Raw genomic sequence first — 57,295 nt, 5'->3', positions numbered from 1 at the left:
ATATCCTAAGAAATGATGCAGAAATTCTGATATCACCTTTATCGGAAAATATTGCTTTACTCGACTACTCCGAATTTGCAGATCTATGTCTGAAGTTTAGTCGTTGCATCTCAATGAAATAATCCATGAGTCAAATATGAATCTAGAACTGGACCAAGATGGTCATTTAGTCGATTACACCATTTGGAATGAAGACGTTGCCCAAGTACTGGCAGATACACTAGAACTTCAACTTACTCCTTGGCATTTTGAAGTGCTACAGGCGGTCCGTCAATTTTATCAGCAGTTTGGTCATTCTCCTGCAACCCGCCCGTTGATTAAGTTTTTGATGAAGACAGTGAGTCCGGAAATTAACAATGCCTTATTGCAGGAAAAGTTTAATACAGGTTTAGTGGCACGTCATTTAAGCCGACTGGCTGGTATCCCGAAACCCGCGAATTGCTTATAAGTTTTAATCTAAAAAATGAATGAAGAAAAAGCCCGTTTTAACGGGCTTTTTCTTATTAAGCTTATTTATGATCTGTATTCACAGCTAAGTAAAGCTTTAAACTGGAAGATTAAAAACTTTTCTGATCCAATGCATTTAAGGCTTGATCCAGCTGTGGAGAGATTTTAGGCAGAACTTTCTGTAAAAATTCTATTTGAGCTCTCGCTTCTTCTGGAGCAACGACCTGGGCATTCACCAGATTCTGCTGCTGTACCAGCAAACGATCTAGCTGGCGTTCGTCTGGCTTTTCACCTTGACTTAAGCCATTCATCATTTGGGTAAAATCCAGATAAAGCTGCTCTCTCTGTTGTAATAAGACCTGCTGTTCAGAATCTACTTCCGGGTGTCTAGCCGTTCTTGCCGGTACAGCTGTTTTAGGATTTAAATTCGAAGTAATTAGAGATTTAGTTGCAAAAGTCATCTGATCATCAGGTTTCAGTATATTGAATTCTGCCTTATAAATATCCTTATGAACCTGATAAGCAATCCCAGCCAGAATACTGATTAATAACATTCCCGCCAGCAGATATAAAGTAAGTGTTTTGTTCCTCATATATGCCACCTACAATGCTTAGAGCAATGTTCATAACACATTGCTCTTTTTAAGCCATGATTTGCTACGGCGTAGACCAGTCTGCTGGAGCATAACCAATCCGGACACGCTGTGGATGATTGCCTACAGGTACACTGGTCACTTTATTGCCTGTCGCAAAATCAATTACGGTCACCACATCCGTTTCACTTTCTGAAATGATACAGCTACGGCCATCCGGACTTCGGGTGGCCCAGTATGGTTTACCTGCAGGAATCAATTTTCCGGCAGTCAGACTCTGACGATCCACAATAGTGGCGTAATTATCCATCGTGCCCGCAACACAGAGCTTCTCACCATCAGCACTGATCGATAAACCATGATGGCGGGAATCATTCACCCATTTGGTACGATCTTTGGGAATGCTATCGCTACCTGGCAACTGCCCAATACGGGTCACTTTATTCTGGTTTAAGTCATACTCAATCAAACCATTAAAAAATGATACCTGAGCATAGAGTTTGCTTTCATCTTTGCTAAAGACCATCGGCCGCACTGAATTAGATAAATCCTTTCGACCAAAAGCATCCAATGCCGGTCTAAAGTCAATTTTCTTAAGTACCTGATGCGTATTGGCATCTGCAATAGTGATATAGCGTTTATCCTTGGTGAAATCCTGCCACTGAGCATCCAGAGAGGTTTCTACATTACCAATGGCCGAGTTCAGAATTTTTTTGCCATTATTAAAGTAGATATTTTCATGCGGTTTATCACCTGTCGCAAATCGACCAAGTTCCTTACCAGTATGAATATCCAGTACATGCACCACATTTCCGGATGATGCAGAAACCGCGACACGCTGGCCATCTGGTGAAACTGCCATGTGATCAGCACGGAAGCCTTCAACCGGAGTACGCCAGTTAATCTTGCCTGTCTTGATGTTAATCGAGACCACATCGGCAAAACTTGGACGGGATGCGACCACTGACTGTCCATCTGGTGTGGAATACATATCGTCGACCAGCTGATCATTACCTTCACCTGCTGTGGCTTGAATATAGGTATAGGCAATCAGTTTAATGGGATTGAGATGAATTTCCTTCAGACGCTCCTTACGATCAGGAATCATGTTGATCACACCAACCTTGCCAAAGTCACCTGAAGATCGAATCACTGTAACTGTTCCATCCCAGTTATTACCCACAAAGAAAACTTGCTGGGAATTGGGTGGCTGAGGCAAGATAGACGAGTCTGCCTGTGCTGTTGAAAAGACTGAGAGCATGGCCATCGCGGACAAGCTCATACAGAACCGTGATAATCGTGTTTTCTGGATTTCCATGCGGTATTCTCCATATTTTCTATTTTATTGTTTTTATCTTTGTTCAATCCACAGTCAGGCCGTGGATCTCAATCATCCACTATACAATGAAGAAAAAACCATGCTGATTTTTCCGACAGAATAGAAATATGAAAAACTAGAAAAGTTGAAGCGTCCATTGATATGAACGCTTCTCAGTAAGATAGTTTTATTGAAGAATACTTAAAATTTTAGATATCCAATACATCCACAAATTTAGCATCTAGGACCTTAGCCAGATCCGCAGGTTTTAAACCAATATCCAGACCACGTTTACCCCCACTGACATAGATTTTATTCAGCTGTTCCGCAGATGCGTCAATGACAGTTTTCAGGCGTTTTTTCTGCCCAACCGGACTAATTCCCCCGACAAGATAACCCGTTAGACGTTCTGCCTGTTTAGGATCTGCCATTTGTAGCTTTTTACAACCAAAGGCTGATGCTACTTTTTTCAGGTTTAACTGATGGTTGACTGGAAGAACTGCCACAAAATACTGCTTCTCATCCGTGACTAATAAAGTTTTGAATACTTCTTCTACTGCTAATCCTAACTTTTCTGCCGCTTCCAGACCAAAGCTTTTGGCATTGGCATCATGTTCATATTCGTGAATGCTATATTCAATTTTTTGAGATTTTAATAATTTGCATGCAGGTGTCATAACAGCTTCGATAGTATTTTGACGGGATCTTCATTATAGCTTATCAAGTCTGCTTGGGTTTTATTCTGTGATTCTGAATAGCTTATATAATCAATATGTGTTCAAAATACAATCAGATACCATTAGCTTTTAATCCAGAATATCTATTCATATTGCACTTTAACTGAACTTAGCTATCCCATTTATCATTGTAATTCCGCATACCATCTTGTTCTTAAGCTTAAAAATTCATCATTTAAAACATAGGCAACATTCAGATGAATAACAACGCCTATACATGAAGTGCCATTTTGCCAATGTTATTGAGCGAACATAAAGAATTACAAATAAAGGTAAGCTTTAGAAAATTGAGCACATTCGTCAATATTAGATGAGGCCAGTAAAAGATTAATGAAGAATCATAAGTTTTTAATTTTACTTTTACGGCCAGTATCATTTAGCCAATGTTCAGTAGCAATGAGCCTATCTCTTTTTGCAGAAAAATAATGTGTGACTTGCTTTACTAGCGACATAAAACCCATTTAATACTAAACTTCACTTCATACCATTTATCAAATAACTTTTTGATTTTTATTCCAAGTTTGATATTTTAGTTTACAGAATAATGAATAGAATAAAATTCTGATTCATTCAAAAATCTAATGAAAATCCGGTCTTTTACCGATCACCACAATTTTTGATATGAGCAGAGACTTCGAGTAATAATTTTTATTTTTGACAAGCCATTGCCGAATAAACACTCAATTTAAAAGAATTATGAATAAACATTGAGGTCTAACTTACACAGCATAAATGTAACAATTCAGCCAATTCATCTAAAATATAAAAATGATGTAAAAGACGAAGATTTGGTAGTTTTGAACATTGCTAAATGCTTGCAAAGTTTTCATTATGTGGCCACTGCGTGGTACATGCTTTTCTATGTCAATTCAAAGAAATTATAAAAATAATGTAGGAATTCATGCCATAATAGGCGAAGTTTGTAGACATCTTGCAAACCTATCCTGAAACTTTTTAACTGGAGCACCATAGATGACTTCGACCATTTTGGTTATTCATGGACCGAATTTAAATTTGCTAGGAAAGCGCGAACCCGAAGTTTATGGTTATTTAACTCTAGAAGATATTAATCAGCAGCTCACTGCTCAGGCTGAAAAAGCTACTTTACAACTTGACACTTTCCAGAGCAACTGGGAAGGCGCAATTGTTGACCGAATTCATCAAGCCCAACAAGACGGCGTGCAATATATCATTATTAATCCTGCTGCCCTGACACATACCTCAGTTGCAGTTCGTGATGCACTTCTTGGCGTGGCAATCCCGTTTATTGAAGTCCACCTGTCTAACGTCCATGCACGTGAGGCATTCCGACATCATTCATATCTATCCGATAAAGCTATTGGCGTGATCTGTGGTCTAGGTGCAAAAGGCTATGCTGCCGCACTCGACTATGTCATTGAAAAAATACAATCTTCTAAACAATCTTAATTAGGAATACTGTCTCATGGATATCCGTAAAATCAAGAAGCTCATCGATTTGATGATTGAATCTGACTTACAGGCGATTGAAGTTAAGGAAGGTGATCAGTCGATTGCTCTGACTCGTCGTAATCCAGTAGTTGCAGCAGCTGTTCCTGCAATGCCTGCACCTGCAGCTGACGTCCCTGCAGCTAAATCTCCTCGTGGTGCAGTTGAAAAATCTCCAATGGTTGGAGTGTTCTATGCAGCTCCAAGCCCAGGCGAAGCACCTTTTGTAAAAATTGGCCAAACTGTTTCTGCTGGTGAAACACTGGGTATCATTGAAGCAATGAAAATCATGAACCCGATTGAAGCAACTCAAAGCGGCGTGATTGAAGAAATTCTGGTGAAAAATGGTGAAGTGATTCAGTTTGGTCAGCCACTTTTCCGTTACCGCGCCTAATCACTTCGGGGATTCATAATGTTGCAAAAAGTTTTAATTGCAAACCGAGGTGAGATTGCCCTGCGCATTGCCCGAGCTTGCAAAACTTTAGGAATTAAAACCGTCGGTGTCTATTCAGACGCTGACAAAGACCTGATGCACTTACGCTTCTGTGACGAAGCCGTGTGTATTGGTCCTGGCGCGAGCAGCGACAGTTACCTGAATATTCCAGCCCTGATTACAGCCGCTGAAATCACCAGCGCAGATGCCATCCACCCTGGTTATGGCTTCCTGTCCGAAAATGCTGAATTTGCTGAAATCGTAGAAAGTTCTGGTTTTATCTTCATTGGTCCACGTCCAGAACATATTCGCCTGATGGGGAACAAGGTTTCTGCGATTATTGCCATGAAAAAAGCGGGGGTACCAACTGTACCTGGCTGTGATCATGCGGTGACAATTCACAATGCGCTTGCTGAAGCCAAAGAAATTGGTTTCCCGCTCATCGTGAAAGCGGCTTCCGGTGGTGGTGGTCGTGGTATGCGCATTGTAGAACGTGTGGATACCCTGCTTGAATCAGTACAAGCCGCTCAGCGTGATGCAGAAATGTGGTTTGGTGATGACACGGTTTATATGGAACGTTTCCTGCAAAAACCGCGTCACGTCGAAGTACAGGTTCTAGGCGACGGTAATGGTCATGCGATCCATTTATATGACCGTGACTGTTCTTTACAGCGTCGTCACCAGAAAGTACTTGAAGAAGCGCCAGCGCCTAACCTGCCAAAACAGGCTCGTGCTGACATTCTTGAAGCCTGTGTCAATGCTTGTAAATTGATGCAATATCGCGGTGCCGGTACATTCGAGTTCCTGTTTGAAGAAGGTGAATTCTTCTTTATTGAAATGAATACCCGTGTTCAAGTAGAACACCCTGTGACTGAAATGGTCACCGGTATCGACATCATTGAACAGCAGTTACGTATTGCGGCTGGCTTAGGTCTGGATATCCAGCAAGAAGATGTACGCGTACAAGGTCATGCGATCGAATGTCGTATCAACGCAGAAGATCCATCGAACTTCATGCCATCTCCGGGCAAAATCGAGACTTTCTATGCGCCAGGTGGTGCAGGTATCCGTTTAGACTCTCATATCTATCCAGGCTACAGCATCCCGCCGTATTATGATTCTATGATTGCCAAGCTAATTGCCCATGGTAAAGACCGTGAAACTGCAATTGCGCGCATGAAACAGGCCTTGGATGAAATGATTCTGACAGGTGTGAAAACCAATATTCCATTACACAAAGATCTGATTCTTCAGGATGAAAATTTCTGTGAACAGGCAATGGATATTCACTATCTGGAAAAACATTTGTTGAAGCAGCTTGAAGGTGCTGAAGACAAAGAAAAAGCTTGATCCAGTAATTGATCTAATAAAAAAACCGCTGAATTCAGCGGTTTTTTTATATCTAGCCTTCAATCAAGGCAAAATGCGTCGAAGCACAGCAAAACATTGTTCTGCTTTTTCATTGGCACAGAAATTAATGGTATTGGAATTCTGCCACTTCACAAAATACTGCGAAATCTCACCTGACTGATCTACCTGATTGCCGGAACAGTCTTTTTCATTATTGTCGTATTTCACCTGCATAATCAGCGCTGGAATCTGTGCAGCAGGATCTTGTGAAGGCTGATAGTCATACAGCCCTGTGGTCCATTCTGAACCGCTTTTAATCACTACGTTGTTATTGCCTTTAAAATTATAGTATTCAACACATTTCTTATTATCTGGAATTTCCATGCCCCATAGCCCGACAATTTCAGGACGAGTATTAATGGTAAAGGTATTCGGAACTTCGATAGGTTTCGCAATACTATTTGCAGCTTGATTATTATTTTCTGTTGCCATTAGCCAAGATGAGCTCATGAGCAAGACAAGGCCAAGACAGGTTTTTTTCATATTCACAGGCTTCGTTTCAATCCTAATAATTAATTTTAACTTATCATATTTTTCGGGATCATATTCTGCTCTGCATCAGTTTAAATACCGAAATAAAACAAATTTTTATCATTATAGTTTAAAAACATGGATTTCCTTTTTTAATTTTTTTGTATATATTTCGTATACAAACGTATATTGATAACGTAAGTAAAAACAGATTATTCCAAGAATAAAGTTGTACTTTTGGGTAAAAAGCATTTCCCGAACAAAGTGATATTTCACAAATAAAAATTAGATACAGGACTTAGATTTGCGAATGCCTCGAATCACAGACCAGAACTTGAATCCTGAAACATATGCCTACTTGGTCATTCTTTTCATTATTTTAGTGACTTGTTTGATTGGCATTATGACCAGAACACAGGATTACTTAGCTATACTCTGGCCTGCTAATGCTGCTTTGCTGGCCATGTTCTTACGCTTCCCGCATTTAAATAATATGGGCGGGTGGCTAGGTGCTTTCTGTGCGTTCATGGTTGCCGATCTGGCAACAGGTAATAATCTTTTACAGAGTCTGTTTCTAACGCTTGCTAACCTGATCAGTACGATTGTATCGCTATTTTTTATCCGATATTTCCAGATCAATTATAAGTACTACAATACTGGCTTTACTTTCGTGCATATGTTTGGCATCTGTGCATTCGCAGGATGCCTGGCCAGTGCAGTTTTTGCCGTTGCGACCTTACCCAATCTTCCTCATTCCTTTATGACCAAGGAAAATTTATGGATTGATTTTGGGCTGTGGTGGACAGGCGAAATGGTAAATTACATTATTGTCCTGCCGCTTTTTTTAGCCTTTCCTAGAACCAAAGATCTCAAGTATCTATTTAAGAACCGCAGAAAGAAGCAGAATTCTTTTAGTTATCTGCTGCCAGCAGGCACGGTAATTCTGTGTATTATCCTGAGCAATATTTTTGTTGGTCCAGGTGCCCTGCTTTATCCTTTGGCAGCTTTAATCTGGGCAGCACTGACCTATCGCATCTTTACGATTGCAATTATTAATGCCTTTGTAATCATTTTGATGTATTACAGCCTGACCCAGTTCTATGCCACTACACATGATACGTTGGCAGACTCGACCATTTATATCTCATTAAGGATCGGACTGTTTATGCTGGCATTGTCGCCGCTGATCCTGTGTATTATCAGTCAGAACCGTAACGACCTATTTAAACGCGTATTGTACTTGGCCAATCATGACAGTCTGACGCGGACCATGAACCGGCATTTTTTCTTCCAGAAAGGTGAATATTTACTGCAACATTCCAAGAGTGTGCAGTTTTCCCTGATTATGTTGGATATCGACCATTTCAAACGTTTAAATGATCATTTTGGCCATCATGTGGGCGATAAAGTACTGCAACACTTTGCTGAAATCATCCGTTCCAATTTACGTGCCCAAGATCTGTTTGCACGTATTGGTGGTGAGGAATTTGTGATTTTGCTTTGGGATACTAAACCGTCCAAAGCTCAGTTTATTGCCGAGCGTATTCGTGAACTGGTAGCTAAAACGCCAATGTATCAACCTGATGGATCACCTTTATCAATTACTGTCAGTCTCGGGATTACGCATCAGCATGCTCCACTTTCTCAGGATTTACAGCAATTGATCAATACCGCAGATCAGGCCTTATATCAGGCCAAACACTTGGGACGTAATCAGGTGGTGCTTGCATCCTGAACTGAAACCTTCTACAATCTTATAACAATATCAACGCTAGGGAATGCAGATGAAATTTGAAGAATACTTACAATACGATGGATTAGGACTGGCTAATCTGGTTAAAAATAAACAGGTACATTCAAGTGAACTTTTATCAGTTGCTTTAGAACGCAGTGCAAATATTAATCCTGAAATCAATGCCATTATTATTCCCATGCATGAGCATGCCTTGCAGCGTACCCAGCAAGATCTGTCCGGTCCCTTTGCCGGTGTTCCATTTCTGGTCAAAGACCTGTTTCAGGAATATGCAGGTTATCCGACGTCTTATGGATGTCAGGGTTTAAAGCGCATCGGTTATATCGCCGAGACTAATGCTGAAATTGTTAACCGTTGGGAACAGGCAGGTATTGTCACCTTTGGCCGTACCAATACGCCTGAATTCGGAATTAAAGGCATTACCGAGCCAGATGCCTGGGGAAGCTGTAAAAACCCATGGAATTTAAGACATAACAGTGGTGGCTCGTCAGGCGGTTCTGCTTCTGCTGTGGCGGCCGGTATTGTGCCAATTGCCGGTGCAGGTGATGGTGGTGGCTCAATTCGTATTCCTGCTTCCTACTGTGGTCTGTTTGGTTTAAAACCAAGCCGTGGACGTACGCCATGGGGACCGCAAATGAGTGAGGCAATGCATGGTGCTGCCATTCAACATGTACTCACCAAGACTGTTCGGGATAGCGCAGCAATGCTAGATGCCACTCATGGTGAAGATCGCAGTTCGCTGTTTACGATTCAACGTCCGCATACACATTATCTGGAAGTCATTCAGCAACCACCAAAAAAATTAAAAATCGCATTTAATACCCGTTCCGGCATCGATACACCTGTTTCTCAAGATGCTATTAAAGCAGTAGAAAAGACTGCCCGTTTACTGGAATCTTTAGGTCATGAAGTCGTTGAGGATCAACCGCAGATCGATGGTATGCAACTGGCTAAAGATTTTATTACGACATGGTTTAGCCAGTTTTCTTATATGCTGGACGAAATCCAGAAAGGCTATTCATCCAGATCAGGCGATTTTGAACTAGATTCTCTGGCTCTGGCTGCTTTTGGTGCCAAAACAACGGCGATTGAATATATCCAGAATCTGACCAACTGGGGACAATATGTGACCCAGATGAATCATTTTTTTGATGATTATGATCTCTACCTGACGCCAGCCACGGCCACTGTTGCACCCAAAAATGGTGAAGTCAAAACCCCAAACTGGCAGAAGCCAATTCTTAAAGCTTTATTAAAAATGAATAAGGCACATTTATTGGCACAAGGTAAGCTGGTCGATCAGATTGTAAAAGAAAACCTAAAATGGGTGCCATTCACGCAGCTAGCCAATATTACCGGTCTTCCAGCAATGTCTGTACCGCTTTACTGGAATGAAGATAACCTGCCTTTGGGTTCACAGTTCATTGCACCATTTGCCCGTGAAGATTTACTGTTGCAACTGGCCGCTCAATTAGAGCAGGCTCAGCCCTGGTTTGATCAATATTCCAAAATCCGCATTTAATTATTCAATTGTATCTTAACCCTGCTTTTGTAGTTCGACTTTGTTGGGTAAGCCAAATACAAGCAACAGGCCCAGCAAGGTCGACAGCGCAGCAGCAATAAAGATTGATGTGCCACCGACCTGATCCCAATAACGACCGGCAAGAATGCTGCCACTCGCCACGCCTAGGCCCCACATGGTGCTATACAGTGCCTGTCCACGGCCTTGCTGTCCGGCCGAGAAGTTCTGGAAAATAACCCTCATGGCAATCATATGAAATAAGCCAAAACTCAAGGCATGAATGGTCTGGGCAAAAAACTGTGCCAGAAATAACGATGGAAATAGGCCTACAGTCAGCCATCTTAAACCGGTCATTAACAGGCATAACATCACCAGATGACGCCATGACCAGCGTGTCAGAAAGAATGTAGCGTAGGCAAACATAATGATTTCAGCAATGACTCCAACCGACCAAAGCAATCCGATCTGACTGGTACTGAATCCATTCTGGCTGAGATAGTTACTATAAAAACTATAAAACGGTGCATGCGAAAACAGCATGATCAATTCAATCAGGAAAAAACTGTATACCACTGGACGCTTGAAGATCGGCCATAAGGCTTCGAGTTTTTTCTGAGCTGTCGGTGCTGCTGTAGGTTCTTTGATGGTAAATGACCAGAGAAAAGCCAGAAATGAAATACAGAGCAATAAGATTGGTAGCATACTGATGCTGATAATTTCAAAAATTGCCCCTAAACCAAATACGCCAATAATAAATCCAATAGATCCCCACTTACGCACTTTGCCATAGAGCTCTGCCCTTTTCTCACCTAACCAGAATAAAGTCACGCCTTCAAACTGAGCCAAAATTGCATTCTGAAAGAAACTGAAAATCAGCATAAGCAAAGCGACTGAGTGGAAGCTATTTAGAATGATAAAAATCATGAACCAGATACAGGCTTCCATCCAGGTAGCTATACGCACCAGCAACATGCGTTTCCCGGATTTGTCTGCAATCCACCCCCAAATAAATGGCGCAAAAAATCGGGTGACAATCGCAATCGAAGATAAAATCCCAATTTCCTGATAATTAAAGCCTTGATCTTCCAGATACAGACTCCAGAAAGGCATGAATGCGCCCACAATCGCATAATAAAAAAAGTAGAAAAAACTGAGTCTGTAATGAATAGCTAGAGATTGCATCAGACTAGATTCTCTTCTATTTCTAATAACTTAAAATAAATATAGGTTGCGCTGAGTTGCATTGATTGGGTCTCGGTTAGATCTCGATAATCTATAAGATAATCATCTATAGATTCTTCAAAGCTCTTTAACTAATTTGAGAAAAATAAGATTTTAACTTAATACATTAGCTAAATTCTTAATTTATTTTTTTAGTTCAATCATGAGCTTATCAAGCGTACTCATTTGATGGGTCTAAGAATTAAAATGACTACCATTCTGATACATTGACAGCTCAGCACTGCAAAAATCTAAGTTTTGTTTTGCTTGGACTTTGTCTATCATGGATATCATCAATAAGAAAAGAACATCCCCTCAACATCTAGAATGCGAGGGGATTTGATTGCCGTAATACGTCGGGTGATTTAGAAATAAAAAAAGCCTGCTTAACTCTCCCAAATTAAGCAGGCCCATGTGAGGTCAAAAATCTATTTCATTGTTTTTCTGAGCAAAGATCCTAACAGATGATTATTACAGCTGAATATAATTATTTGTTGAAGATCAAGAGGATATCGAATAATAATTAATCACTTAGATTCTTTTAAGCATTCTTAATTAAGTCAAAAAATACCCACACCATTAGGGTTGATGTGGGTGAAACTTTAAATTCAAATGTGGAGCTTTTTAAACACTTAGCAACATACAAAGTATTCCAATTAACTCCATTCGTCAAAACCATTTTGGAGCAATTTACTGATTTATCAGTGAATATAACGATTATATTAATCGCTCTTACCACTAACTTCTTTCAAACAATCCCGGCATTCTTTCTTGCCGTCGCTAATCTCAGTTATGCCATGCAGACCGAATAAGCAGAATAGGATATGGAGTATACTTTTCTCCAGACAAAAAATAACCCGCCTAACTTGGGGAGGTTAAGCGGGTAGGCTTTAACACGTCATTGTAGTTTTTAGCTTGTTCATCATCAATTTTGGAGAACCTTAAAAGTAGCACTTGTTCGCTAGAAAGATTATATAAATGGAAACACAGAAAGAATATAAATGCCAAAAATACTCCGCCTAAAATTACAACTCTTTTGTTTTTCAAAAGATTCAACTTAATTTAAGCATGGGCCTTAGTATGAACCCTTTTGTTTAATAAACCAACAAAAAAGCCCACCTTTCGATGAGCTTCTTCATAGCAACGCTTCTTAAGTCGGGAGTCAATCAAGATAAACTTGAAAAACTGACCCGCAACGCTGGTTGCCAGCTTAAATATAATTTATCACACCTATCGATGCGAAAAAAGCCCACCATTTGGCGAGCTTCTTCATAGTAACATTTCAAACGGCGGGAGTGTCACAAGATAAACTTGCTGGACTGACCCACATTGGCAGTTACCGCCATAACTCTAATCTATCATACCTATTGATGTAAAAATAGCTTCTCCACGGAACTAGATACTACTGTTTCTAGCGTTCTTAAATTAAGCATAAGTAAATAAAAATAATAATCAGTATAATTGAGTCAAAAAAAACCCACATCATTGGGGACGATGTGGGCAGAACTCTAAATTCAAAACGTGGAGTTTTTTGAACATATGGTAAAATATAATGAAAATATTATATGCAGTCAATCACACTTTGATATTAAGTCGATGATTAACAATCATATTGACCGATAAAATAGAAATAAGTCACTTATTCAAATTTCTAGTTAATCTCAGTCTCTTTGACCAGATCTATTACTTAGCTTAGCTAGGCTATTCAAGCCAGATACATAGTAAGAAATTAAGCCAAACTTTTCTTTAGGCAATAAAAAAGCCCACATTGCTGTGGGCTCTTCCCCTTTATCATTTTGCGCTGATTCAGGATTGTTGACGAAATGTACAACGGTCAAACAATAGCCAATTCATGACAAATATATATAGAAATTAAATATCTATCCATACATAAAAAGTCTAAATTGTGATCTTTGGAGTCAATAATTTCTAGTTTGAACTTGATAAAGCTTTATTTTAGGCAACAAAAAAGCCCATCTTTCGATGAACTTCTATAAAATAGCGTCCAGCAATAAGTGTGTTATCAGGTCATCTGATCAAACTAATCCACATGACTGGTTGACCATATAAGTCTTTCTTATTCCACTGATTAATCCAAAGACTTTTCAACACAATTATTTTTCTAAATTGTTGATTCCATCTCGGTGCATAATATTGATCGCTATCATCCTACTATTCACCTTTATCTCTAGTCCAAATCTTTAAACTTTTAAACAAAATGAGTGATCTAAAAGTCAGCAAGACTATCCTTGATCATGGAAAATAATAATACTGCGCAAACCGTGAACAATAGCCCTATCAAAGCAAATAAAGGATCCTGATAAATAAGACCTAAAACTATGAGAGAGACAGCAAGGATGACAAGGAAAATAATGCCGCATATTTTAAAGAGATACATATCTAGAACCTAAAGCAAAAGCTATGCTTTCAAGAAGCAATTTTTGCTCCTTTTTTGTAAGCGTCCGCTGAACCCCATGCCTATTTTTTAATTTGAGTTGGATTTCCAGCGATGTGGTAGTAATTCTTCTATTTGGGTCGCTTTATGCGTCGGCAGCCTTTTCAGCACATCACTGAGATAGGCATACGGATCCAACCCATTCAGCTTTGCTGACTGGATTAAAGTCATGATATTTGCCGCTCGCTGTCCACTGCGCAGCGAACCTGCAAACAACCAGTTCTTACGGCCCAATGCCCAGGGACGCATTGAGTTCTCTGCCCAGTTATTGTCAATGGGTAGATTGCCATCATCCAGATAGCGGCTTAAGGCTGGCCAACGCTTCAGACTGTAATTGATGGCCTTGGCGGTTGGAGAACTCGATGGCACCGTCAGATAATGTTGGTTGAGCCATTCATACAGTTGTTGCATCACCGGTTGGCTGTGCTGTTGTCGGTATTCGCGGCGGTGTTCTGCTGTACTATCGGTCTTTTTCCTGAGTTCTGCTTCTATCGCATACAGTTTCTGAATCATCAGTAATGCCTGTTCAGCGATCTGACTTTTCCCAGTCACATGTAGCTCATGGAATTTACGACGTGCATGCGCCATGCAGCCCACCTCAATGACATCGCCTGATTTAAAGCGTGCTTTATAACCACTGTAATCATCACAGACCAGATGGCCCTGCCAGCCATTCAGGAACTCTTCTGCATGCTGACCTGAACGGCTATCCTGAAAGTCATAGATCACCGCTTGAACTGGATTGTACTGTGTAGTGGCATAGGCCCAGACATAACCTTTCTTCGGTTTTTTCTCATCATCACCCATCCGCATGATGGTGACCGGCGTTTCATCGGCATGGATCACCCGCTGTTGCAGCACCACCTCTTTTAAGGCATTGGCCAGAGGCTCCAGTTCTACACCGCAGCGACCTATCCAGTCAGATAAAGTAGATCTGGACAGATCAATGCCCGCCCGCTGATAGATCAGGCGCTGACGGTACAGCGGCAAATGATCGGCATACTTCGATACCAGCACATGGCTGAGCAGTTCAGGTGAAGCAATGCCTTTATCAATCACATAGGCGGGCATCGCTTGCTGAGTCAGGGTGTCACACTGATCACAGACCCATTTGCCACGCACATGCTGTTCCTTATAGAACTGTGCCGGTCTGAAATGCAGTTTTTCACTGATATCTTCGCCGATACGACGTAACTGGCAGCCACAACTGCATTGGGTTGATGCAGGTTCATGCTCAATACGGATGGTGTGTAGATGATCCGGCAGCAGTCGACGTTTAGGTTTGTTGACTGTGGCTTTCTCTGTCGCTGCATCGGTTTTATCTGCATTCAGCCGCTCCAGTTCCAAATCAACTGCTGCGATATCCTCTTCAACCGCTTCGTCCCACAGATGGATTTGTTTTGCGGTGAGATGTTCGTTTTTACTGCCAAATTTGTGCTGTTTAAATAGTGCGAGCTCATGCTCGTATTTTTGCGTGAGAATGGAAAGATGTTGAACTTTGGCATCCAATTGCTGGTTTGATTTTTCTAATTCTTGATTTGATTGTGCCAGAGACTGATGCTGCATTGCCAACTGTCTGGTAAATTCCAGCAGTTGTTCATGGGTCAGTTGGCTTAAGTCTGGCAGCGTATTCATGACCGCAGTATGCCTGAGGTCATGACGCAGAGGAAATAGAACGTTTGGAGAATAGCAGAATGGACCAGCCTAGTTTAGAGCATCGTCACCACCTGCTGTCGTCCAATGCGCTGCCAAGGTAAACCCTGGATCAGTGCATGTAACTGTTCCGGACTGATCGCCATGCTTTCACCCTGGTGAACCTGCGCCCAGTGGAATTTTCCCTGTTCCAGCCGCCGGGCACACAGCCAGATGCCCAGTCCATCATGTACCAGCACTTTCATGCGATGGCCACGTTTATTACAGAACAGGTAAGCACAATGCGGTTTGATGTAGCCAAAGGCTCTCACCACCTGAGCCATGATAGTATCCATCCCTGCTCGCATATCCAGAGGTTGGGTAGAAAGCCAGATTTCATCAATGCGGATCATGTTGCAAGTGCCTTGAGTAATTCTGCTAAAGCAGATATTTCTGATACTTGCCATTTCAAGCCAATTTCTGCTTTTGAGTGGGGTAAAGTAATTTGAACCGTTAACATGTCAGTAGGAGTAGGATCTAATGGTGTAGAGCAAGATAAGGCAATAAATGCAGGTTTATTCGGTAGTGGTGAGCGATCATTCCCTGGCTTAGCATCAATTAAGCGAATCCATTTGGATACGAGATTTGTATTCAATCCATGTTGCAAAGCGACCGAAGCAATTGAAACGTCCGGTGCTTTACAAGCCTGAACGATCTGCTGTTTAAATTCAGCACTGTATGTTCTTCGTTTTTTCGCAAGAGATGCGATGGATGTCTGGTGATTTGTAGTCATAAATTTTAGTCCCCACTTGTTTTTAAGTGGGGACTAAATTAAGGCTTATAGGATGAATTCATAAGGTGTGTTCAGCGGACGCTTACCCTTTTTTAAATAATTTTTATGTTTATTATCTATATAAATTGATCAATATTCTATTTATTGGTACGAAGCTAGTATATGAAATACCGATATACTCAGTAATCATATTTCGAACAAAATTCAGAAATTTAGACATTAAAAAGCCACCCTAAAGAGTGGCTCAATGATTAAATGTTTTTATTGATATTCGATTATAGCGGTCACTATTTTCAAATAAGAATTTTAATAAATATTCTTTCTTTACCCGAAATAATCTCGACATGCATTCCTCCATGAAAGGTCAAAATATTCCTGATCTATCTGCCGTCTTTCAATCAGTACAATATTTTTATTCACTAAAATAAACCTCCGATGCTTCATTTCATTCGTAGATTTATCTCTGAAACTAACCTCACCACATTCTCCCTCTTGTTGATGAAATTGAACCAGATCTGAATTCGGTAAAGCATTCCTTACCATCTCCCTAAATTTTTTTAAATCCTCATCCTGTAGGATCTTAGAGTCAGCTTCTTGCTGGGTATTTGGTTGACTACACCCCAGAAGTATTAAAGCTACAAGAGGCAAGATAATTAGTTTTTTCATAAGCTGTTCTCCTGAGAAAGAGGATCACATTACTTTTAAAGTATGGCTATTATTAAAATGAATAGTTTTGTAAACCATTCAACTTTATCAATAAATTTAATCAGGAAAATTTAGAACAGATGAAAAGGAAAAATAGCTAAAAAGAGCTTACTGTTTCTCTACAAATAGTAAAGTTCTGAAAATTATATAAGACTTGTCAGAGATGGCTCTACTGAGAAAATCAGAGACCCCACAACCTTCTTTTGCTAGTAGTGAGGTCCTTTAAAGAGATTATTCAACAGGATTTGCTGCTTGGTTATCTACCTGTTCATTCTGAGTAGCAGGATGATTTGAACCATCCTTTTTGTATTTCATTTTTTTATAACAATAACCTGCAAGTACACTTGCACCAATTAACGTTAATAACTTCATTTTTCACCTCATGCTCATAATTGCAAGCCTATATAACTAACATCTATATTTGTAGCTTTCCAAAGCCATTTAGAGTGTTTTTTTAAATAAAAAGTTAAATTATGTATATCTATATAGATCAAATAAAATTTTAATCTTTTCATAATATTAAATTTACTTAAAATATTATTGAGTTAAATATTTTTAGGCTCTAAATATATACTAGACCTCTTGCGAAAGTAAAAACCACCTCAATATAAATTTCATGAGATATCAGAAATTAAATCGTTTTTCAGATTCTGAATTCAAACGCTTGGTTGGCGTACCTCGACAAGTTTTTACTGAAATGGTAGAGGTTTTAGAAAAAGCAGAATCACTCAAAAAGAAATCAGGTCGTCCTCATACTTTAGCTATAGAGAATAAATTGTTATTAACTCTCAATTACTTACGGAACTACAGCACTCAACTGGAATTAGCGGCAAATTACCATATCGCTGAAAGTAATGTGAATCGAACCATTAAAAAGGTTGAAGATGCATTGATGAAATCAAGACGTTTTACTCTGCCAAAACGAAGCACTACCACAGCAGACGAATACTTTAACTGGGTCATTATTGATGCGACAGAATGTTCAATAGAACGTCCGAAAAAAAAATCAGAGTAAGTTCTACAGTGGTAAAAACAAGAAACATACGCTAAAAGCACAAGTGATCTATCATCCGAACAGCAAACAAATCATAGGGCTAGATATATCGAATGGCAGTCAGCATGATATTAAATTAGCAAGAAAAACGGTTAAGAAATTCAAACATTGTGAATATGTTATGACCGATTTAGGGTACTACGGATTAGAGCAAGATGACTTTAAGTTGTTGATGCCAATAAAGAAAAAGAAGAATTTACCCTTATTTGATGTTGAAAAAAAGTACAATAAAATGATTGGAAAAATACGAGTTGTGATCGAACACATTAATAGTCAATTGAAAAGATTTAGAATATTAAGTGAATGCTATCGAAATAGACGGAAAAGATTCGGTTTACGCATTAACTTAATTGCTGCACTCGTAAACCGGATAAACTTGCAATAATGACTTTCGCAAGAGATCTACTTATAAAATAAGAATCTTGCTTTCTGATTAAAATCTAACTTACGATATTCAAATTGTTTTGAACTTATCTCTCTTATATTTTAATTCTCATGATAGATCATAATGAGAGCGTTCTCCCATGTGTTCAAACTATGAATTTCCCTCAAAAAGCCGTCTCTCTTTATTAGACATTCATGAAGAGCAACTTGAACTAGATATGAAAACGCATGTATATCCTTTAGCTCCCGCTCCCATCATTATGCGCGGTGCTGACGAGTTTGAACTGGATATCGCACGTTTCGGACTTATCCCTTCCTGGGCCAAAGAATTAAAATTTAGTCGGCATACTTATAATACCCGGACTGAAACGGTTGCCTCAAAAGCGAGTTTTCGGCATGCCTGGAAAAACAATCAGTTTGCCTTGGTATCTGTAGATACGTTCTATGAACCCAAATACATTGATGGCAAATCTCATTGGTATGCAATATCTCGTGAAGACGGCGATCCTTTTACTGTTGCAGCCATTTATGATGATGCAATCATTGAGAGTGAAAAAGTTCGGTCTTTTTCAATGCTCACGATTAATGCAAATCAGCATCCTTTTATGAAACAATTCCATAATCCGAATGATGAAAAACGCTCGATTATTGTGATACCGGAAGAGTTAAGACAGGATTGGCTGCACTGCAATCATGAGGAAGCAAGTGAGTTTTTCTTCGAAATGCGGGATGAATTTATTGCAAAGCCGCGAGATCCCCGTTTGTCGGAAAATTGAAATATAAAAGCAATTTAATTATTAGTATCTGATTTTAAATCATTTATTTTATTTGTATAAAAATAAAGCAATCATTACAATCTTGATTAATGTAACAACAATCAAGAAGTAGCAGATTTATGACAAATTCGCATGGGGGCTTTAGAATTGGTGCAGGCAGAAAAAAGGCCGAAGAAACCAAAGTAATTCGTGTACCTGAATCTAAAGTCCTGGATATCAAAGCATACTTAAAATCACTTAAAAAAGAAAATGAAATCAGTAATATTCGCCAGTTTGATCCTGTTACTCAAATGGAAATTCCTATGGTCACTGAACGCGTTCAGGCTGGTTTTCCCTCACCCGCACAAGACTATATTGATAAAAAACTCGACTTGAATGAATTCCTGATCAATAACGCCAATGCCACTTTTATTGTTCGTGCCAATTCGCTGTCAATGCTGAATGCAGGCATTGATATCAATAACGCCTTGATTGTAGATCGTAGCATTGAAGCGCAACACCGAGATATTGTGATTGCCTGTGTAGATAACGAATTTACTGTCAAACGGCTGATTGTCGATGTAAAAGGTTGCTGGCTAAAAGCTGAGAATGACGACTATCCCGATATTCATCCTGTAGAAGGTCAGCAATTTGAAATCTGGGGTGTGGTCACCAACGTCATTAAAAAATTCAGATGAAATATCAGCAGGAAATCTATGCGCTGATTGATGTCAATAACTGCTATGTCAGTTGCGAGCGCCTATTCAATCCGAAACTGAATTATGTACCTGTGATCGTGTTGTCAAATAACGACGGCTGTGTAGTTTCACGTTCGCAGGAAGCAAAAGATCTCGGCATTAAAATGGGTGTTCCACTCTTCCAGATTCGCGATATTGTCGAACAGCATCAAGTTCAGGTGCTATCCAGTAACTATGCGCTATATGCAGAAATGTCCAAACGCTTTCATTCCATTCTGTCTGAATATGTAGCACCTGGTGAACAGGAAGTTTATTCCATAGATGAATGCTTTCTGAAAATTACAGCTTATACAAAAAATCATAATTTAATAGAATATGGTCAGGATATGCGACGGCGTATTTTGCAGTGGATTGGCTTACCCGTCTGTGTCGGCATTGGCCGTTCCAAAACCGAAGCTAAATTAGCCAACTATATGGCCAAGAAAGCCAAACGCTTTAATGGGGTTTGCGATCTTTCTTCTATGAATCAAAAACATAGAAATTACTTCTGGAGCTTGATTGATGTTGCTGAAGTCTGGGGGATTGGGCGCCAGCAGAGTAAAAAGTTAAAGAACTTAGGTATATATACCGTTCTTGATTTAGCTCAGGCCGATTGTCATCGAATCGGAAAATTATTTTCAGTTCTTATGCAAAGAACTGTGATGGAATTACAGGGAGTTTCCTGTATTGAACTTGAACAGACGTGCCAGCCCAAGAAGCAGATTATTTCTTCACGCTCATTTGGTTCCCGAGTGACGGATCTTGAAGCTTTAACGGAAGCTATGAGTGATTACCTGCAAAATGCTGTCAAACGCTTAAGAGAAGATCAATCCTTATGTGGTTGCATCATTGCTTTCGCTCAATCCAATCTTTTTGACAAGAACAGATCCTTTTATCATAAATCTATCAATATCGCTTTTCCTGAACCTACTGATTCTGCTGTTGTCATGAACCGGGCATTGATGCAACAGATGCATGAGCTGTTTTCAGAAGGTGTAGAGTTTAAAAAATGCGGGGTTATTTTAACGGCGCTTGAACCTAAATCGGCCTATGTCTATGACTTGCTCTCTGATCATGCTCAGATCGAGAAAGATGAGAAGCTTCAACAAGCGCTAGAAAAAGTAAAAGAAAAATTTGGCGATCAAAAGCTGGCAATTGGAGCAACTAAAATGCCTGACCGGAGCTGGGCCATGTCTCAACAGCATCTAAGCCAGAATTATTTTAGTTGGGATGGACTGTTAAAGATTGATCATTAATTTCATCTTCCCAGTAAAATGAAGCAGAAATTTTCCGAGACTTAAATCAAAATCTAAAAAGCCCTAAATTTAATTAGGGCTTTCTGATATTCATATCTTACTTTTGCTCCCTCAGCGGATGCTCAGGCTCTGCATTAGGCTTTTTCTCAGGCTTTACACCCTTATAGGTTGCTTGATTGCCTTTATCATCATTAGATTCTTTTTGCGGATTATCTTCTTGCTCTGTTTGGTGGTCTGCATGAGTTGTCATATATATTCCCTTTTCTCTAGATGCTTAGAAAATTATTAGGACATATAAGGTTAAACATCAATAATATTTATGTTTTCCATACATTTTAATAAACATATATTCTTCTAATCCGAGCTTATATAGACTTCTTGTTCTAATCTAAATCTGTCTAGCTGTGATCAACCTGCTTTCAGGAAACACAGCTCATAGATCTTAAAATTTGGTTTCTTATTACTTAAAAGAAAGTATCTGCAGAAACATTAAAACGTTCAGACAAAGCTTTAATATGACGGATATTGAGCTGACGTTTACCGTTCAGGATTTCTGAAATGACCGACTGGGTAGCTATGTCAGATAGATCTGATTGGCTGAGACCATGCTGTTCCATCAGGAAAGCCAATGCAGTACGTCCATCGCTTTCTGGCATCGGCAAATGCTCATGCTCGTAAGCTGAGACTAAGTCGCCCAGTTGAAGAATCAGCCCCATTAAGGGATGCGATTCATCATCACCTACAATATCCAGAAGTTCATCTAAAGCTTCAGTAAGGGTATTAAAGTCTTCTTCGGTTTCTGGCTTGCTAAGCAATGGTGCAACATAACGCCAGTGATCAACGGCCTGTTTAATCATTGCATTCATATTAAGCCTCCTTCCAATGATCTTTGTCATATTCCTGATGGGATAAGACATGGCGAATATAGACACGTTTTGCCTGATACATCACAACTGCGATCAACCTGATCTTGTTGCCACCAATATCAAAGACATGAAATTTCCCGACTTTATCGACTGCGGGAAATAATCGCTTCATGTCGGCAAAATCCTTAGGATCATTGGCCTTGATAAGTCGATACCAACCATCCAATGCAGTTTCAGCGTGTGGCCACTTTTGCATTGCTTCCAGAATCCGAGCGTGAGTGATCACATGCATGATTATTTATCGCATTTTGCTATATTGAAAGTATAACCTAAATATCGCATATTGCAATAACGTTTAAAGGATGAATTTAGTTGAGATGAGTATTGTTATGATCAAATCACAAGTTAAAATTAAATAAACCCTTATTTTTAATAATCTTTATTAATTAACTATCAATATTTATAAATTAGCGTGGATATGTTGGTTCTATTTTCAAATAGCAATGATAAAAAAATGAAAACCCCCGTCAATCTAAAATCGAACGGGGGTTCAACATCCATCTAAACCACGAAGGTCTAGAGAGTTAATTTAAATCTTTCAAGCAATCACGACACTTTTTGACTTCGAAATCATCGACTGTATAATCAATTTCAGTCGCACCATGAAGACCAAATAAACAACATATAAATTGGAACATATGTTTCTCCTGACTGTGAACAGCTCGATCATGGATCGAGCTTTGTTGCTTTAAAGATAATGGCTTACAGTTCCACGATTTATTTACCTTGAAACCATTGAATCACTCACCTGTACTGCGATTGCACAGGAAAGCTATAGCCTCTAAATTTGTATACTCTCTTCATGTTTTGGCGCTTGGTCTTTGGTACCGTGATCCTTGCTCATCATCCGGCACATTTTTTCTTTGCAAGATTTAAAGCAACATCCCACCATGACACCCATACCAAATGCACAGATACATCTCATCATAGCTCTAACCTATCTTTTCATCAAAAGAGATATATAAATAACATCTATTCATGTTTCACACTTGAACGTATTTTCAGGTTTTATGTTGTATATGAAAACTTATGTGAAGGATAAATGTCGAAGAATCATTACTTTTTGGCATATTTATGATCTAAAAAATGAGCCCTGCTTAACTGTCTGGATTAAGCAGGGCTTTTTAACTTGCTGATTTTAAATTATTTTATCTGAGTTGTTATAGTGATGATAAAGTACCACTTGTCATGCATCTAATATGTATATGAAATATAGAGGCTTTTTTACCAAATGTTGAATATAGGTTATGTTTTATATTTTATTGGCTATTTTTCATCGACTTAGATGCAATTGAATACAAAAAACTTTGATTCATTCAGTTTTCATTCAATCAAGTGGGTCATAAAAGCAGATATGCAACTTATACATATTGGTAGATATTTTACTTATTTTATCAAAGTCCTTTTCATTTTTTATTTTCTCAGCTGTCAATGAGTTTAAAGGCAGGTGCTCTTTCATTCATTTCTCTTTATAATTTTTCCAATGACTGATAACAATATATTGTTGCCATGAAAATATCATTATTCATAATTGCCCTATTGGCATTGGCCATCACAGGCTGCCAGAAACAACAGGCAGATGTATCAGCTGAACCTGATCCAGCAGTGAAAGCTCAATTTGAAAAATCCGATGCCCGATTGAGTGCTTATTTAGATAAATTAGATTCTTCTACTATTAGTCTTGAGGAAAGAACACATATTTTATGTGAGGATTATCCTAAAGAATATAAAACTCATTATATGCCGGCCCTAATAACACTGATGCCACAAGAATATGATGAGCAGGAACTACTGAAAGATCTGAAAAATGCGCTCGACTTTTATAAAGTAAAAGCCAATATTCAATGCTGATTTATTCTGAACAATAAAAAACCGCCTTAAAAAAGGCGGTTTTTGTAGAGATTACACAGCTTAGATATGAGCGCTGCAGCTTTGACTAATCTTATTGATTACGCAAATTTTGCTGCTGGTTATCTTGTTGTGGCTGTTGCTGTTGTTGCTGATTGGGTTGCTGGTCCTGTTGGCCCTGCTGACGCTGTTGGTTTTGCTGTCCCTGCGGCTGTTGTTGCTGCTGGTTCGGCTGTTGCTGATTTTGATTCTGGTTTTGCTGACGTTGTTGGTCTTGCTGTTGTTGTTGGTTCTGTTGGTCTTGCTGATTTTGCTGTTGATTATTAGCCATGGTGTAACTCCTTACTATTTGCTTTAAATCGCCGATGATTAGGTTTCGACTTAATATTTACTCTACCTATTTTTAAAAATTCGCCAAGTTATTACCTGTTACATATTAATTCAATGTAAAAAAAGGTAAGTTAAGTAATTGAAGTCTGGATTTATAAGAAACATAAATTACTTTTAATAATAGAATGAATACATATTGAAAGCTTTCTATCTTTTATAAATTTTATTTTTCATTTAAAGTCATAACTTAATCAAAAAATTTTATATAAACTTAAATTTAAAATAAAATTTAGAAATACATTTTGATACTTATATAAAATATGATTATATTTATAAGATATTGAATTTTATTAATTATTTAAAATTATAATTTCTTATACATGTTTAACCTAATTTTTTAAAAATTAAATCATTAAATATAAAAACGAAAAAAACATTTTTAAATAGTAGACTATATTACATATAATCACAAATAAGGCCTTTTCAATTGCCAATTTACCTTGACTTTATATTTTTAAAAGTATTATTAGATTTTTTTATTAAATCTAATCAAATTCTATTTTAATGACCTTTATCTAATAAATAAGCCTCCTATTTTAAGAGGCTTATTTTCAATAAGTTATTTTTAGATTGCGACCACTTTTACAATAATGGTTTGGCTTTCTTCTTGTTCTTCGGCCAGATATAAACGCTTTAATTCTTTGCTTTTAACTTTAAACTTTAAATTCTGGTAATGAAGGATGCTTGGGATCTGATCAAAATATTGACCATCTGCCTCAATTTCTTCCTGAAATAAAGGAGTACCCAGTTGATAATCTAGACTTTTTAATACGGAATACTTTACTGTGGTTTTCATTCTTACAACCTACTTTCCTTACGCACTTTATTTTTATTTTTACCACTGATCAGAGCAAGTTAAAACCATTAATTTCAAATATTGTCCAAGCATTAAGCAGTCAGTTTAACAACTGCCAAACTTACGTTTGGAATACTAAAATTACAAAAATATTTTACCTTTCATCATAATAAAGAAATAATCTCACAGTTGATACAAAAGCAAAATGGGACTACATTGGAATAAAGATTACCTTCTAAAAAAAAATAGACATTATGATTAAAACATGTTGTGGCCTGCTGGAACAAAGAAACATCAAGATTGCTTTTATTGAAAGTGCAAGTTCTGGCTATTTAACCAGTCAGTTTTCAATTTGCAAAAATGAAGGTGCTGAAATCTTGTTGGGAGGTCTGGTATGCTACGATCCGTCCGTGAAGATCAATGTTTTGGAAATTTCTCCGAATCTAATTAGCACCCATTCAGCCGAATCTATGCCTGTAACGGTCGCTCTGGCTGAGGCAGGTAAAAAAATGTTTCAGGAGGCGGACTGGATTATTGCTTGTACAGGCTTGCTTAAACCAGGCGGTAGTGCAACACCTGATAAACCGGAAGGTACTTTCTTCGCTGCTGTTTATGATGGTCTTCAGACTCACCAATTCCAGTATTATATTAAAGGCACACCACAGGAACGTCTCAATAAACTGGCAGCCGTCATCGCACATGACATGATTAATCTACTCAACACCTAAAGCCAAAACTGTTTATATGAATGCTGATCAAACTTCATTATTTCTACTGTATTTATAGTTAAATTATTTCTTATAAAAGCACGTTGTTTTAATGAGGCCTGATCAGTGATGAAAATAAGATTTGCAGCCCTTTTGCTCGCACTTGGCATTCCTGTATCCGCTTTCGCCACTGTCGGTGGCCCACGGAATATTGAAGTTTTGGGGTATGAAGTCAAAGACCAGAAACTTTATCTGTTGCGGCATTATCTCGATGGTCGCGGACGCCTACCTCAACTGTATTATTATCATTTTAAATCCAAAACTCCGAATCAGCTAATTCAGGTGAACTCCCTGTATATCAATCCAAAAACCAAGCAGATTGACTACGATCAGGACAGCCGTAAGTTTGACCAGGAAATTGCCAAAATTAAAAAGCGTCTGATTCCGTTAGTACCTTTGCAAAAGCAAAACATTCAGCTCAAGCTATTAAAGACCATCAAAGGTACTGCCCCTGCATGGCATGATCCTAAACAGAAAGTTCCAAAATGGACTTATCAATATCAGGTGCAATCTAGCCAGTATAAAAGTCCTGTTCAACAAGCAGTCAGTTATAAAGCAGATTTAAGATTAAGCCAAACTTATCAAGTACCGAAACAGAATAAAATACTGGTGACAGTAAAATACCTAGGCATCCCATTTGAAACCGGTTATCACATTGAAGATCCAGCATTATTAAGTCGGTAAACCAACATCAATCAACAATCAGCAAAAAATAAGGCCTCATGGAGACCTTATTTTCATATTTAGAATATCTCTGGCTTACGCAGCAGAAGTCCGCTCAGCAATTGGAACCACTTTACGCAACTCTGGACCAGTATAATCCGCGCTCGGACGGATAATACGGTTATCTGCACGTTGTTCCATCACATGCGCCGCCCAACCTGTGACGCGTGACATTACAAAGATTGGCGTAAACAGTTTGGTTGGAATACCCATAAAGTGATAAGCAGAAGCATGGAAAAAGTCCGCATTACAGAACAGTTTTTTCTCGCGCCACATGACTTCTTCACAACGCACTGATACTGGGTAGAGCACAGTATCACCTACATCTTTTGCCAGTTTTTCAGACCATTGCTTGATAATGCCATTACGCGGATCATTGTCTTTATAAATCGCATGACCAAAGCCCATGATTTTTTCTTTACGCTCCAGCATGCCCAGCATTTCGCGCTCAGCTTCTTCTGGAGATTTCCAGTTTTCAATCATATCCATTGCCGCTTCATTGGCACCACCGTGTAATGGGCCACGTAGTGAACCAATTGCACCGGTAATACATGAATGCAGATCAGACAAAGTGGATGCACAAACACGCGCTGTGAAGGTTGAAGCATTAAATTCATGCTCTGCGTACAGGATCAGGGATACATTCATCACTTGCTCATGTAGCTGATTCGGTTTCTTGCCATGTAGCAAATGAAGGAACTGAGCACCTATTGAATCATCATCGGTATTTTCATCAATGCGTACGCCGTCATGGCTATAGCGATACCAGTAGCAGATAATTGCTGGCAACGTCGCCAGAATACGGTCTGCGACATCCTGTTGCTGATCAAAAGACTGTTCAGTCTCAAGGTTGCCCAGCATCGATACGCCAGTACGCATCACATCCATTGGATGTGAATCAGCAGGAATACGCTCAAGTACTTCTTTCAGCGCTTGTGGTAGTACACGCAAAGATTTCAGTTTTGCTTTATAGGCAGCCAACTGTTCTGAAGTTGGTAATTCACCAAAGAAAATCAGGTAAGCGACTTCTTCAAACTGACAGTTTTCTGCCAGATCCTGTACGTCATAGCCGCGATAGGTCAGGCCTGCACCACTTTTGCCTACTGTTGAAAGTGCAGTTTTTCCTGCAACTTGTCCGCGCAATCCTGCGCCAGTGAGTACTTTTCCTTCAGCCATTGTTTTAATTCTCCTGCTTGAACAGTTTATCTAATGTGTTTTCAAAGCTGTGATAATCTAAAAATTCGTATAATTCTTTACGCGGTTGCATTTTATCCAGTACATGCACCTGTGTACCATTTTCACGCACTGAGCGCATCACTTCCAGTGCCGCCTTTTGCATCGCACGCGTAGCTGATAGCGGGTAAAGTACCATGCGAATACCCTGCTCAGCCAGTTCTTCAGTGGTGTAATATGGTGTGTCACCAAATTCCGTAATATTGGCCAAAACCGGTACACCAACTGCATCGCATACAGTACGATACATGGTAATGTCTGTCATCGCTTCAGCAAAAATGGCATCTGCACCTGCTTCGACACAGGCACAAGCGCGGTCAATCACTGCCTGCAAACCTTCTTTCTGAAGTGCATCGGTACGTGCCATCACTACAAAGTTTGAATCGGTTTTGGCATCGACTGCCGCCTTAATCCGGTCAACCATTTCCTGTTGGGTCACAATTTCCTTATTCGGACGATGACCACAACGTTTTTGTGCAACCTGATCTTCGATATGCACAGCAGCAGCGCCAGCAGCAATCATCTGCTTGATGCTACGTGCGATATTAAATGCACCGCCCCAGCCTGTATCTATATCAACCAGTAAGGGTGTATCTACACGTTCAGTAATGCGACGCACATCTTCCAGAACATTATCCAGACTCGTCATGCCTAGATCAGGTAGACCATAAGAATAGTTTGCAACACCGGCACCAGAGAGATAAATGGCTTTATAGCCGACCTGTTTGGCCATCATGGCAGCATAGGCATTCACTGTGCCCATAATTTGTAATGGTTTTTCGACTTCAAGCGCTTGTCTAAACTTTAAACCTGCAGACATTTGTTCTGTCATCTTCCTTTCCACAGTCTTGGCTATAATTATTGAGATCTGAGTATACCGATTTGAAACCATGATGCTATAAACCAATAGAATAAAAACTCTAAAACTTTAGTCAAACTTTTAAGTTTTACTTGATTCACTGAATAAATTCCGCCTTCATTCGGTGTGATTGTGAAATCTGCGGATATATTTGTTATGATGAACTACCAAGTTTATATAACCTGTTGATATACCATCCTCTATGCAAAACCTTGTTCATCTGGAACCACTCGCCAAAGATCTGCCTCAAACCAAACGTGGTCATGAGCGCTGCGTTGCGCTGTTGGTCTCTGCGACCGAACTGTTTCTGGAACATGGTTATGAGGCAGTTTCTCTAGATGATATTGTCCAGCATGCAGGCGGTTCCAAAGCTTCCATTTACAAGTACTTTGGCAATAAAGAAGGCCTGTTTGAAGCTATTTGTGATTATCGACGTACCAAGTTTTTTGAAGATATCAGCATTCCGATTGAACTGATGGCGCTAGATTTTCGTAGTTATTTGGTACAGACATTTTTGACCTTCTACCGTCAAATCATGCAGCCGGAAAATGCAGCCTTTATGCGTCTGGTACTGGAACAAAGTCAGCGTAATCCTCAACTGGCCCGCAATATTCATGAACGCGGCCCGGTTCAGGTACAAAGTTCCATTGCTACCGCACTGGAACAGGCCCATGAACAAGGTTTGCTATATTGTGAAAATCCGCAATATTCTGCCCAGTTATATTTTGGTATTTTGCGTAATCTGGAATGGCGGATTCTAATGGGGATTACCATAGAGGAAGATGATCAAGAAATCGACAAATACATCAGTTATTGCGTGGATCGATTTTTAGACGGTCATCAAAAAGTCTAGTTTTTTGCAATTTCCTGTTCATATAGTATATTAGCCGATTCCGTATTTTTTTCTTAAACCAACCAACAACTGATTGTTGATCGAGTTTTCGGCAATTATTGTGGAGTAACGAATGGCTCTCCGTCACTTTCTCACCTTACGCGATTTATCAACTTTAGAACTGAACCAGATTTTACAGCGCGCAATCGAGCTTAAGCGCAAACAGCACAATAATGAAGTGTTCCAACCCTTTGTTGGTAAAGTCATGGGCATGATTTTTGAAAAATCGAGTACCCGTACGCGTGTTTCGTTTGAAGCAGGCATGAGCCAGTTCGGTGGTAGTGCCATCTTCCTGTCTTCACGTGATACCCAGCTGGGTCGCGGTGAGCCAATTGAAGATTCTGCACGTGTGATTTCCAGCATGCTGGATATTGTGATGATCCGTACTTTCGGTCACGATATCGTAGAACGCTTTGCTTCTTATTCAAAAGTTCCAGTGATCAACGCTTTGACTGATGATCATCACCCTTGCCAGTTACTTGCTGACATGCAGACTTATCTGGAACATCGTGGTTCGATCGAAGGTAAAACTGTTGCCTGGATTGGCGATGGCAATAATATGTGTAATTCTTATATCGAAGCAGCGCACATGTGGGGCTTCAAGCTAAAAGTTGCAGCACCGAAAGGCTATGAACCTCAAGAACAGTTCCTGTCTGAATTCGCACATTGTGTAGAACTGGTCGATACTGCTGAAGATGCAGCAGTCAATGCCGACCTGATCGTAACTGACGTTTGGGCAAGTATGGGCCAGGAAGAAGAACAGAAAATCCGTGAGAAAGCTTTTGCGGACTATCAGGTGAATGAACGCCTAATGGATCTTGCACATCCAGACTGCCTGTTCATGCATTGCCTGCCTGCGCATCGTGGTGAAGAAATTTCTGAAAACATGCTGGATCACAAAAATGCTGTGGCTTGGGATGAAGCAGAAAACCGTCTTCATGCACAAAAAGCACTGGTTGAATTTCTGTTGAATGAAAATCTGAAAAAAGACTGATTTTCTCAAAAAAAAATCTTCACAAATTAAGCACCAATCTCTGGTGCTTTTTTTGTTTCAGCTCTTATAATCAGAATTGAAACGACATAAAAAGTGATGCGATACAATGCAAAAAAAATATTGGACTTTGGCACTCTTGGCAGGTTTTAGTAGTGCTGCTTTACCGGTGTATGCTTCTGAATTCGACCAGTATCTCCAAGTAAAAGGCATTCTAGACAGCAAGTTTAAAATTGAGAAAAAAGCTGAGCTGAACGAACTGCTTGCCGTGCTAAGTGCGGAAGATTCCAAGACTTTGCCACTACAAATCGATCAGAATACAATCATAGAACAGTTACAACTTACTGCCAATAAAACCACACTTAAAGGCATGATCACTACACCCGACTTTAGCCAGTTTGAGAAAGACCTAGGTCGTAAAGAAGTCCTTAAGGTGATTCGTAATAATCTTCTAAATAACTGTCAGATCTTTTTTGAACATCGCTATCAAATCGTCAATCCTTATAAAATCGAACTTAGCCTTAGCTCCCAAACGCATACTTATAATGTAGATCTCTCCCAGAAAGACTGTAATGTAAAATAATCTTGTCCAGAATCAATAAAGGCAGCTATAGCTGCCTTTTATATTTAGATTAGTTCTCATTGCTAAACACACCTAGACGATTAACGAATCAAACCTTGTGGCTGTAAAATAATAATCAGTGCACCTAGAATGACCACCACTCCACCCAGCAGATCCCAACGTGAAAGGCTGACCTGATCCACGAATCTCAGCCACATCAACGCTGAGAAAATATAAATTCCCCCATAAGCGGCATAAATACGCCCAGAAGCGGCTGGATGCAAAGTCAAAAGCCAGACGAACGCAGCTAAGGCTAATGCCGCCGGAACCCACAACCACTGACTCTTAGCCTGATTTAAAATCAGGTAAGGAAAATAACAGCCCAAAATTTCCATCAATGCCGTTAATAAAAACAGAAAAAACGTAGTTAAAAGCTTGCTAATCTGGATATCCATATATTTCTCTAAATCAGAAACTCTTTAAACCAAGAGTACATAAATTAAGGGTAAATAAAACAACAAAACCCGTGCGAACACGGGTCTGATGATGATCTATTCAATGATTAAGCTGGTTCAGCAGTCTGGTCTTCGAAGACTTCAAGTTTCAGACCGACAGACTTACCATTTTCTTTCTTCACAGAAACTGAAACGTTACCACCATTTTCGGCCAGTTCACCAAACAGAATCATTTCAGCCAATGGTTTTTTCAGATGTTCCTGAATCAGACGTTGCATTGGTCGAGCACCCATCAAGCGATCATAGCCATTTTCAGCCATCCACTCACGTGCGCTTTGATCCACCTCTAGCACTACTTTCTTCTCATCCAGTTGTGCTTGAAGTTCAGTCAGGAATTTATCCACGACATTTTCAATAATGGTATTCGGCAACGCCTTGAACTGAATCACGCCATCTAGACGGTTACGGAATTCTGGCGAGAACGCTTTCTTCATCGCTTCCTGGTTGTCATTACTGTTGTCCTGTTCCATGAAACCAATGCTGACACGAGAAATACTTTCCGCACCAATATTAGTCGTTAGAACCAGCACCACATTACGGAAATCGGACTTACGACCATTATTATCCGTTAATGAACCATGATCCATGATTTGTAATAACAAGTTAAATACATCTGGATGGGCTTTTTCAATCTCATCCAGCAGCAATACACAGTGCGGATTTTTGTGAATTGCATCGGTCAATAAACCACCTTGGTCAAAACCAACATAGCCAGGAGGCGCACCGATCAGACGAGAGACTGCGTGACGTTCCATATATTCAGACATATCGAAACGTACCAGCTCTACACCCAAAATTTTCGCCAATTGCTTGGTGACTTCAGTTTTACCCACACCGGTAGGACCAGCGAAGACAAAACTACCGACTGGCTTATCTGGAGATTTCAAACCTGCACGAGACAGTTTGATCGCAGAAGCCAAAGCTTCAATTGCTTCATCCTGGCCGAAGACCACACGTTTCAGATCACGCTCAAGGTTCTCCAGCACAGACTTGTCATCTTTAGAAACCGTTTTCGGTGGAATACGAGCAATCTTGGACACAATGTCTTCGATGTTTTCAACCGTAATCAGGCTGTCATCTTGCTCAGCTTTCAAACGGCGTTGTGCACCGGCTTCATCAATCACGTCAATCGCTTTATCTGGCAAGAATCGGTCATTAATAAATTTCGCTGACAGCTCAACCGCAGAAACCAGTGCCTGATCGTCATACTGTACATGATGGAAATCTTCAAATTTAGATTTCAGGCCACGCAGGATATCAATCGTTTCTGTAATCGAAGGTTCATTCACATCTATTTTTTGGAACCGACGTGACAAGGCATGATCTTTTTCAAAGACCTGACGGTATTCCTGGAATGTGGTTGAACCGATGCAACGTAAAGATCCGTTCGCTAATGCTGGTTTGATCAGGTTCGATGCATCCATAGTGCTGCCCATGCTTGAACCTGCACCGATGATCATATGAATTTCATCAATGAACAGCACTGCATCCGGTTTTTTCTTTAAGGCATTTAATAGTTGTTTTAAACGCTTTTCGAAATCACCACGGTATTTAGTTCCCGCCACCAGCGCACCGATATCTAGGCTATAGATTTCAGCATTTTCTAGCGGTTTTGGTGCCTTACCATTTACGATCAACCAAGCCAGACCTTCAGCAATCGACGTTTTACCCACGCCTGGATCACCGACCAGCAATGGGTTATTTTTACGGCGACGGCATAAAATTTGCGCTGCCCGCTCAATTTCTTTTTCACGGCCAATCAATGGATCTGTCTTGCCGCGTTGAGCTTCCAGATTCAAATTGGTCGTATACAGCTCTAGCGGACCAGAATTGTTGGAAGAAGCCGATTCACCGTCCAGTTCTTCAATTTCTTCTTCAGACTGTACTTCGTCTTTACGCGTACCATGAGAAAGGTACTGAGTTAAAGTCAGACGGTTAATCTGATGACGTTTAAGCAGATAAACCGCAAAAGAATCGCGCTCAGAATACATCGCAACCAGAATATCGGCGCCTTCTACAGTACGATCACCGCCACTGGATTGAACATGGAAAATTGCACGTTGCAAAATCCGGTCAAAACTTTCTGTAGGATGAGGTGCCTGATCACTATTTTCACCGAGTTTAGGGGTATGTTGTTCTACATACTCTTCTAATTCTTTACGCAAAACAATAATATCTGCACCACATGCTTTTAAGGCATTCACGGCAGAATCATTGTCGAGTAAAGCTAATAATAAATGTTCTACGGTCAGGAACTCATGTCTCTTTTGACGAGCCATGCTGACAGCCAAACGTAGTGATACTTCTAATTGACGACTGAGCATGCAACCCCCTTAATCTTTCGGCTCAATCTGGCAAAGTAAAGGATGACCTTGAGATCGAGCGTAATTATTGACTTGGTTCGCTTTGGTTTCCGCAATGTCTCGAGGATAGACCCCAGCTACACCTTTTCCTTCATAATGTACAGTTAGCATTACTTGTGTAGCTTGGTCAAGATTCATTGCAAAGTATTGTTGTAAAATTTCAATTACAAACTCCATGGGAGTGTAGTCGTCATTCAATAACACCACTGCATACATCGGTGGACGCTTCAGTTCAGGAGGTGCAGTCTGGACTGCAATGTCAGCGTCATCATCGTGAAAAGGCTCGTCTGTTAAACGCGGGCTAATATGCCAATCAACCATGCCGGACTCGTAAAAAGAATTTTTGATCTCACTTAAACATTTTGGACGTTTATTGCTTGGCATACGATTTCTATTTCACACTTAATTTGCATTTGCTTCAGTTTTTGGAATCTCTGACAGGACTGTTGACTGGCTTTCAACAGCTTTCCCTTGATCCCAGCTAAAACGGCGAATTACAGGCTTAGCACCTGAGAGACGCACTTCAATAAATTCTGGTTTAAAGCCTTTAGGCATGGTCCAGCGACCAGTCAAACGTTCGTAATTGTCGAAATTAAAGTTTTTATCTTCAAGCGGCACGACCAGAATTTCAGTGCCCTTAATCAAGCGTAGTTCCACTGTACCAGAGGCGCGATTTTTGCCCGGGCTGACCTGAACCAGATCAATCTGATATTCAAAAGCATTATCAGGTAAAGCTTTGATCCCCAGATGTTGAACTGTTAATGCTAAACCACCGCGTTGACGCAAAATCTCGCGGTAGATCGTACCAACGCTTTCAGCCTGCTCCTGGGCATCACGCGCCTTATTTGCTGCAAGATAAAGATCATTGGCATTACTAACGGCCAGATCACGTTCTTGTACAGCTGTATTCAGAGATTTATTCAGTGTTTCCAAACTGGTTTTCTGTTTTTGTACTACTTCAACCAGTTGTTCCGCATCCGCCTCAAAACCCACCGCAGTCAAACCTTGCCGATGCCCGACCGTATAGCCCAGCAAGCCACTACCCAGAATCAACACAGCAGCACCGATTACCAAAGGTGTATTGCCTTTCATCAATGGTTTCTTTGTAGAGGGTTCCTGGATCGTCATGTTTGACTCATTATTCGGCATTTTGATCTCTGTATACTTTGTTCAAGACACACATTTAAATCCAAATCTAAATGTGTGTGAAGTTCTAATACGTTTTTTATGGTAATAAACCAATATTATTCAAGCCTGCATTTTCTGCAAAGCCAAACATCAGATTCATGTTTTGTACTGCCTGACCAGCTGCACCTTTGACCAGATTGTCCTGGGCCACCAGAATCACCAGTTTGGTTGGTTGTGGCTTATACAGTGCGATACGCAACTGGTTAGCACCACGCACCGAACGGGTTTCTGGCGAACTGCCTGCTGGCATCACATCAACAAACTGTTCATTGGCATAGAATTGCTCGTACAGTGACTGCAAGTCAGCTTCCTGGCCTGCTTCAGTCAAGTCGATATAAATCGTTGATAACATGCCACGAATCATCGGCACCAGATGCGGCACAAACAGGATATGGTCAAATACGCCTTTTTGACCTGAAATGTTTTCCAATGCTTCTACGATTTCAGGATGGTGACGATGGCCTGCAACGCCATAAGCCTTAAAATTATCAGCATTTTCAGAATAGATCATGCCCAGGCTTGCTTTACGACCTGCACCTGATACGCCTGATTTCGCATCGATAATAATGCTTTCTGGTTTTACCAAGGCTTCGTTTGATTTCAATACGGGTGCCAGACCAAGCTGAACTGTCGTTGGATAACAGCCCGGATTACCAATCACACTCGCCTGTTTGATCTGTTCACGATTAAGTTCAGACAGACCATAAACAGAATCTTTTAATACTTCTGGGCAAGCATGTTCCATGCCATACCATTTTGCGAATTGTTCTAGATTTTGCAAACGGAAATCCGCTGCAAGGTCAATTACCTTGGTATTAGCTGCAATAAGTTCTTCAGCATGTTTCATGGCAACGCCATGTGGTGTCGCGAAAAATACCACATCACATGATTTTAAAAGATCAAGGCTGAGGTCAGAAAATTGAAGATCCGTATGTCCGCGCAGACTCGGAAACATATCGTCAACACGACGGCCTGCTTCAGTACGTGATGTCAGTGCTTTAACTTCTACATTCGGATGTCGCAGTAATAGACGTAAAAGTTCAACGCCTGTATAACCTGTACCACCCACAATACCCACTGAAATCACGATGATTACCTCAAACTAGATGTTTCCTTTATGGGCTGTAGTATGACAGGAACTTGAGGTTTTCTAAACTGTTTCACTAGGGATTGATGGTTTTTTATTTACGCTTCTATTTTGAGTGTTTTTAAAAACTTTAAGAGAATTATATCTTTTGCTTAGGCTATTTAGAAGTAAGTAAATACTATCTTCGTTCCTCTAAAGATATTCTTAAGCTGCCCACCAATATGGCATGACAGTATTTTTCAGAATTTTGCGGTGAGTTAAATAGTTTGGATCATGCTTTGCCACTTCCGCCCAGAAACGAGCACTATGGTCAAAATGCCGGGTATGGGCCAATTCATGCACACATAAATAACGCACGATATTTTCAGGAAACAGAATGATGCCACTATTTAGCATGATGTCATGTTTGGCAGAACAACTGCCCCATCGTGTTTTCGGTTGGCGAACATTACAAATGTTAAATGATAATCCTGTTTCTTGGCTTACTTTGTTCAGATAAACAGGCAACTGTTCTTTAGCATAAGAAATGGCAAAGGCTTTTAAATAGGTTTCAGGATGACGGTCACTGATCGATAGCTGTAATAATTTAGCATCAAAAACAAAGTTCTGCTTTTGACTTTGATACACGATCTGAATTGGCTGAGCCTGATCGAAAAGCTGCAATTCTGCTGGTAAAGATCTATCAATACTTTGATTTTTTTCCTGCTGCAATTTCCATGTTTTCAGTAGCCAGCTTTCAGCTTGATCAATAAAATTCTGAATCTGTTTTTTGCTACAAAATACAGGTGCGGTTAAACGGATTTGATCACCTTCTACACGCAGTCTGAGACGTGTTGAGCGAACATTTCGAGTAATTTGAATTTCAGGTAGGTCGTTTAGGGTCATTTTTTATATTTAATCGTTATTTAAATCCTCCTCCTTGCGCAGCAGTGCTGCTCACCTTTTCAAAGGAGGGAGAAAGCCCCTCTTTTTTAAAGAGGGGTTTGGGGAGATTAGCTCTTCAATGAGTTAAAATTAAACCGCAGTACGTTCTTCAATGCCGTTATTGGTCGCAACAATCGCAATATCCGCTTTATTGATCGCGAAAATACCGTTACATACGACGCCTGGAATGTCATTAATCGTTTTTTCCAGCTCAAGCGCATTCAGAATATTCAGGTTATGCACATCCAAAATAACATTTCCATTATCAGTCACTACACCTTCACGGTAAGCAGGATCACCACCTAATGCCACCAACTTACGTGCGACTGCTGAACGTGCCATTGGAATCACTTCAACAGGTAGTGGGAAATCACGACCCAACTGCTCTACCCATTTCGAATCATCCACGATACATACGAATTTTTTCGCAATCGACGCCACAATTTTTTCACGTGTCAGCGCAGCACCGCCACCTTTGATCATGTGCATATGGCGGTCGATTTCATCCGCACCATCGACATAGGCATCCAGACCACCTACGCTATTCATATCAACCACTTCAATGCCTAATTTTTTCAGGCGTTGTGCAGTGGCTTCAGAACTTGCAACTGCTGCTTCCAATTGAAGTTCAGGCAAAAGTTCGATTAAGAAGTTAACAGTACTCCCAGTACCGACGCCTAAAATGCCCCCTTTTGGTAAGTGCTTTAACGCAGCTTTTGCTGCAGCTTGCTTTTTCTCATCTTGGGTTGCATATAGACTCATGACATCACTCAACTATTTTGGACTTTCGCAGTATTTTTAAACCGCAAAGCCGCGTGGTTTGTTACAATAAGTGCTTATTTTAAACTGTTAGATGGAAAATTAACATGCTGTCTCGTTTGGTTCGACAAATTTTACAAGCAACTGTGTACGATGTTGCAATCGAAACCCCACTCGAAGCAGCGCCACGAATTAGCGAGCGCTTAAATAATAACATTCGCTTTAAACGTGAAGATTTACAACCGGTTTTTTCATTCAAGCTACGCGGCGCCTATAACCGTATTAGTCAATTACCGAAATCACAACTCGAACGTGGCGTTATCACAGCTTCAGCAGGCAACCATGCCCAAGGCGTGGCGCTGTCAGGGAAAAAGCTGGGGATTCGCGCGATTATCGTAATGCCAAAAACTACACCAGACATCAAGGTTCAGGCAGTTAAACGCCTCGGTGGTGAAGTGGTCTTGCATGGCGATTCATTTGACGTTGCCAACAAATATGCGATTCAACGTGCCCAAGAAGATGGCATGACCTTCATTCCACCTTATGACGATGAACTAGTCATGGCCGGTCAAGGCACGATTGCCAACGAAATTTTACGTCAATGGCGTGATGTAGAATATGTTTTTGTTGCAGTTGGCGGTGGCGGCCTGATCGCAGGTGTTGCAGCTTACTTAGGTGATGTTGCACCGCATGTCAAAGTGATTCCTGTGGAATATGAAGAATCTGCATGTTTAAAAGCCGCTTTTGATGCAAATGACCGCGTGATTCTGCCATCAGTCGGTTTATTTGCCGATGGTACTGCTGTGGCACAAATCGGTGAAAAACCATTTGACGTGATCCGTCTACAAAAATCAGACAATTCTGGCCCGATCGTAGAACCAGAAGTTGTACTGGTCAATACCGATGAAGTCTGCGCAGCAATTAAAGATACTTATGATGAATGCCGTAGTATTGTAGAACCGTCAGGTGCAATGGCATTGGCTGGTATCAAAAAATATGTAGCGGAACACGGCATTGAAGGCAAAAATATCGTATCGATTGTTTGCGGTGCGAACATGAACTTCGACCGTCTACGTTATATTGCTGAACGTACAGAACTCGGTGAGCGTAAAGAAGCCATCTTTGCCGTAACTATTCCAGAAGAAAAAGGCTCATTCCTGAAATTCTGCCGCGCACTGCAAGGCCGTAATATTACTGAGTTTAATTACCGCTCTAGTGATGCTTCCGCAGCTCAGGTCTTTGTCGGCATCAGCCTGAAAAATGGCGAGAAAGAACGTCAGGAAATCTATGAAAACCTGAAATTCGACTATGACATTGATGATCTGTCTGATGATGAAGTTGCAAAACTCCATATCCGTTACCTGATTGGCGGTCATGCCGATATTGAAAATGAGCGTCTGTTCCGCGTGGAATTCCCGGAACGTCCAGGTGCCCTGCTAATGTTCCTGGAACGCCTCGGCCCAACGCATAACATTACCCTGTTCCATTACCGTAACCATGGCGCTGCAGAAGGTCGCGTACTGGTCGGTCTGGAAGCAGAAGATGCACAGCAGAATCCAGATGGTTTGATCGAAACTTTGGAAAGCATCACTTATCCATATGAAGAAATCACCAATAACCTGGGTTATCAGCGTTTCTTGAAATAATCAGTTTAATATAAACCGCCTTTCGAGGCGGTTTTTTTATATCCGGCTGAAAGAAAATGTATGAAGTATTTATGTAAGGCCAGATAGCTGAAAATTATAAAAATCTTTAAGATACTTACTTATTAGACACGAACTGATTTGAAATAAAAAGATTTAGGGAAATATGCATGGCATTATTTGCAGTCATTGGGCTGGGCAGCTTCGGTGCAACAGTGGCGACTCAACTGATCAGCTTGAAACATGATGTAATTGGAATCGATCTCGATAAAAAATATGTGGAAAATATTTCCGATCAGCTCACCCATGCGGTCATTGCCGATGCAACCGATGAGCATGTCCTGGATGAGCTGGATATCCAGCGCTGTGAAGCAGTCGTAGTCGCGATTGGTGAAGATATTGAAGCCAGCATTCTGTGTGTACTGCATCTAAAAAATATGGGTGTAAAGAAAATCTGGGCCAAAGCCAAATCCAAAGCCCACCATATGATTTTGACTCATCTGAATGTCGAAAAAATTATTCACCCAGAAGAAGATATGGGCGTTCGTGTGGCACAATCACTCAGCTACCCGATGGTTAGCCGTTATATGTCACTTGAAGATGATCATTATATTGTCAAGATCGAGATTCATGCCGATCATAATGACACTCCCTTACACCAGTTAATGAGTCAGGTTCCCGAAATTAAAGTTCTTTTGCATAAACGTGGCACTGAAATACAACATATCGTAGATCTTGGACTATTACTTAAGGAAGGTGACATTCTGGTGGTCGAAGGATTGCTGGACCCTCTACGCCGTTTGTCCAAGCATTTTAAGGCCATATGAAAAGCTCAAATTTAAACCAGAACAGGATTGTCAATCTCAGTCCACCGAGTCTGCTGGCCTTAGGTTTTCTCGGGCTGATTTTTATTGGTTCTTTATTACTGATGCTGCCCTTTGCCCATCAAACTGAAATCAGCTGGTTAGAAGCGATTTTTACAGCAACTTCTGCAGTGACGATTACCGGGCTATCTGTGGTCAATGTTGGTGAAGCTTATACACCTTTTGGGCAGGTCGTGATTATGTTCCTGCTGCAATGTGGTGGCCTCGGCTTTATGACTTTTGCCATACTCGCTTTCATGAGCCTGTCGCCTAAACTTGGCTTAAGACAGCAAGTGATGGCACAGGAATCTATTGGCCAGACCAGTTTGAAGAAAGTCAGTTTTACCATTAAAGCGGTATTCCTATATTCCCTGTTTTTTGAAGCGATTGGCACCCTGATTTTAACCTTGGCGTGGCTAGAAGATTATCCTTTTGGTGAAGCACTGTTTTATGCAGCTTTCTATAGTGTTTCTGCGTTTAATAATGGCGGGTTTTCTCTTTTTCCAAATAGCTTAATGAGCTTTTCCGGCCAGTATTTCGTGACCTTCACGATCAGCATGCTCTATATCATTGGCGGGATCGGTTTTCTGGTTCTGATGGATGTAAAACAGAATAAAAGCTGGCGCAAGCTCAGTCCGAATAGCAAACTCATTCTAACGACGATTATGGGTCTTAACCTGAGTGCTTTTATTGTACTCTGGCTATTAGAAGCCTCTAATCCACAAACATTAGCGCTGATGAGCGTAGGTGATCAGGCGCTCAACGCCTGGTTTCATGCCACAGTTCCCCGCTCCTCGGGTTTTTATAGTCTGCCCATGGACCAGATGAGCGATGCCTCTAGTCTAGTCACCATTTTTTTAATGTTTATTGGTGGCGGTTCCTTAAGTACGGCAGGTGGAATTAAAGTTGGTACGTTTATTATTGTGGTGATCAGTGTAATCAGTTTTCTACGCCGTGAAGATGAAATCCGCTTGTTCAATCATTCTATTTCTGAGAAAACTACTTTTAAAGCCTTAGCGGTTGTGTGTATTACTGCAGGTCTGGTCATGACCGGTTTTATGAGTTTACTCATTCTAGAACCCGATCATGATTTTTTAGATTTGCTGTTTGAGGCGGTTTCTGCCGCCTGTACAGTTGGATTAACACGTGGTGTCACTGGAGAATTGCAGCCAGCAAGTTTAATCATTCTGATGCTAATGATGTATGCGGGTCGTCTAGGGCCTTTAACTCTTGCCTATTTAATTGCAACACCGAAAAAGAGTCGTCTTAAACATCCGCCTTCAGAAATTCAGATTGGTTAAGATTTAAATGAATACCCATAAGCAAAAAAACCACGCCTAAGCGTGGTTTTTTACATGAAACACATTAGTACCAATTCATTAAGGACACACCTAGACCCACATAGGTCGCACGATGATTATAATCAATCAGACTTTCACCATAACCATCAAAGAGCTGGAATTGACCGCGTAGACGCCCACTGATCGGAAATGACCAATCGAACTGTACTGCACCACGGTTATCATCACCACCTTTAAGTGTATGACGCAACATCAAAGAAAAATCGTGGGCATTATGACGATAAAACGCAGTTAAATCCCCACGTCCGATATAGTTTTTAATCTCGGGATTATTGTCATCAGCCCGGTCTTCTTCGATACGATACCAAGGGCGTAGCATCATGGCGAAGTTGTCTTTTTCAAAACCGAGATTCAGCATTACCCGGTTCCAGCTACGAGATAATGGATCCGAACGGCCATTTGATTGATGATTCAGGGTTAGTCCCAGCATGCGCCAGTTCAAACCAAACAGATCATAATTGGTACGGAAGATCAGGCTGGCTTCAGGCTCATAATTAGTTTCACGAAATGGTCGGGACTCTTCCGAGTTATACACCTGCCAACGTGAAGACTGGGTATAGCCCAGCCAGAGATCACCATTGTCACCCAGAATATTTTCAACTGCCTTGGTTTTTAAAGATAACTGGAATTTACCCTCAATCGAGGTCAAATTCTGGTCTTCTTTAACCGTGTTATTTGGGTTTTCACTTTGCGGAAACTCGTTTTTCTTGGAAGTCCAGAACCCTGGCATCAAATAAATCGGCTGATAGGAACGGATATTCCAGGTACCCAGTTTACTTTCCGGCGACAGTTCCCAACGACTATCCAGCAAAGATAAAGCCGGAGTCAGCTTTGATCCTTCTGAAGCATAGATATTGGAAACGGTCTGTTCAATTTTCGCTTTGAGGTTATCGGGTTCGGGCGCAATTTCTATGGCTGCACGCCGTTCAGAAACAATCTCAGGCTTACTATCGGCCGGTATTTTAAATACCGCATCATAACAGGCCAAGCGTTCTGAATTGGTTTCAACCGCAGAGCAAGCCTCCGCCGTTGCCGGCATCGGACTACTCGCTACAGTTTTATCTTCCGCATTTACTTGCGTCCCAACTACACAGCCAAGCAAAACGCCCAGCTGCAAAGTTGAGCGCTTAATAGAATTAAGCGCCATCCTCTATCCTCATTGTTTTTATTTATTGAACTTGCTGAATTGTAAAGCCGAGTTGTTCTAAAGTTTCTCGTTTGGCAAATGGCGCAACCACCGCTTTTGAAGCTTTCTGTTCAACCAGATAAGTCTGTGCAACACGTTTCAAGTCATCTAAATTGACATGCAACAAACGTTCCCGAAGCTGTTTACGGAACGCTGGTGTACGTTGATGCAGGTAGGCATAACAGGCGGTAATTGCTTCACCTGCTGGTGAACCCGGTTTATCCATACTGGCAATTAAGCCTAAGATAGCTTCTTCCAGCTGATGCGGTTGTTGAGGTGCGTTAAGTAACCATTGAATACTTGCATCAAAGTCCTGGAAAGTTTCTGCTAAGCGTGGATCGCGATAACTATAGAAGCGGAATGAACATGCATTGCCGTCATAGCTTGCGCCACCACCATAAGCACCGCCTTTTTCACGGATTGCGCTATGCAGATAACCATTACGCAAGTAGCCTGCCAATACCATCAAGGCAGCAGCATCAGGATGTGAAACTTCTACCGCAGGATAAGCTGCTGCACAGAACTGCACATTGGTCTGAATCAACCAGGCTTCATCATTGCTGTGATTAACTTTTTCAACCTGAGTCAATTCTGCAGGTGCAGTATTCACTTCCAGCTTATCCCAGACATTTTGAATTTCTTCAATCAGACGCTCAGACTGCTGTTCTTCACACACCAACAGGAATTGTTTTGGTGCTTGCAGCAAGACTGCATGAATGCGTTTTAATTCATCAATCATGGCGTCATAAGCTGCTGGCTCTTTTTCAGCCTGATTGACCAAGTTAATCAGCCAGTTCAAAGCACCCAGACCGGTATTATGATAATCACGCAAGGCTAGAGCGCTATGCTGACGTGATGCCACTTGCATCGCATAGCTATGACCCGAACCGGAAATACGTGATTGCCAGCGAGTTTTACGCTGTTGTAATAACTCAATAATACGGCCTTTTTCATCAAAGCGTAGCTGCTCAAAACCGATCTTTAACAGACGGATCGCATCCAGATGGCTAGCCAAAGATTTAGTCGTTAAAGTTAACCACGCACTGATCTTGTTTTTGTCATCCACTTTAGAACGCAATGAAGCGCCCATGCCCAGACCACCACTGACTGCTGTTTGCAGTTGCTGGAATTGCAGGTAATCATATTCACCCGCACCGACTTCACCCATTAAAATAGACAATAGGTTGAAATACGGTGATTGCACCACTTCATCTGGAATTTTCACCAATACCTGTTGGTAATAAATCCCATTAGTACCTGCATGATAAAGATTCAACGGCGTATCTACGCGGTTACAGATAATCTCACGCAACTGGCCTTGAACAATCTGCAATTCCGCAGGCACATCTTCCAGACCGACTTTAGGTAACAGATTCAAATCGTCTGGGGTATCTTGGCGGATCTTTAATGCTTCAGTTTGGGCATTGATCTCTGCTTTTTGCTCTTCAGTTAAAGCTTTACCAATTTCAGCCAGACGTGCTTTTTCTTCTTCCGCTTCTTTGGTAGATTTGCTTGCATCTGGAACTAAAGTCAGTTGAACACGGTGCGGGTTATCTAAAAGATGATCTTTAATCAGATTTGATAACCACATTGGATCCTGTAGCTCTTCTTTTACTGAAGCAATCGCAGAATCAACATCCCAGACTTCAACCGGATCACGATGATGAATTGCACTGCTTAAACCGCTCAAGATCAGGCTTAGACCATAAGGTGTACCATCACCATTGATTTCACGCTGATGCAGCTCAATCTGATGCAGGATCGCATCTACTGCCTGTTGATCAACAGGTTTAGATGCAACATCTTCCAGAACTTTGAAAACACCATTTTTGAATTCTTCAGCATGTTCAGGATTTGAACCTTGAACCGCACAGTAGAAAGTCATTTCAAAGTTGGAATCATCTACGCCCATGAATGGACCAGTTGACTGTGCATAACCACAGGTTTCCAAGTAATGACGTAGTGGAGATGCTGAATCTTCCAGCAAAATCCCTTCAACCAGACGCAAGCCTAAACGTAGCTTGATATCACTCGCCTCCGGCAATAACCATGACAATACGTGATAAGTCTTGTCCTTCAGATCCTCAGCATCAACTGCATAGGTTTCTGTTACATTGAGTGGCGCAGTTAAACGGGTTTCTGGCGTTGAATAAAGTGTTTCACCTTTTCCAAATTTAGACAGCGCCAGATTTTCAAACTGTTCCTGTAACTCAGCAGCAGACTTATTGCCAAAGGTCATAAATACAGCATTACTTGGATGGTAATGCGTTTTATAGAAGTTCACCAGCTCCTCATAAGTCAGGTCTGGAATATCTTTAGGATCGCCGCCTGAGTTGTAGTGATAAGTGGTGTCCGGGAATAAGTGATGCGCCAAAGTATGATAAAGCTGATCTGAAGGTGAGCTCATTGCCCCTTTCATTTCATTAAATACCACGCCTTTATATACCGGTTCGCCATTTTCCAGTTCAATACGGATACCTTCCTGAGCAAAATCCAGCGGATTCAGGTTCGCAGCGAAAGCCGCATCCATATACACTTCTAATAAGTTCTGGAAGTCCTTATCATTTTGAGTTGCGAATGGATAAGCCGTCCAGTCTGCCGCTGTAAAGGCATTCATAAAAGTATTAAGCGAACGGCGAATCATCAGGAAGAACGGATCACGTACCGGGAATTTTTCTGAACCGCACAGTGCAGTATGTTCCAGAATGTGCGCTTCACCTTTTGAATCCATTGGCTGAGTGCGAAACGCAACCAGAAAAACATTTTCATCATGATTGGTCGCCAGATGATAATGGGTGGCTCCAGTCACTTTATGCTTATATTCAGACACTAAAATGTCTAAAGCTTCAACATGTTGTTGACGTACCAACTGAAACGCAGGATGTACAGTTTGAGAAATGGTTTCAGTGACATCTACAGTCATGCGATCTCCTAATGCTTAAATTAAAAAATTATTATTCGCATTATAGCTGTAGTTGTTTGAATTATTCACGCAGAAAACCGAGGATTTTGATCGAATTAAGTAAACCTGATCATCTGATTTTTTAAATGATCAGGTTTGGCAATGATCTCTAGATCATATACTTGAAATAGTTATAACTCGGGTGGTTTTCAACAAAGACGTAGTTCTGTTTCTGATAGAAACTGGCTGCCAGTTTGGTGTCGGTCTGTAAACAAAGTGCTGAATAAAATGGCCGTGCCAACTGCTCCAGATAAGCCAGAAGCTGCTTACCTACACCATGTTGACGATATTTTGGATGCACATAGAAACGACGTACCCGTCCAATCCGTTCTTCAATGCCGTTATCACCCCATTGCTGGTTTAATCCGCCACAGGCAATCAGTTTATTGCCATCATAGGCACAGGCCAGAAATTCATTAGTTTGACTGAAACAGTTTTTTCCAGTGCGGTATTCTTCAATTAACTTATCAATCAGGTCATAACCTTCTTTACGCGCCAGTGTCGCTAGAGTGTCAATCTGATCAGGGAGTTGCTCGGCTGTTACAATCTTAATATCCATATACCCACACTGTTTTAGATGATTGTTCAAATGTCGCACCAGTATAACTGCTTGGTACTCTAATCTTATAAATAAAATCTAACCTTTAAATCAATGCCTGTACTCTCCACCGTTTAAAAATAAACCAATTCTTAGACCAAAGATTCAAGCTGAATAAGTTAGAGTATTTTTTAAAGTATTCTGAAAATGTTTCAGTGAACTACAGCAAACCCGAGCAATCGTGTAAACTTAGCACTTTCATTTTTAATGTGATATTTGAATATGTCTACTGTTGACCTTTTTGCGATTGGCAATGCGCTGATTGACCAGGAATTTAAAGTTTCTGATGAGTTTTTAACTGCACATCACTTGCAAAAAGGCACCATGCAACTTGCGGATGGTGAAGCTCAGGCTACTCTGTATCAAAATTTAAAAGCAACTCAAACCTATAAAGGTCAGGCTTCAGGCGGTTCAGCAGCTAATACTACGGTTGCATTTGCAGCTTTGGGCGGCTCTGCATTCTATGCCTGCCGTGTCGGTGATGATGATCTGGGGCATATCTATCTGCATGGCTTAAATGAAGCTGGCATTAAAACTACAACCCAATCGATCAGCGAAGGTGTAACTGGCACCTGTATGGTTCTGGTCAGCCCAGATTCTGAACGTACCATGCATACCTATTTAGGTATTACTGCTGAACTCACAGATAAACAGATTGATTTCCAGCCATTAACAACCGCTAAATGGCTCTATATCGAAGGCTATCTATCCACTTCAGAAACAGCGCGTCAGGCCGTAAAACAGGCGCGTGAAATTGCCAAAGCCAATGGGGTTAAAATCGCATTTACCCTTTCTGATCCTGCCATGGTGCAATATGCTCGTGCCGGTCTGGATGAAATGATTGCAGATGGCGTTGATCTCTTGTTCTGCAACCAGCAAGAAGCATTGATGTATACCGAAACAGATACCATCGAAGCAGCTCTAGCTAAACTCAAGAAATTAAGTCAATACGTTGTCATTACAATGTCAGCTGATGGTGCGCTTATTTCCAATAATAGTGAAACCTTTACTGTACCGGGCCGTGCTGTAACTGCAGTGGATGCCAATGGTGCTGGCGATGCTTTTGCGGGTGCTTTTTTATATGCACTTAACGCAGGTCTTGGTTTAAAAACAGCAGCAGAACTGGCAATTTTAGTGTCTAGTCAAGTGGTAGCGCAATTTGGTCCACGTCTGGCTGTTTCAGAATACACAGCATTATTAAAAGATGTTCTTAAGGAATGTGCTTAATGTTAAAAATTTGCATGACTGACGATATTCCAGAGCGTGAAGCGCGCTCTTTCGAACTTCCAAATGGGGATACAATTTTTATCACCCAGCGTGATGGTTCGTTTTATGCTTACCAGAATATTTGTCCACATTTACAGGTAGAACTGGAATTTCTGGAAAACCAGTTTCTGGACCGTGATCAGGAGTTTATTGAATGCTCTACTCATGGTGCGCTGTTCGTAGTAGAAAGCGGTGAATGTATTTCTGGACCTTGCCAAGGTCAATCACTTGAAAAAGTTGATATTACCGTGCATTCTGATGGTGGAATTTATCTTTCAGAATAATAGCTAAAACGGATTTTGCCATGCCTGAGTTTTTACTTGACTATAACCTGATGCCATTTCATCTCAGTTTATTGTTCATCATTCTGCTTGGTATGGCAAAAACAGTTGCCTTCTATTTTAAGCTTAAACCCAGTCAACTCCTGAAACGCATTTCCCCATATGACTTTCAGAATGTTGAATGGCTAAATGTTAAATTTTCCAAAACCCTGATTGTTTTTTTCTTCTTGATGAATTTTAGCTTTGCCGGCTATTTGCTTCAGTTTCTGATCTATTCACAGGAATATCATTTCTTACCTGCCTATTACATCATTCTACCGGCATTGATCATTGCGATTTTCTTTACCGTATTTATGATTCATTGTCTGGATCAGGTCATTCCACCTAAATATAAAAAGAATGATGTAAACCTGTTAGGCCGTTTAGCCACAATTTCGAGCGGTAATGCCCGACCCGGGTTTTCTGCCCAAGCGCGAGTTCGGGATGAGTATGGTCAGTTGCACTATGTTCAGGTCGAACCTGAATTTGGCGAACTGGAATTTCAGTCTCAGATTATTTTAATCCGTCTTAGAAAATCGCATTATGTGGCCAAGAAGATCTGTAAATCCAACCGACTCTTTAGTTTGAATCTGGAAGAAGCTTAAAGAATTCAATAGAAAAAATCCCGGCTAAAAGTCGGGATTTTTTATTGGATAGATAGATTTATTTTTTAAACAAGCCTGAGACCATATTCAATACATTCTGAATATCATTATTGGCTTCCTGCTTGCTGGTTTGCTCACCTTGTGGTGTCAGTGAATCAATAATCTGCGGCAAGACCTGAGAAATGGCGCTATAGACATCCTGTTTAGGCACATGGGTCTGTTCTGCGACCTGTTCTACTTCCTGGTCATCAAACAGGTTTTGTACCTGCTGCGGATCAAGATTGGCATTTTCACCCGGGCCAGTAGAGACCCAGTCATCGACCTGGCTATTTAAACCTTGTCCTTTGAGTTTGTCCAAGGCTCCTTGCAAACCGCCCTGTTTCTGAATCCAGGCCAAGACCAGAGGCAAGACAGCAATCAATAAAGTCTTTGTCGTTGAACTGCCACCCAGTCCAGAACTCGGTCGAGCGGAAGATTGACTCCCACCTCCGAGCTGACTGAGTACAGAACCTAAAATTGCGCCTAGACCATTTTGCTTGTTTTGCTGTTGTGAGTTTTGATGCTGCTGATTTGGATTCTGGTTTTGCTGACTGGCATTATTGATATGACCCAATACTGATCCAAGAATATCTGCCAATCCCCCTTGCTGGGATGAACGCTGCTGGGATTGCGACTGGTTATTTCCCAAGGCTTGCTTGGCCAGCATTTCCACAATACTACTAAGATTGGTCATAACTCATTCCTGTATACGACTTCTCTACAGAATAGAGTCTTGACTCCTATTTTCCATGCAGGATTTTGTTAATATTTGCAATATTGATATAAGACCTTATCAGCCCTCCAGTTTTACCAGCGATATTTATCCCAATTTTCAGGGTTAGCCCAGAATTTAGAGTTAAACCAGTCTGGCACATGTTTATAAGTCAAAATATTGAATTGCCAGAGTGCAAAATCTACCCCATGAACTGTCTTGTCAATCAGCTGGGTCAAACCCAGAGACCTGAGCAGTTTCTCATCCTGCAAGCGACTCACCACAACCAGACGTTTTGCAAATAAATCACGCATTTTAACCAGAATTTGACTCTTCTGCTGTTCTGACAATGCTAAGGTTTCAGGAGTATCCAGCATCACTATTGCCAGGTCATAACGCTGTTGAAAAGGCAGATTTAAAACCTCAGATACGTTAAAATAGTGCCATTGAATAGATTGCTGAAATTGAGATTGGGTCAAATCCTGCCCGATACAAATAGCAGTATGAATTGGCTGTTCCTTAGCGAAATCGTCTAGCATTGAAGTGATGACATTCTGTTCAGCCATGACTGCATCCTTATGATTTAAGTGAGTAATTTTTTATGGAACTTCAGGGCATTTGCCATAAAATGCACGTCGGTCTTACAGACCTTAGTGTAACTGATCAAAATACCCAGCGGGCAAATGTTGAATATAAATTAATATTAGATGGATCAGAAATTAACCTTCCATTTCAGTTAGGTCAGGAAATCGAGATTGAATGGACAGGAAATATCTATTGTGTTTTTTGCGGCAAAAAAACTTCTAAATCATTCTCACAAGGCCACTGTTTTAAATGTTTTAAAACTAAAGCTTCATGTGATATGTGCATCATGAAACCGGAAACCTGCCATTATCATTTAGGTACCTGCCGGGAAGATGAATTTGCACAGAATGTCTGCTTCCAGCCACATATTGTTTATCTGGCCAATTCCAGTGCATTGAAAGTCGGAATTACCCGTATCAATCAAATGCCGACTCGTTGGCTGGATCAAGGTGCAACTCAGGCGCTTCCTATCATGAAAGTGGGTTCTCGCCGGCTTTCCGGTAAACTGGAAGTGATGTTTGGCACCCAAGTCGCAGATAAAACTGACTGGCGTAAATTACTCAAAGGCGAAGCGGAACCTTTAAATCTGATTGAAGTTCGCGATCAGCTGATTGAAGAATTTGCACCAAAAATCCAAACCATTCGTGAAGAGTTTAATCAGAATTTGCAGTTTAATGAGAATATTGAAGTACTGGACAAGGAATTACCGCGTGAGTTCATTTATCCGGTAGAGCAATATCCAGACAAAATCAAATCTCACAATCTGGACAAAACTCCAGTGATCCGAGGCAAATTACAAGGAATTAAAGGTCAATATCTGATTCTAGATACTGGCGTGATTAATATCCGAAAATATACAGGTTATGAGCTGATTTTTAGAGCGGAATAAAATAGCCGGATTTTAAAAGAAAGCTATATGCTCTCTTTTTTATTTTCGATATGATTTATTTCACTACTCAGAATAATAAAAAAACCAGCCCTCAGGCTGGTTTTTTACAATCGGATCTTATTTGATTTTTGCGTGAGATTTTAAGTAACGCGTATAGTCATCAAATTCTTGTTGACCACGAAGCTGTTGATATAATTTCACCAGTTCACTACGTTGCTCTGCACTTAAAACATCGATCGGATTTTTCTTCACTTCAGAAACTGCCACAACAACCAATTCATTTGGCATATTTGCTGTCGTTACTGACCAGTGACCTGCTTTAGGCGCTGGTACGCTAAATGCTGCACGTTGTACATCACGCTTAAGCAGACCTTCTGCGCGTGTATAGATGCCTGCATCTTCAAATACCAGTTTACCTTTCGCAACTGATGCTGCAGGCTTGGTTTTAAACTCATTTAATGCAGTTTGCACTTCAGCTTTAGCCGCAGCAAATGCTTTATCTTGAATCAGTTTCGCTTTTACTGCTGGTTTAGCTTCTGCCAGTGTCTGCTCACCCGCTGCATGATAATTGCGAACTTTTACCCAAGCCACATCACCATTGGCTAACTGAATGCTTGACGATGCATTACGGTCGCCATTTTTCACGTCATCATTAAATAGTTTAACTTTGACAGCCGCATTACTTAGCAATGGATCACGTGTCGCAAGGGTCACACCATTTGCTTTCTGAACTTGAACACCCTTCACTTCCTGAGCAACAACATCCAGCGAGTCCGCACTTACGACCATGTCATTCAGACTGTTTACCGTATCAGAGAATGCATTAGATTTTTTTGCTGCCAATACTTCTTCAGATAAACGTGCTTTTTGAGACTCAAAAGATGGAACTGCCACATCAGGCAATTGGACTGAAATAATATGGTAGCCATAATCTGTTTTAACAGGCGCTGAAACTTGACCAGATTTTAAAGATGCAACAGTCTGATCAAAAGTAGTACCGAACACGCCTTTTTCATACACAGCAATAGCACCGCCTTTAGATTTAGATTCAGGATCTTCAGAGTATTGAGCTGCTGCTTGTGTAAAAGTGGTACCGGCTTTGATTTTAGCTGCAATTTCGTTTGCCAGTTTTTTGGCTTCAGCATCGCTACGACTATCAGCAGTCACCAGAATATGTTTAACCTCTGGTTTCACATTCTGCTTCTGGTCAGCCACAAATTTATTATAGGCTTCCTGCAATTCTGCATCACTAACCGCTACATTGGCAGTATCAATATTGCTCGCCTTGATCACCACATAATCCACATCAACGCTAGTTGGTTGCTTGAACTGGGATTTGTGCTTTTCATAATATGTTGCAATATCAGCTTCTGATACTTTTACTGCTTTTTTATAGCTGTCCAGATTCACGCTAGCGATATGAATATGACGCTGTTCAGTTTGCAGATCTGCAATTTGCTGCATTTCTACCGGACTGACCAGTGGATAATCCATAAAAGTAGAAGACAGCATTTTCAGTGCATGGTCTTTACGTAAACTTTCTACTAAAGCATTGTTGGTCATGCCAATTGATTTCAGATAATTTTCATATAAAGCATTGGAAAATTTGCCATTCTCCTGGAAAGAAGGCTGCTGTGAAATCATTTGTGCGATCTGCTGGTCACTCAGGCTAATTCCCAGTTTTTCTGCCTGTTGCAAAAGCAAGGTACGCGCAATTAGGGTATCCATCGCTTTTTGATCGATGAAGCTTTGATTTAATAAGGTTTCATCACCATTGGCATAACTTAAGTATTGTTGTTTGAATGATTTTGTCAGTGACTCTAATTCTTGTTTAGAGATATCAGTTCCATTGACTGATTTTGCTGCATCAGAATTCCCGCCGCTAAAATATCCTTCAATACCTACAAGCGCTAAAGGGGTTAAAAACAGAACGAGCAAGACCTTGCCCAACCAACCCTTAATAACTTTACGAAAAGATTCCATAAGTATTCCAATATTTTATTTGCAGAGGATTTTAACCGAAAAAACCCATTGAATGAATGTGTTAATCAAAACAATTAAATCTATCAATAAAAAACGCGCCAAAGAAGGCGCGTTTTAGGATTGAAGCAGCTTAAGCAACAGCGTCTTTTAAGCCTTTACCTGCTTTGAAGCTAGGTACTTTGCTTGCTTTAATTTCAAGAGTAGCACCAGTTTGTGGATTACGGCCAGTACGTGCAGCACGCTCTTTAACGCCGAAAGTACCGAAACCAACTAGAGTTACTGTATCACCCGCTTTTAAAGCTTCAGTAACAGAAGCAATTGTAGCATCTAAAGCTTTACCTGCGTCAGCCTTAGATAATCCCCCTTTCTCTGCAATTGCATCAATTAATTCTGATTTATTCATGAAAACTACGTCCTCTTAATATCGTTTATTTAAGGTCCAAGAATTTGTTTAAACTACCATAACGCCTTTATAGCAATGCTTTAGGTATAAACGCAATACTTATAAACCTCTTTTTTTTTAAAATATATGCGAAAAAAACATTGAATTATGAAGAAAATCATTTTGTGTGTATTTTTTCCGATAATTCTTTCTGTATTTTTTCTTGCTGCAAGGTCAATTCATCAACCTTGGCATGCAACTGAAGAATTAAACGCTCCAGATGTTTTACATCCTTCAGTGTCACTAATCCTATACGATTCAAGGAATGATGAACAGAGTTGTCGATCAGTTTTTCAGCCTTATCTTTGGTATCTGTCACAGATTCGTGTGCTTTCTCGGAGACTTTTTCCACAGTTTGATCTGCAATATCGACTGTTTTGGATTCCAGCTCTTCTCCGACCTTGACCAGCGAGTCAAACAGTTTATTGCCTTCTTCCTCTGCGCGGGAAAATGCCCCAAGGCCAGCTAACCAGATCTGCTTGGTATATTTACGAAAGTCCAGCATCGAACGTCGCTCTGAGGCAGACTTTGACTTACCCTTCACTGGTTTTTCAATCAATTCCTGATCTGTATCTTGTGTCGTTTTTGTTTTATCCATGTACACGACTCCTGCTTATTTTCTATGCAAATATCATAAAATTATCTACAAAATCACCGCATAATAGCAAATTTAGGGCTTGATAGATTTGCTAAAGTGTTCTACAAAGCACTTTATTTCAAGTCTAATTTGATTTAACCCTGAAATCTTTTACTCAGCAGGATGCTTTTCCATTTTAATTTTCAGGTAAGGATTGGTTGTATATATGAGTGAATCGCAACAAAGTCAAAATCAACCACATTTGTTGCTTACGATGACTTTGATCGTTTTAGAAACAATATTCACGTTCATTCTCAAACATGACCGTGTTGTTGCACTTCAGGCGAAGAAGTTTGTAGATGAGAATATTACAATAAAAATCAATAGTTATATTCCATATTTTGATTTCTATATTCAGTTTACCAAAGACGGGCTGTTATTTGACTATAAAGCACCAGGCAGAGTTATTGATCTGGATGTTCGCACCACTTTAATGGATCTGATTAAGATCTTTATCTTTGGCAATCGCAGAAGCATTCGTGCGATGCGTATTGACGGGAATCAAGTTTTAAAAGACGAATTCCGTGATTTACTGACTTTATTTGCCTTACCTAAAGTATTGTCCGACTGGAAACACTGGTTATCTGAACCACCAGCAGATGAGACCGATATTGTTTCATCAAGAAAACGTATTGCGCCTTTATTAAAGAAAATTGAAGATCAACGTTCTAAAATTAATAGCCTGCAAGTTGAAGTTAAACAGTATCGCAACCGCATTAAACGTATGGAACGCCGTCAAAAGCAGATCAATATGGCCTTTAGTATAATCACAGTACTTTTGATTGCATTATTAGTGTATAATTGGATCAGTGCGTAATTCTTTCAATTTCAGAAAATTAAATACGCTCGCCATTCACAAAAATAACTTGACTAATTTAGTCGGGATTCATAAAATCTACACATCTAGTCTAACCATGTGTATCGAATCATGCGCCTAACCACTCGCGGTCGCTACGCAGTGACTGCTCTACTTGATTTAGCTTTGCAGCCATCTGAACAAACGATCACGCTTGCTGAAATTGCAGCACGTCAAACTATTTCTGTTGCCTATCTCGAGCAGTTATTTGCGAAACTAAAACGTCATGGTCTAGTTTCGAGTGTTCGCGGTGCCAATGGTGGATACCATTTAGCACGCAGCGCAGATGAAATTACTGTGTTAGCAATTATTGAAGCTGTAAACGAAACAGTTGATGCGACTCGCTGTGACCATAAAGGCAACTGCCAAAATGGCGCGATGTGCTTGACTCATGATTTATGGCAAGAACTCTCCCATCACATTGCCGATTATCTCGCAAAAATCACCCTTGCTGACCTTGTAGCCCGTGACAACGTACAAACCGTGTCATTACGCCAAAATTCAGCAAACATTGATTCAGCCCTTTTATCGGTTACAGGTATTTGACATGAAACGTCCGATTTATCTTGACTATGCAGCAACAACTCCGGTAGATCCTCAAGTTGCAGAACGTATGATGGAATGCTTAACTTTCGAAGGCACCTTCGGTAATGCAGCATCTCGTTCACATGCTTATGGCTGGCAAGCGGAAGAAAAAGTTGAATACGCCCGTGAACAAGTGGCGAATTTAGTAAAAGCTGATCCGCGTGAAATCGTATGGACTTCGGGTGCAACAGAATCTGACAACCTTGCATTGAAAGGTGTAGCTCAATTCTATGCATCTAAAGGCAAACACATCATTACTTCTAAAATTGAACATAAAGCAATTTTGGATACATGTCGTGAGCTAGAGTCTGAAGGTTTTGAGATTACTTATCTTGATCCGCAACCAAAAACTGGCTTAATTACTCCAGAAATGGTTGAAGCAGCAATCCGTCCAGATACCATTCTTGTTTCCCTAATGATGGTAAACAACGAAATCGGTACGACAACTAATGTTGCTGCGATTGGTGAAATCACCCGTGCGAAAAAGATTTTCTTCCACGTTGATGCCGCACAGGCTGCGGGTAAAGTTGAAATCGATCTTTCTCAATTGAAAGTCGATTTGATGAGCTTCTCTGCACATAAAATTTATGGTCCTAAAGGTATTGGTGCCCTGTTCGTACGTCGTTCACCACGTGTACGTCTAAAAGCACAAATGCATGGTGGCGGTCATGAACGCGGTATGCGTTCAGGTACTCTTGCAACTCACCAGATCGTTGGTATGGGTGAAGCATTTGAACTTGCAGGTAAAAATTTACAGTCTGAACAAGCTCGTTTACGTGTACTTCGTGACAAGCTTTGGAATGGCTTACAAGGTCTTGAACAGGTATTCCTGAATGGTCACCCAACTCAAAACGTTGCAAACTACCTAAACGTAAGTTTCAACTTTGTTGAAGGTGAATCATTGATGATGGCATTGAAAGATGCAGCGGTATCTTCAGGTTCAGCATGTACGTCTGCAACACTTGAACCATCTTATGTACTTCGTGCATTAGGTCTTTCTGATGAGCTTGCACATAGTTCGATCCGCTTCAGCTTTGGTAAGTACACCACTGAAGAAGATATCGATCACGTTTTAAATATTACTAAAGCTGCTGTTGAGAAATTACGTGAACTTTCTCCGCTTTGGGATATGTACAAAGAAGGTATCGACCTTTCTACAGTTGAATGGGCTGAGCACTAATTTTTGACTCTGAGATAGCTGTATTTATATCGCTATCTCATTGATAAAAAATTTTTAATCCCCATATTTATATTAAGGCTGACCCCGAGTTTTGGAGAAGCAATATGGCTTATAGCGAAAAAGTAATTGATCATTACGAAAACCCACGTAACGTTGGTGTTTTAGACAAAAATGCAGAAAACGTTGGTACTGGTATGGTCGGTGCACCTGCTTGTGGTGACGTAATGCGTTTACAGATCCAGGTTAATGATGAAGGCGTGATTGAAGAAGCACGTTTTAAAACTTATGGTTGCGGTTCTGCAATTGCATCAAGTTCATTAGTGACTGAATGGTTAAAAGGTAAAACCTTAGACCAAGCACAAGCGATCAAAAACATTGATATCGCAAATGAATTGGCTCTTCCACCAGTAAAAGTGCACTGCTCTGTATTGGCTGAAGATGCAATTAAAGCGGCTGTTGAAGACTACCGTAACAAGAAGTCTAAAGCTTAATCATTCGTTTTTTGAAGAAAGATTCACGGAGTTTTCATGATCCACTTAACTGAAAATGCAGCAACTCATATCAGCAATTACCTCAAAAGTCGCGGTAAGGGTGAAGGCATTCGTGTTGGTGTGAAA

61 protein-coding genes (2 of these 61 cut by a window edge) are annotated in these 57,295 nt (G+C 40.5%); 29 read left to right on the top strand and 32 right to left on the bottom strand.

Translation table 11 applies throughout. The annotated features are described in order from the left end of the window. Both F897_RS09750 and F897_RS09745 read left to right on the top strand, forming a co-directional pair. Positions 1-122, top strand: the final stretch of a protein-coding gene (locus F897_RS09750) for a DsrH/TusB family sulfur metabolism protein (protein ID WP_005235447.1). The gene continues 163 nt to the left of window position 1, outside the view; only the last 122 of its 285 coding nucleotides appear in the window; its start codon lies beyond the left edge, outside the window; the stop codon is at positions 120-122. Positions 123-136: 14 nt separating this feature from the next. After that, the gene (locus F897_RS09745) at positions 137-448 is read left to right on the top strand and encodes a TusE/DsrC/DsvC family sulfur relay protein (protein ID WP_005235445.1); all 312 of its coding nucleotides are present in this window, start codon (positions 137-139) and stop codon (positions 446-448) included. A 109-nt stretch (positions 449-557) separates the two neighbouring features. Here F897_RS09745 and F897_RS09740 read toward each other — a convergent pair whose 3' ends face one another. The 3 genes from F897_RS09740 to ybaK form a co-directional block, all read right to left on the bottom strand. Next, complete coding sequence (locus tag F897_RS09740) at positions 558-1,040, bottom strand: hypothetical protein (RefSeq protein ID WP_005235443.1); 483 nt, start codon at positions 1,038-1,040, stop codon at positions 558-560. A 64-nt stretch (positions 1,041-1,104) separates the two neighbouring features. After that, positions 1,105-2,307: a YncE family protein gene (locus F897_RS09735; protein WP_392388443.1), complete on the bottom strand. Its 1,203-nt coding sequence runs from the start codon at positions 2,305-2,307 to the stop codon at positions 1,105-1,107. A gap of 260 nt (positions 2,308-2,567) precedes the next feature. Then, positions 2,568-3,035: a Cys-tRNA(Pro) deacylase gene (gene ybaK / locus F897_RS09730; protein WP_005235440.1), complete on the bottom strand. Its 468-nt coding sequence runs from the start codon at positions 3,033-3,035 to the stop codon at positions 2,568-2,570. A gap of 1,032 nt (positions 3,036-4,067) precedes the next feature. Here ybaK and aroQ point away from each other — a divergent pair. The 3 genes from aroQ to accC are packed head-to-tail and all read left to right on the top strand — an operon-like array spanning position 4,068 to position 6,345. Continuing rightward, positions 4,068-4,523 carry a type II 3-dehydroquinate dehydratase gene (gene aroQ, locus F897_RS09725; protein WP_004785950.1) on the top strand — a complete coding sequence of 152 codons (456 nt, stop codon included), beginning with the start codon at positions 4,068-4,070 and terminating at the stop codon, positions 4,521-4,523. Positions 4,524-4,539: 16 nt separating this feature from the next. Then, positions 4,540-4,956: an acetyl-CoA carboxylase biotin carboxyl carrier protein gene (gene accB / locus F897_RS09720; protein ID WP_004785952.1), complete on the top strand. Its 417-nt coding sequence runs from the start codon at positions 4,540-4,542 to the stop codon at positions 4,954-4,956. 18 nt (positions 4,957-4,974) lie between these two features. Beyond that, positions 4,975-6,345, top strand: coding sequence for an acetyl-CoA carboxylase biotin carboxylase subunit (accC, locus tag F897_RS09715; protein ID WP_005235439.1), 1,371 nt, complete (start codon positions 4,975-4,977; stop codon positions 6,343-6,345). A 63-nt stretch (positions 6,346-6,408) separates the two neighbouring features. Here the strand turns inward: accC and F897_RS09710 are convergent, their stop codons facing one another. After that, positions 6,409-6,855, bottom strand: a complete 447-nt coding sequence (locus tag F897_RS09710) for a hypothetical protein (protein ID WP_171065466.1) — start codon at positions 6,853-6,855, stop codon at positions 6,409-6,411. Between the two features lie 325 nt (positions 6,856-7,180). Here F897_RS09710 and F897_RS09705 point away from each other — a divergent pair, with 325 nt between their 5' ends. Next, positions 7,181-8,611, top strand: a complete 1,431-nt coding sequence (locus F897_RS09705) for a sensor domain-containing diguanylate cyclase (RefSeq protein ID WP_082188713.1) — start codon at positions 7,181-7,183, stop codon at positions 8,609-8,611. A gap of 49 nt (positions 8,612-8,660) precedes the next feature. Continuing rightward, entirely contained in the window at positions 8,661-10,151 is a 1,491-nt protein-coding gene (locus F897_RS09700) for an amidase (RefSeq protein WP_005235433.1), read from the top strand. A gap of 15 nt (positions 10,152-10,166) precedes the next feature. Here F897_RS09700 and F897_RS09695 read toward each other — a convergent pair whose 3' ends face one another. The 6 genes from F897_RS09695 to F897_RS17700 form a co-directional block, all read right to left on the bottom strand. Further along, positions 10,167-11,333 (bottom strand): MFS transporter, encoded by a 1,167-nt coding sequence (locus tag F897_RS09695; RefSeq protein ID WP_005235430.1) that lies wholly within the window; start codon positions 11,331-11,333, stop codon positions 10,167-10,169. A 2,524-nt stretch (positions 11,334-13,857) separates the two neighbouring features. Next, positions 13,858-15,462 carry an IS66 family transposase gene (gene tnpC / locus F897_RS09685; RefSeq protein ID WP_004733110.1) on the bottom strand — a complete coding sequence of 535 codons (1,605 nt, stop codon included), beginning with the start codon at positions 15,460-15,462 and terminating at the stop codon, positions 13,858-13,860. A 74-nt stretch (positions 15,463-15,536) separates the two neighbouring features. Then, a complete protein-coding gene (gene tnpB / locus F897_RS09680) occupies positions 15,537-15,872 on the bottom strand; it encodes an IS66 family insertion sequence element accessory protein TnpB (protein WP_005232274.1) in 336 nt (111 codons plus the stop codon). Continuing rightward, positions 15,869-16,252 carry an IS66-like element accessory protein TnpA gene (gene tnpA / locus F897_RS09675; protein ID WP_005232272.1) on the bottom strand — a complete coding sequence of 128 codons (384 nt, stop codon included), beginning with the start codon at positions 16,250-16,252 and terminating at the stop codon, positions 15,869-15,871. The genes tnpB and tnpA overlap by 4 nt, the downstream gene beginning before the upstream one ends. Before the next feature lie 324 nt (positions 16,253-16,576). Further along, a complete protein-coding gene (locus tag F897_RS09670; protein ID WP_005235426.1) occupies positions 16,577-16,918 on the bottom strand; it encodes a hypothetical protein in 342 nt (113 codons plus the stop codon). Positions 16,919-17,188: 270 nt separating this feature from the next. Continuing rightward, entirely contained in the window at positions 17,189-17,329 is a 141-nt protein-coding gene (locus F897_RS17700; protein WP_005235424.1) for a hypothetical protein, read from the bottom strand. Between the two features lie 244 nt (positions 17,330-17,573). Here F897_RS17700 and F897_RS17090 point away from each other — a divergent pair. The 4 genes from F897_RS17090 (at position 17,574) to F897_RS09645 (ending at position 21,143) form a co-directional block, all read left to right on the top strand. Next, a protein-coding gene (locus tag F897_RS17090) for an IS5 family transposase (protein ID WP_122959119.1) occupies positions 17,574-18,396 on the top strand; the annotation gives its coding sequence in 2 pieces (ribosomal slippage) (positions 17,574-17,954 and positions 17,956-18,396; 822 coding nt in all). A 139-nt stretch (positions 18,397-18,535) separates the two neighbouring features. Beyond that, positions 18,536-19,171 (top strand): SOS response-associated peptidase, encoded by a 636-nt coding sequence (locus F897_RS09655; RefSeq protein WP_005235420.1) that lies wholly within the window; start codon positions 18,536-18,538, stop codon positions 19,169-19,171. A 119-nt stretch (positions 19,172-19,290) separates the two neighbouring features. Further along, positions 19,291-19,848 carry a LexA family protein gene (locus F897_RS09650; RefSeq protein ID WP_005235418.1) on the top strand — a complete coding sequence of 186 codons (558 nt, stop codon included), beginning with the start codon at positions 19,291-19,293 and terminating at the stop codon, positions 19,846-19,848. Then, positions 19,845-21,143 carry a Y-family DNA polymerase gene (locus tag F897_RS09645; protein WP_005235416.1) on the top strand — a complete coding sequence of 433 codons (1,299 nt, stop codon included), beginning with the start codon at positions 19,845-19,847 and terminating at the stop codon, positions 21,141-21,143. The genes F897_RS09650 and F897_RS09645 overlap by 4 nt, the downstream gene beginning before the upstream one ends. A 97-nt stretch (positions 21,144-21,240) precedes the next feature. On the opposite strand, the gene F897_RS17695 is transcribed toward F897_RS09645, so the two are convergent. The 3 genes from F897_RS17695 to F897_RS09635 all read right to left on the bottom strand — a co-directional run bounded on the left by F897_RS17695 (position 21,241) and on the right by F897_RS09635 (position 22,301). Beyond that, positions 21,241-21,393, bottom strand: a complete 153-nt coding sequence (locus tag F897_RS17695) for a hypothetical protein (protein ID WP_004785976.1) — start codon at positions 21,391-21,393, stop codon at positions 21,241-21,243. A gap of 214 nt (positions 21,394-21,607) precedes the next feature. Beyond that, entirely contained in the window at positions 21,608-22,009 is a 402-nt protein-coding gene (locus F897_RS09640; RefSeq protein WP_005235414.1) for a helix-turn-helix domain-containing protein, read from the bottom strand. A gap of 1 nt (position 22,010) precedes the next feature. Beyond that, positions 22,011-22,301 (bottom strand): type II toxin-antitoxin system HigB family toxin, encoded by a 291-nt coding sequence (locus F897_RS09635; protein ID WP_005235412.1) that lies wholly within the window; start codon positions 22,299-22,301, stop codon positions 22,011-22,013. Between the two features lie 1,277 nt (positions 22,302-23,578). On the opposite strand from F897_RS09635, the gene F897_RS09630 reads away from it, so the two are divergent. Continuing rightward, the gene (locus F897_RS09630) at positions 23,579-23,920 is read left to right on the top strand and encodes a hypothetical protein (RefSeq protein WP_005235409.1); all 342 of its coding nucleotides are present in this window, start codon (positions 23,579-23,581) and stop codon (positions 23,918-23,920) included. A gap of 91 nt (positions 23,921-24,011) precedes the next feature. On the opposite strand, the gene F897_RS09625 is transcribed toward F897_RS09630, so the two are convergent. After that, entirely contained in the window at positions 24,012-24,248 is a 237-nt protein-coding gene (locus F897_RS09625) for a hypothetical protein (protein WP_005235406.1), read from the bottom strand. A 624-nt stretch (positions 24,249-24,872) separates the two neighbouring features. Beyond that, a complete protein-coding gene (locus F897_RS09620; protein WP_005235404.1) occupies positions 24,873-25,103 on the bottom strand; it encodes a hypothetical protein in 231 nt (76 codons plus the stop codon). 254 nt (positions 25,104-25,357) lie between these two features. Here F897_RS09620 and F897_RS09615 point away from each other — a divergent pair, with 254 nt between their 5' ends. Beyond that, positions 25,358-25,831, top strand: coding sequence for a CinA family protein (locus tag F897_RS09615; protein WP_005235403.1), 474 nt, complete (start codon positions 25,358-25,360; stop codon positions 25,829-25,831). Between the two features lie 108 nt (positions 25,832-25,939). Further along, positions 25,940-26,554, top strand: a complete 615-nt coding sequence (locus F897_RS09610) for a hypothetical protein (RefSeq protein WP_005235401.1) — start codon at positions 25,940-25,942, stop codon at positions 26,552-26,554. A gap of 75 nt (positions 26,555-26,629) precedes the next feature. Here F897_RS09610 and prpC read toward each other — a convergent pair whose 3' ends face one another. Both prpC and prpB read right to left on the bottom strand, forming a co-directional pair. Continuing rightward, on the bottom strand, positions 26,630-27,769 hold the full coding sequence (prpC, locus tag F897_RS09605) for a bifunctional 2-methylcitrate synthase/citrate synthase (RefSeq protein ID WP_005235399.1): 1,140 nt from the start codon (positions 27,767-27,769) through the stop codon (positions 26,630-26,632). Positions 27,770-27,773: 4 nt separating this feature from the next. Further along, positions 27,774-28,658 carry a methylisocitrate lyase gene (prpB, locus tag F897_RS09600; protein ID WP_004785998.1) on the bottom strand — a complete coding sequence of 295 codons (885 nt, stop codon included), beginning with the start codon at positions 28,656-28,658 and terminating at the stop codon, positions 27,774-27,776. 229 nt (positions 28,659-28,887) lie between these two features. On the opposite strand from prpB, the gene F897_RS09595 reads away from it, so the two are divergent. From F897_RS09595 to F897_RS09585, 3 genes are all read left to right on the top strand, one after another. Further along, positions 28,888-29,538 carry a TetR/AcrR family transcriptional regulator gene (locus F897_RS09595; protein ID WP_005235397.1) on the top strand — a complete coding sequence of 217 codons (651 nt, stop codon included), beginning with the start codon at positions 28,888-28,890 and terminating at the stop codon, positions 29,536-29,538. Positions 29,539-29,650: 112 nt separating this feature from the next. After that, positions 29,651-30,571, top strand: coding sequence for an ornithine carbamoyltransferase (gene argF / locus F897_RS09590; protein WP_005235395.1), 921 nt, complete (start codon positions 29,651-29,653; stop codon positions 30,569-30,571). A gap of 106 nt (positions 30,572-30,677) precedes the next feature. Next, positions 30,678-31,151, top strand: a complete 474-nt coding sequence (locus F897_RS09585) for a hypothetical protein (RefSeq protein WP_005235393.1) — start codon at positions 30,678-30,680, stop codon at positions 31,149-31,151. A gap of 80 nt (positions 31,152-31,231) precedes the next feature. On the opposite strand, the gene F897_RS09580 is transcribed toward F897_RS09585, so the two are convergent. The 7 genes from F897_RS09580 to rpiA all read right to left on the bottom strand — a co-directional run bounded on the left by F897_RS09580 (position 31,232) and on the right by rpiA (position 37,969). Beyond that, positions 31,232-31,585 (bottom strand): YnfA family protein, encoded by a 354-nt coding sequence (locus tag F897_RS09580; protein ID WP_005235392.1) that lies wholly within the window; start codon positions 31,583-31,585, stop codon positions 31,232-31,234. Between the two features lie 107 nt (positions 31,586-31,692). Then, positions 31,693-33,969 (bottom strand): ATP-dependent Clp protease ATP-binding subunit ClpA, encoded by a 2,277-nt coding sequence (gene clpA, locus F897_RS09575; RefSeq protein WP_005235391.1) that lies wholly within the window; start codon positions 33,967-33,969, stop codon positions 31,693-31,695. A gap of 9 nt (positions 33,970-33,978) precedes the next feature. After that, positions 33,979-34,392 (bottom strand): ATP-dependent Clp protease adapter ClpS, encoded by a 414-nt coding sequence (gene clpS, locus F897_RS09570; protein WP_034580947.1) that lies wholly within the window; start codon positions 34,390-34,392, stop codon positions 33,979-33,981. 18 nt (positions 34,393-34,410) lie between these two features. After that, complete coding sequence (locus tag F897_RS09565) at positions 34,411-35,157, bottom strand: DUF6776 family protein (RefSeq protein WP_004786014.1); 747 nt, start codon at positions 35,155-35,157, stop codon at positions 34,411-34,413. Between the two features lie 76 nt (positions 35,158-35,233). Then, on the bottom strand, positions 35,234-36,289 hold the full coding sequence (gene argC / locus F897_RS09560; protein ID WP_171064832.1) for an N-acetyl-gamma-glutamyl-phosphate reductase: 1,056 nt from the start codon (positions 36,287-36,289) through the stop codon (positions 35,234-35,236). Positions 36,290-36,487: 198 nt separating this feature from the next. Then, positions 36,488-37,168, bottom strand: a complete 681-nt coding sequence (locus F897_RS09555) for a M48 family metallopeptidase (protein WP_005235387.1) — start codon at positions 37,166-37,168, stop codon at positions 36,488-36,490. Positions 37,169-37,297: 129 nt separating this feature from the next. Next, positions 37,298-37,969, bottom strand: coding sequence for a ribose-5-phosphate isomerase RpiA (rpiA, locus tag F897_RS09550; RefSeq protein ID WP_004786020.1), 672 nt, complete (start codon positions 37,967-37,969; stop codon positions 37,298-37,300). 104 nt (positions 37,970-38,073) lie between these two features. Here rpiA and ilvA point away from each other — a divergent pair, with 104 nt between their 5' ends. The 3 genes from ilvA (at position 38,074) to F897_RS09535 (ending at position 41,773) form a co-directional block, all read left to right on the top strand. Beyond that, positions 38,074-39,612, top strand: coding sequence for a threonine ammonia-lyase, biosynthetic (ilvA, locus tag F897_RS09545; RefSeq protein ID WP_005235385.1), 1,539 nt, complete (start codon positions 38,074-38,076; stop codon positions 39,610-39,612). A gap of 167 nt (positions 39,613-39,779) precedes the next feature. Then, on the top strand, positions 39,780-40,436 hold the full coding sequence (locus F897_RS09540) for a potassium channel family protein (RefSeq protein WP_005235383.1): 657 nt from the start codon (positions 39,780-39,782) through the stop codon (positions 40,434-40,436). Continuing rightward, a complete protein-coding gene (locus F897_RS09535) occupies positions 40,433-41,773 on the top strand; it encodes a TrkH family potassium uptake protein (protein WP_004786026.1) in 1,341 nt (446 codons plus the stop codon). The genes F897_RS09540 and F897_RS09535 overlap by 4 nt, the downstream gene beginning before the upstream one ends. Before the next feature lie 64 nt (positions 41,774-41,837). Here the strand turns inward: F897_RS09535 and F897_RS09530 are convergent, their stop codons facing one another. The 3 genes from F897_RS09530 to F897_RS09520 form a co-directional block, all read right to left on the bottom strand. Next, the gene (locus tag F897_RS09530) at positions 41,838-42,980 is read right to left on the bottom strand and encodes a phospholipase A (protein ID WP_005235380.1); all 1,143 of its coding nucleotides are present in this window, start codon (positions 42,978-42,980) and stop codon (positions 41,838-41,840) included. Between the two features lie 22 nt (positions 42,981-43,002). After that, positions 43,003-45,942, bottom strand: coding sequence for an insulinase family protein (locus tag F897_RS09525; RefSeq protein WP_005235378.1), 2,940 nt, complete (start codon positions 45,940-45,942; stop codon positions 43,003-43,005). Between the two features lie 148 nt (positions 45,943-46,090). Further along, positions 46,091-46,540, bottom strand: a complete 450-nt coding sequence (locus F897_RS09520; RefSeq protein WP_004786033.1) for a GNAT family N-acetyltransferase — start codon at positions 46,538-46,540, stop codon at positions 46,091-46,093. Between the two features lie 261 nt (positions 46,541-46,801). On the opposite strand from F897_RS09520, the gene F897_RS09515 reads away from it, so the two are divergent. Genes F897_RS09515 through F897_RS09505 form a run of 3 tightly spaced genes read left to right on the top strand, consistent with a single transcriptional unit; the run spans position 46,802 to position 48,770 of the window. Next, positions 46,802-47,806, top strand: coding sequence for an adenosine kinase (locus tag F897_RS09515; RefSeq protein ID WP_005235376.1), 1,005 nt, complete (start codon positions 46,802-46,804; stop codon positions 47,804-47,806). Positions 47,807-47,820: 14 nt separating this feature from the next. Then, positions 47,821-48,129, top strand: coding sequence for a Rieske (2Fe-2S) protein (locus tag F897_RS09510; protein WP_373684488.1), 309 nt, complete (start codon positions 47,821-47,823; stop codon positions 48,127-48,129). A 20-nt stretch (positions 48,130-48,149) separates the two neighbouring features. After that, on the top strand, positions 48,150-48,770 hold the full coding sequence (locus F897_RS09505) for an OB-fold-containig protein (RefSeq protein ID WP_005235372.1): 621 nt from the start codon (positions 48,150-48,152) through the stop codon (positions 48,768-48,770). A gap of 58 nt (positions 48,771-48,828) precedes the next feature. Here the strand turns inward: F897_RS09505 and F897_RS09500 are convergent, their stop codons facing one another. Further along, a complete protein-coding gene (locus F897_RS09500) occupies positions 48,829-49,503 on the bottom strand; it encodes a YidB family protein (RefSeq protein ID WP_005235371.1) in 675 nt (224 codons plus the stop codon). Between the two features lie 113 nt (positions 49,504-49,616). Further along, positions 49,617-50,087: a DUF6231 family protein gene (locus F897_RS09495; RefSeq protein ID WP_005235370.1), complete on the bottom strand. Its 471-nt coding sequence runs from the start codon at positions 50,085-50,087 to the stop codon at positions 49,617-49,619. 35 nt (positions 50,088-50,122) lie between these two features. Here F897_RS09495 and F897_RS09490 point away from each other — a divergent pair, with 35 nt between their 5' ends. Then, the gene (locus F897_RS09490) at positions 50,123-50,995 is read left to right on the top strand and encodes a DUF2797 domain-containing protein (RefSeq protein WP_005235369.1); all 873 of its coding nucleotides are present in this window, start codon (positions 50,123-50,125) and stop codon (positions 50,993-50,995) included. A 117-nt stretch (positions 50,996-51,112) separates the two neighbouring features. Here F897_RS09490 and F897_RS09485 read toward each other — a convergent pair whose 3' ends face one another. The 3 genes from F897_RS09485 to F897_RS09475 form a co-directional block, all read right to left on the bottom strand. Beyond that, positions 51,113-52,978: a SurA N-terminal domain-containing protein gene (locus tag F897_RS09485; RefSeq protein ID WP_005235368.1), complete on the bottom strand. Its 1,866-nt coding sequence runs from the start codon at positions 52,976-52,978 to the stop codon at positions 51,113-51,115. A 130-nt stretch (positions 52,979-53,108) separates the two neighbouring features. Next, positions 53,109-53,381 (bottom strand): HU family DNA-binding protein, encoded by a 273-nt coding sequence (locus tag F897_RS09480; RefSeq protein ID WP_004786051.1) that lies wholly within the window; start codon positions 53,379-53,381, stop codon positions 53,109-53,111. A gap of 157 nt (positions 53,382-53,538) precedes the next feature. Continuing rightward, positions 53,539-54,018, bottom strand: coding sequence for a phasin family protein (locus F897_RS09475; protein ID WP_005235367.1), 480 nt, complete (start codon positions 54,016-54,018; stop codon positions 53,539-53,541). 205 nt (positions 54,019-54,223) lie between these two features. On the opposite strand from F897_RS09475, the gene F897_RS09470 reads away from it, so the two are divergent. The 5 genes from F897_RS09470 to iscA form a co-directional block, all read left to right on the top strand. Next, a complete protein-coding gene (locus tag F897_RS09470; RefSeq protein WP_005235366.1) occupies positions 54,224-54,874 on the top strand; it encodes a hypothetical protein in 651 nt (216 codons plus the stop codon). 111 nt (positions 54,875-54,985) lie between these two features. Beyond that, positions 54,986-55,459, top strand: coding sequence for an Rrf2 family transcriptional regulator (locus tag F897_RS09465; RefSeq protein ID WP_004786058.1), 474 nt, complete (start codon positions 54,986-54,988; stop codon positions 55,457-55,459). Position 55,460: 1 nt separating this feature from the next. Beyond that, on the top strand, positions 55,461-56,678 hold the full coding sequence (locus F897_RS09460) for an IscS subfamily cysteine desulfurase (RefSeq protein WP_005235364.1): 1,218 nt from the start codon (positions 55,461-55,463) through the stop codon (positions 56,676-56,678). Between the two features lie 104 nt (positions 56,679-56,782). Beyond that, on the top strand, positions 56,783-57,169 hold the full coding sequence (iscU, locus tag F897_RS09455; RefSeq protein WP_004786061.1) for a Fe-S cluster assembly scaffold IscU: 387 nt from the start codon (positions 56,783-56,785) through the stop codon (positions 57,167-57,169). Between the two features lie 36 nt (positions 57,170-57,205). Next, positions 57,206-57,295 carry the start of an iron-sulfur cluster assembly protein IscA gene (gene iscA, locus F897_RS09450; protein ID WP_004786063.1) on the top strand. 231 nt of this gene lie beyond the right edge of the window, so only the first 90 of its 321 coding nucleotides appear in the window; it begins with the start codon at positions 57,206-57,208; its stop codon lies off the right edge, out of view.

This window comes from Acinetobacter variabilis (genome assembly GCF_000369625.1).
In the GTDB taxonomy this organism is placed as follows: Bacteria; Pseudomonadota; Gammaproteobacteria; order Pseudomonadales; family Moraxellaceae; genus Acinetobacter; species Acinetobacter variabilis.
Note: the sequence above shows the minus strand (reverse complement) of the source record. Positions and strands in the feature narration are given on the sequence as shown.

Excerpts from the sequence above, each read along its gene's own strand:
- tnpB (WP_005232274.1), bottom strand. The coding sequence starts at position 15,872 with ATGATCCGCATTGATGAAATCTGGCTTTCTACCCAACCTCTGGATATG.
- F897_RS09490 (WP_005235369.1), top strand. The coding sequence starts at position 50,123 with ATGGAACTTCAGGGCATTTGCCATAAAATGCACGTCGGTCTTACAGAC.
- F897_RS09695 (WP_005235430.1), bottom strand. The coding sequence starts at position 11,333 with ATGCAATCTCTAGCTATTCATTACAGACTCAGTTTTTTCTACTTTTTT.
- aroQ (WP_004785950.1), top strand. The coding sequence starts at position 4,068 with ATGACTTCGACCATTTTGGTTATTCATGGACCGAATTTAAATTTGCTA.
- F897_RS09735 (WP_392388443.1), bottom strand. The coding sequence starts at position 2,307 with ATGGCCATGCTCTCAGTCTTTTCAACAGCACAGGCAGACTCGTCTATC.
- F897_RS09465 (WP_004786058.1), top strand. The coding sequence starts at position 54,986 with ATGCGCCTAACCACTCGCGGTCGCTACGCAGTGACTGCTCTACTTGAT.
- F897_RS17700 (WP_005235424.1), bottom strand. The coding sequence starts at position 17,329 with ATGAAGTTATTAACGTTAATTGGTGCAAGTGTACTTGCAGGTTATTGT.
- F897_RS09650 (WP_005235418.1), top strand. The coding sequence starts at position 19,291 with ATGACAAATTCGCATGGGGGCTTTAGAATTGGTGCAGGCAGAAAAAAG.
- F897_RS09505 (WP_005235372.1), top strand. The coding sequence starts at position 48,150 with ATGCCTGAGTTTTTACTTGACTATAACCTGATGCCATTTCATCTCAGT.
- F897_RS09460 (WP_005235364.1), top strand. The coding sequence starts at position 55,461 with ATGAAACGTCCGATTTATCTTGACTATGCAGCAACAACTCCGGTAGAT.
- F897_RS09625 (WP_005235406.1), bottom strand. The coding sequence starts at position 24,248 with ATGGCTAATAATCAACAGCAAAATCAGCAAGACCAACAGAACCAACAA.
- F897_RS09500 (WP_005235371.1), bottom strand. The coding sequence starts at position 49,503 with ATGACCAATCTTAGTAGTATTGTGGAAATGCTGGCCAAGCAAGCCTTG.
- F897_RS09635 (WP_005235412.1), bottom strand. The coding sequence starts at position 22,301 with ATGCATGTGATCACTCACGCTCGGATTCTGGAAGCAATGCAAAAGTGG.
- F897_RS09530 (WP_005235380.1), bottom strand. The coding sequence starts at position 42,980 with ATGGCGCTTAATTCTATTAAGCGCTCAACTTTGCAGCTGGGCGTTTTG.
- F897_RS09520 (WP_004786033.1), bottom strand. The coding sequence starts at position 46,540 with ATGGATATTAAGATTGTAACAGCCGAGCAACTCCCTGATCAGATTGAC.
- prpC (WP_005235399.1), bottom strand. The coding sequence starts at position 27,769 with ATGGCTGAAGGAAAAGTACTCACTGGCGCAGGATTGCGCGGACAAGTT.
- F897_RS09540 (WP_005235383.1), top strand. The coding sequence starts at position 39,780 with ATGGCATTATTTGCAGTCATTGGGCTGGGCAGCTTCGGTGCAACAGTG.
- F897_RS09615 (WP_005235403.1), top strand. The coding sequence starts at position 25,358 with ATGATTAAAACATGTTGTGGCCTGCTGGAACAAAGAAACATCAAGATT.
- F897_RS09475 (WP_005235367.1), bottom strand. The coding sequence starts at position 54,018 with ATGGATAAAACAAAAACGACACAAGATACAGATCAGGAATTGATTGAA.
- F897_RS09620 (WP_005235404.1), bottom strand. The coding sequence starts at position 25,103 with ATGAAAACCACAGTAAAGTATTCCGTATTAAAAAGTCTAGATTATCAA.
- F897_RS09640 (WP_005235414.1), bottom strand. The coding sequence starts at position 22,009 with ATGAATGCAATGATTAAACAGGCCGTTGATCACTGGCGTTATGTTGCA.
- F897_RS09495 (WP_005235370.1), bottom strand. The coding sequence starts at position 50,087 with ATGGCTGAACAGAATGTCATCACTTCAATGCTAGACGATTTCGCTAAG.
- tnpC (WP_004733110.1), bottom strand. The coding sequence starts at position 15,462 with ATGAATACGCTGCCAGACTTAAGCCAACTGACCCATGAACAACTGCTG.
- accC (WP_005235439.1), top strand. The coding sequence starts at position 4,975 with ATGTTGCAAAAAGTTTTAATTGCAAACCGAGGTGAGATTGCCCTGCGC.
- ybaK (WP_005235440.1), bottom strand. The coding sequence starts at position 3,035 with ATGACACCTGCATGCAAATTATTAAAATCTCAAAAAATTGAATATAGC.
- F897_RS09585 (WP_005235393.1), top strand. The coding sequence starts at position 30,678 with ATGCAAAAAAAATATTGGACTTTGGCACTCTTGGCAGGTTTTAGTAGT.
- F897_RS17695 (WP_004785976.1), bottom strand. The coding sequence starts at position 21,393 with ATGACAACTCATGCAGACCACCAAACAGAGCAAGAAGATAATCCGCAA.
- clpA (WP_005235391.1), bottom strand. The coding sequence starts at position 33,969 with ATGCTCAGTCGTCAATTAGAAGTATCACTACGTTTGGCTGTCAGCATG.
- F897_RS09470 (WP_005235366.1), top strand. The coding sequence starts at position 54,224 with ATGAGTGAATCGCAACAAAGTCAAAATCAACCACATTTGTTGCTTACG.
- F897_RS09670 (WP_005235426.1), bottom strand. The coding sequence starts at position 16,918 with ATGAAAAAACTAATTATCTTGCCTCTTGTAGCTTTAATACTTCTGGGG.
- F897_RS09510 (WP_373684488.1), top strand. The coding sequence starts at position 47,821 with ATGACTGACGATATTCCAGAGCGTGAAGCGCGCTCTTTCGAACTTCCA.
- F897_RS09580 (WP_005235392.1), bottom strand. The coding sequence starts at position 31,585 with ATGGATATCCAGATTAGCAAGCTTTTAACTACGTTTTTTCTGTTTTTA.
- prpB (WP_004785998.1), bottom strand. The coding sequence starts at position 28,658 with ATGACAGAACAAATGTCTGCAGGTTTAAAGTTTAGACAAGCGCTTGAA.
- iscU (WP_004786061.1), top strand. The coding sequence starts at position 56,783 with ATGGCTTATAGCGAAAAAGTAATTGATCATTACGAAAACCCACGTAAC.
- F897_RS09610 (WP_005235401.1), top strand. The coding sequence starts at position 25,940 with ATGAAAATAAGATTTGCAGCCCTTTTGCTCGCACTTGGCATTCCTGTA.
- accB (WP_004785952.1), top strand. The coding sequence starts at position 4,540 with ATGGATATCCGTAAAATCAAGAAGCTCATCGATTTGATGATTGAATCT.
- F897_RS09535 (WP_004786026.1), top strand. The coding sequence starts at position 40,433 with ATGAAAAGCTCAAATTTAAACCAGAACAGGATTGTCAATCTCAGTCCA.
- F897_RS09645 (WP_005235416.1), top strand. The coding sequence starts at position 19,845 with ATGAAATATCAGCAGGAAATCTATGCGCTGATTGATGTCAATAACTGC.
- tnpA (WP_005232272.1), bottom strand. The coding sequence starts at position 16,252 with ATGACTACAAATCACCAGACATCCATCGCATCTCTTGCGAAAAAACGA.
- F897_RS09655 (WP_005235420.1), top strand. The coding sequence starts at position 18,536 with ATGTGTTCAAACTATGAATTTCCCTCAAAAAGCCGTCTCTCTTTATTA.
- argF (WP_005235395.1), top strand. The coding sequence starts at position 29,651 with ATGGCTCTCCGTCACTTTCTCACCTTACGCGATTTATCAACTTTAGAA.
- F897_RS09710 (WP_171065466.1), bottom strand. The coding sequence starts at position 6,855 with ATGAGCTCATCTTGGCTAATGGCAACAGAAAATAATAATCAAGCTGCA.
- F897_RS09485 (WP_005235368.1), bottom strand. The coding sequence starts at position 52,978 with ATGGAATCTTTTCGTAAAGTTATTAAGGGTTGGTTGGGCAAGGTCTTG.
- ilvA (WP_005235385.1), top strand. The coding sequence starts at position 38,074 with ATGCTGTCTCGTTTGGTTCGACAAATTTTACAAGCAACTGTGTACGAT.
- F897_RS09630 (WP_005235409.1), top strand. The coding sequence starts at position 23,579 with ATGAAAATATCATTATTCATAATTGCCCTATTGGCATTGGCCATCACA.
- F897_RS09525 (WP_005235378.1), bottom strand. The coding sequence starts at position 45,942 with ATGACTGTAGATGTCACTGAAACCATTTCTCAAACTGTACATCCTGCG.
- F897_RS09740 (WP_005235443.1), bottom strand. The coding sequence starts at position 1,040 with ATGAGGAACAAAACACTTACTTTATATCTGCTGGCGGGAATGTTATTA.
- rpiA (WP_004786020.1), bottom strand. The coding sequence starts at position 37,969 with ATGAGTCTATATGCAACCCAAGATGAGAAAAAGCAAGCTGCAGCAAAA.
- F897_RS09700 (WP_005235433.1), top strand. The coding sequence starts at position 8,661 with ATGAAATTTGAAGAATACTTACAATACGATGGATTAGGACTGGCTAAT.
- clpS (WP_034580947.1), bottom strand. The coding sequence starts at position 34,392 with ATGCCAAGCAATAAACGTCCAAAATGTTTAAGTGAGATCAAAAATTCT.
- F897_RS09515 (WP_005235376.1), top strand. The coding sequence starts at position 46,802 with ATGTCTACTGTTGACCTTTTTGCGATTGGCAATGCGCTGATTGACCAG.
- F897_RS09595 (WP_005235397.1), top strand. The coding sequence starts at position 28,888 with ATGCAAAACCTTGTTCATCTGGAACCACTCGCCAAAGATCTGCCTCAA.
- F897_RS09745 (WP_005235445.1), top strand. The coding sequence starts at position 137 with ATGAATCTAGAACTGGACCAAGATGGTCATTTAGTCGATTACACCATT.
- F897_RS09555 (WP_005235387.1), bottom strand. The coding sequence starts at position 37,168 with ATGACCCTAAACGACCTACCTGAAATTCAAATTACTCGAAATGTTCGC.
- F897_RS09480 (WP_004786051.1), bottom strand. The coding sequence starts at position 53,381 with ATGAATAAATCAGAATTAATTGATGCAATTGCAGAGAAAGGGGGATTA.
- F897_RS09565 (WP_004786014.1), bottom strand. The coding sequence starts at position 35,157 with ATGCCGAATAATGAGTCAAACATGACGATCCAGGAACCCTCTACAAAG.